The sequence below is a fragment of the Kitasatospora sp. NPDC048545 genome, from assembly GCF_040651155.1.
Lineage (GTDB): Bacteria > Actinomycetota > Actinomycetes > Streptomycetales > Streptomycetaceae > Kitasatospora.
Map to the genome: position 1 here is coordinate 1 of NZ_JBEZIQ010000063.1, position 53091 is coordinate 53091.

At 73.5% G+C, this 53091-nt stretch carries 53 protein-coding genes; 38 read left to right on the plus strand and 15 right to left on the minus strand.

All coding sequences use genetic code 11. From position 1 onward, the window contains the following. Positions 1-92 precede the first annotated feature (92 nt). Genes AB0D10_RS38315 through AB0D10_RS38345 form a run of 7 tightly spaced genes read left to right on the plus strand, consistent with a single transcriptional unit; the run spans position 93 to position 8706 of the window. Complete coding sequence (locus AB0D10_RS38315; RefSeq protein WP_360265092.1) at positions 93-1505, plus strand: sugar transferase; 1413 nt, start codon at positions 93-95, stop codon at positions 1503-1505. Between the two features lie 5 nt (positions 1506-1510). Continuing rightward, entirely contained in the window at positions 1511-2851 is a 1341-nt protein-coding gene (locus tag AB0D10_RS38320; RefSeq protein WP_360265095.1) for an O-antigen ligase family protein, read from the plus strand. After that, positions 2848-4581: a lipid II flippase MurJ gene (locus tag AB0D10_RS38325; protein ID WP_360265097.1), complete on the plus strand. Its 1734-nt coding sequence runs from the start codon at positions 2848-2850 to the stop codon at positions 4579-4581. The genes AB0D10_RS38320 and AB0D10_RS38325 overlap by 4 nt, the downstream gene beginning before the upstream one ends. Next, entirely contained in the window at positions 4571-5422 is an 852-nt protein-coding gene (locus AB0D10_RS38330) for a polysaccharide deacetylase family protein (RefSeq protein WP_360265100.1), read from the plus strand. Before AB0D10_RS38325 ends, AB0D10_RS38330 begins: the two co-directional genes overlap by 11 nt. Further along, positions 5419-6534: a glycosyltransferase gene (locus tag AB0D10_RS38335; RefSeq protein ID WP_360265103.1), complete on the plus strand. Its 1116-nt coding sequence runs from the start codon at positions 5419-5421 to the stop codon at positions 6532-6534. Before AB0D10_RS38330 ends, AB0D10_RS38335 begins: the two co-directional genes overlap by 4 nt. 49 nt (positions 6535-6583) lie before the next feature. Beyond that, entirely contained in the window at positions 6584-7549 is a 966-nt protein-coding gene (locus AB0D10_RS38340) for a Wzz/FepE/Etk N-terminal domain-containing protein (RefSeq protein WP_360265106.1), read from the plus strand. After that, a complete protein-coding gene (locus AB0D10_RS38345) occupies positions 7546-8706 on the plus strand; it encodes a GNAT family N-acetyltransferase (protein WP_360265109.1) in 1161 nt (386 codons plus the stop codon). The genes AB0D10_RS38340 and AB0D10_RS38345 overlap by 4 nt, the downstream gene beginning before the upstream one ends. A gap of 4 nt (positions 8707-8710) precedes the next feature. Here the strand turns inward: AB0D10_RS38345 and AB0D10_RS38350 are convergent, their stop codons facing one another. Beyond that, on the minus strand, positions 8711-9946 hold the full coding sequence (locus AB0D10_RS38350; RefSeq protein ID WP_360265112.1) for a glycosyl hydrolase: 1236 nt from the start codon (positions 9944-9946) through the stop codon (positions 8711-8713). A 367-nt stretch (positions 9947-10313) separates the two neighbouring features. On the opposite strand from AB0D10_RS38350, the gene AB0D10_RS38355 reads away from it, so the two are divergent. From AB0D10_RS38355 to AB0D10_RS38395, 9 genes are all read left to right on the plus strand, one after another. After that, entirely contained in the window at positions 10314-11417 is a 1104-nt protein-coding gene (locus AB0D10_RS38355) for a hypothetical protein (RefSeq protein ID WP_360265114.1), read from the plus strand. Between the two features lie 213 nt (positions 11418-11630). Further along, a complete protein-coding gene (gene abc-f / locus AB0D10_RS38360) occupies positions 11631-13229 on the plus strand; it encodes a ribosomal protection-like ABC-F family protein (protein ID WP_360265117.1) in 1599 nt (532 codons plus the stop codon). Between the two features lie 327 nt (positions 13230-13556). Beyond that, the gene (locus tag AB0D10_RS38365) at positions 13557-13790 is read left to right on the plus strand and encodes a helix-turn-helix domain-containing protein (protein ID WP_030059940.1); all 234 of its coding nucleotides are present in this window, start codon (positions 13557-13559) and stop codon (positions 13788-13790) included. Positions 13791-14042: 252 nt separating this feature from the next. Next, positions 14043-14849: an enoyl-CoA hydratase/isomerase family protein gene (locus tag AB0D10_RS38370; protein WP_360265120.1), complete on the plus strand. Its 807-nt coding sequence runs from the start codon at positions 14043-14045 to the stop codon at positions 14847-14849. A 179-nt stretch (positions 14850-15028) separates the two neighbouring features. Further along, positions 15029-15538: an Asp23/Gls24 family envelope stress response protein gene (locus AB0D10_RS38375; RefSeq protein WP_360265123.1), complete on the plus strand. Its 510-nt coding sequence runs from the start codon at positions 15029-15031 to the stop codon at positions 15536-15538. Positions 15539-15587: 49 nt separating this feature from the next. After that, entirely contained in the window at positions 15588-15779 is a 192-nt protein-coding gene (locus tag AB0D10_RS38380; RefSeq protein ID WP_360265126.1) for a hypothetical protein, read from the plus strand. After that, positions 15779-16147 carry a hypothetical protein gene (locus AB0D10_RS38385; protein WP_360265128.1) on the plus strand — a complete coding sequence of 123 codons (369 nt, stop codon included), beginning with the start codon at positions 15779-15781 and terminating at the stop codon, positions 16145-16147. The genes AB0D10_RS38380 and AB0D10_RS38385 overlap by 1 nt, the downstream gene beginning before the upstream one ends. After that, positions 16144-16941: a DUF6286 domain-containing protein gene (locus AB0D10_RS38390; RefSeq protein ID WP_360265130.1), complete on the plus strand. Its 798-nt coding sequence runs from the start codon at positions 16144-16146 to the stop codon at positions 16939-16941. Before AB0D10_RS38385 ends, AB0D10_RS38390 begins: the two co-directional genes overlap by 4 nt. Next, complete coding sequence (locus AB0D10_RS38395) at positions 16938-17585, plus strand: alkaline shock response membrane anchor protein AmaP (protein ID WP_360265133.1); 648 nt, start codon at positions 16938-16940, stop codon at positions 17583-17585. Before AB0D10_RS38390 ends, AB0D10_RS38395 begins: the two co-directional genes overlap by 4 nt. 3 nt (positions 17586-17588) lie before the next feature. Here the strand turns inward: AB0D10_RS38395 and AB0D10_RS38400 are convergent, their stop codons facing one another. After that, on the minus strand, positions 17589-18350 hold the full coding sequence (locus AB0D10_RS38400) for an SDR family oxidoreductase (RefSeq protein ID WP_360265136.1): 762 nt from the start codon (positions 18348-18350) through the stop codon (positions 17589-17591). 135 nt (positions 18351-18485) lie between these two features. On the opposite strand from AB0D10_RS38400, the gene AB0D10_RS38405 reads away from it, so the two are divergent. Next, positions 18486-18902: a MerR family transcriptional regulator gene (locus AB0D10_RS38405; RefSeq protein WP_360265139.1), complete on the plus strand. Its 417-nt coding sequence runs from the start codon at positions 18486-18488 to the stop codon at positions 18900-18902. Positions 18903-18905: 3 nt separating this feature from the next. After that, positions 18906-19238, plus strand: coding sequence for a thioredoxin (gene trxA, locus AB0D10_RS38410; RefSeq protein ID WP_360265142.1), 333 nt, complete (start codon positions 18906-18908; stop codon positions 19236-19238). Positions 19239-19257: 19 nt separating this feature from the next. Here the strand turns inward: trxA and AB0D10_RS38415 are convergent, their stop codons facing one another. Together AB0D10_RS38415 and AB0D10_RS38420 are read right to left on the minus strand one after the other, a co-directional pair. Beyond that, positions 19258-20055, minus strand: a complete 798-nt coding sequence (locus AB0D10_RS38415) for an SURF1 family protein (protein WP_360265145.1) — start codon at positions 20053-20055, stop codon at positions 19258-19260. Positions 20056-20086: 31 nt separating this feature from the next. Then, a complete protein-coding gene (locus AB0D10_RS38420) occupies positions 20087-21070 on the minus strand; it encodes a DEDDh family exonuclease (protein WP_360265148.1) in 984 nt (327 codons plus the stop codon). Between the two features lie 127 nt (positions 21071-21197). On the opposite strand from AB0D10_RS38420, the gene AB0D10_RS38425 reads away from it, so the two are divergent. The 4 genes from AB0D10_RS38425 (at position 21198) to moaA (ending at position 25542) form a co-directional block, all read left to right on the plus strand. Further along, a complete protein-coding gene (locus AB0D10_RS38425; RefSeq protein ID WP_360265150.1) occupies positions 21198-22241 on the plus strand; it encodes a zinc-dependent alcohol dehydrogenase family protein in 1044 nt (347 codons plus the stop codon). A gap of 263 nt (positions 22242-22504) precedes the next feature. After that, the gene (locus AB0D10_RS38430) at positions 22505-22861 is read left to right on the plus strand and encodes a DUF485 domain-containing protein (protein WP_360265153.1); all 357 of its coding nucleotides are present in this window, start codon (positions 22505-22507) and stop codon (positions 22859-22861) included. Further along, complete coding sequence (locus AB0D10_RS38435) at positions 22858-24477, plus strand: cation acetate symporter (protein WP_360265156.1); 1620 nt, start codon at positions 22858-22860, stop codon at positions 24475-24477. The genes AB0D10_RS38430 and AB0D10_RS38435 overlap by 4 nt, the downstream gene beginning before the upstream one ends. Positions 24478-24552: 75 nt before the next feature. Continuing rightward, positions 24553-25542: a GTP 3',8-cyclase MoaA gene (gene moaA, locus AB0D10_RS38440; protein WP_360265159.1), complete on the plus strand. Its 990-nt coding sequence runs from the start codon at positions 24553-24555 to the stop codon at positions 25540-25542. A gap of 58 nt (positions 25543-25600) precedes the next feature. On the opposite strand, the gene AB0D10_RS38445 is transcribed toward moaA, so the two are convergent. From AB0D10_RS38445 to AB0D10_RS38470, 6 genes are all read right to left on the minus strand, one after another. Beyond that, positions 25601-25831: a hypothetical protein gene (locus AB0D10_RS38445; RefSeq protein WP_360265161.1), complete on the minus strand. Its 231-nt coding sequence runs from the start codon at positions 25829-25831 to the stop codon at positions 25601-25603. A 263-nt stretch (positions 25832-26094) separates the two neighbouring features. Further along, positions 26095-26478, minus strand: coding sequence for a DUF3099 domain-containing protein (locus tag AB0D10_RS38450; RefSeq protein ID WP_360265164.1), 384 nt, complete (start codon positions 26476-26478; stop codon positions 26095-26097). A 221-nt stretch (positions 26479-26699) separates the two neighbouring features. Beyond that, complete coding sequence (locus AB0D10_RS38455; RefSeq protein WP_360265166.1) at positions 26700-27251, minus strand: RNA 2'-phosphotransferase; 552 nt, start codon at positions 27249-27251, stop codon at positions 26700-26702. Between the two features lie 29 nt (positions 27252-27280). Then, positions 27281-28678, minus strand: a complete 1398-nt coding sequence (locus AB0D10_RS38460; protein ID WP_360265169.1) for a metallopeptidase TldD-related protein — start codon at positions 28676-28678, stop codon at positions 27281-27283. Continuing rightward, positions 28678-30231: a TldD/PmbA family protein gene (locus AB0D10_RS38465; RefSeq protein WP_360265226.1), complete on the minus strand. Its 1554-nt coding sequence runs from the start codon at positions 30229-30231 to the stop codon at positions 28678-28680. Before AB0D10_RS38465 ends, AB0D10_RS38460 begins: the two co-directional genes overlap by 1 nt. 259 nt (positions 30232-30490) lie before the next feature. Then, positions 30491-31636, minus strand: coding sequence for an MBL fold metallo-hydrolase (locus tag AB0D10_RS38470; protein ID WP_360265171.1), 1146 nt, complete (start codon positions 31634-31636; stop codon positions 30491-30493). 314 nt (positions 31637-31950) lie between these two features. On the opposite strand from AB0D10_RS38470, the gene fabG reads away from it, so the two are divergent. Together fabG and fabI are read left to right on the plus strand one after the other, a co-directional pair. Beyond that, positions 31951-32670, plus strand: a complete 720-nt coding sequence (gene fabG, locus AB0D10_RS38475; protein ID WP_360265174.1) for a 3-oxoacyl-[acyl-carrier-protein] reductase — start codon at positions 31951-31953, stop codon at positions 32668-32670. A 2-nt stretch (positions 32671-32672) separates the two neighbouring features. Then, entirely contained in the window at positions 32673-33440 is a 768-nt protein-coding gene (gene fabI, locus AB0D10_RS38480; protein WP_360265176.1) for an enoyl-ACP reductase FabI, read from the plus strand. An 80-nt stretch (positions 33441-33520) separates the two neighbouring features. On the opposite strand, the gene AB0D10_RS38485 is transcribed toward fabI, so the two are convergent. After that, the gene (locus AB0D10_RS38485; RefSeq protein ID WP_360265179.1) at positions 33521-34195 is read right to left on the minus strand and encodes a FadR/GntR family transcriptional regulator; all 675 of its coding nucleotides are present in this window, start codon (positions 34193-34195) and stop codon (positions 33521-33523) included. Between the two features lie 123 nt (positions 34196-34318). Here AB0D10_RS38485 and AB0D10_RS38490 point away from each other — a divergent pair, with 123 nt between their 5' ends. The 3 genes from AB0D10_RS38490 to AB0D10_RS38500 all read left to right on the plus strand — a co-directional run bounded on the left by AB0D10_RS38490 (position 34319) and on the right by AB0D10_RS38500 (position 36622). Beyond that, on the plus strand, positions 34319-35620 hold the full coding sequence (locus AB0D10_RS38490; protein ID WP_360265182.1) for an MFS transporter: 1302 nt from the start codon (positions 34319-34321) through the stop codon (positions 35618-35620). A gap of 157 nt (positions 35621-35777) precedes the next feature. Continuing rightward, positions 35778-35900, plus strand: a complete 123-nt coding sequence (locus tag AB0D10_RS38495) for an SGM_5486 family transporter-associated protein (RefSeq protein WP_360265184.1) — start codon at positions 35778-35780, stop codon at positions 35898-35900. Between the two features lie 194 nt (positions 35901-36094). Continuing rightward, the gene (locus tag AB0D10_RS38500) at positions 36095-36622 is read left to right on the plus strand and encodes a histidine phosphatase family protein (RefSeq protein ID WP_360265187.1); all 528 of its coding nucleotides are present in this window, start codon (positions 36095-36097) and stop codon (positions 36620-36622) included. A 178-nt stretch (positions 36623-36800) separates the two neighbouring features. Here AB0D10_RS38500 and serB read toward each other — a convergent pair whose 3' ends face one another. After that, entirely contained in the window at positions 36801-38063 is a 1263-nt protein-coding gene (gene serB, locus AB0D10_RS38505; RefSeq protein WP_360265189.1) for a phosphoserine phosphatase SerB, read from the minus strand. Positions 38064-38287: 224 nt separating this feature from the next. Here serB and AB0D10_RS38510 point away from each other — a divergent pair, with 224 nt between their 5' ends. From AB0D10_RS38510 to AB0D10_RS38520, 3 genes are all read left to right on the plus strand, one after another. Then, positions 38288-40909 (plus strand): FHA domain-containing protein, encoded by a 2622-nt coding sequence (locus AB0D10_RS38510; RefSeq protein ID WP_360265192.1) that lies wholly within the window; start codon positions 38288-38290, stop codon positions 40907-40909. 359 nt (positions 40910-41268) lie between these two features. Next, positions 41269-42366, plus strand: coding sequence for a GAF domain-containing sensor histidine kinase (locus AB0D10_RS38515; RefSeq protein ID WP_360265228.1), 1098 nt, complete (start codon positions 41269-41271; stop codon positions 42364-42366). Further along, positions 42359-43027: a response regulator transcription factor gene (locus tag AB0D10_RS38520; RefSeq protein WP_360265195.1), complete on the plus strand. Its 669-nt coding sequence runs from the start codon at positions 42359-42361 to the stop codon at positions 43025-43027. The genes AB0D10_RS38515 and AB0D10_RS38520 overlap by 8 nt, the downstream gene beginning before the upstream one ends. A gap of 90 nt (positions 43028-43117) precedes the next feature. Here the strand turns inward: AB0D10_RS38520 and AB0D10_RS38525 are convergent, their stop codons facing one another. Further along, positions 43118-43921, minus strand: a complete 804-nt coding sequence (locus tag AB0D10_RS38525) for a hypothetical protein (protein WP_360265198.1) — start codon at positions 43919-43921, stop codon at positions 43118-43120. Between the two features lie 150 nt (positions 43922-44071). On the opposite strand from AB0D10_RS38525, the gene AB0D10_RS38530 reads away from it, so the two are divergent. The 7 genes from AB0D10_RS38530 to AB0D10_RS38560 all read left to right on the plus strand — a co-directional run bounded on the left by AB0D10_RS38530 (position 44072) and on the right by AB0D10_RS38560 (position 50513). Further along, the gene (locus AB0D10_RS38530) at positions 44072-44863 is read left to right on the plus strand and encodes an ABC transporter ATP-binding protein (protein ID WP_360265201.1); all 792 of its coding nucleotides are present in this window, start codon (positions 44072-44074) and stop codon (positions 44861-44863) included. 163 nt (positions 44864-45026) lie between these two features. After that, entirely contained in the window at positions 45027-45449 is a 423-nt protein-coding gene (locus tag AB0D10_RS38535; RefSeq protein WP_360265204.1) for an NfeD family protein, read from the plus strand. A gap of 10 nt (positions 45450-45459) precedes the next feature. Further along, entirely contained in the window at positions 45460-46509 is a 1050-nt protein-coding gene (locus AB0D10_RS38540; RefSeq protein WP_360265207.1) for an SPFH domain-containing protein, read from the plus strand. 215 nt (positions 46510-46724) lie between these two features. Next, positions 46725-47483 carry a sulfite exporter TauE/SafE family protein gene (locus AB0D10_RS38545; protein WP_360265209.1) on the plus strand — a complete coding sequence of 253 codons (759 nt, stop codon included), beginning with the start codon at positions 46725-46727 and terminating at the stop codon, positions 47481-47483. A gap of 118 nt (positions 47484-47601) precedes the next feature. Next, complete coding sequence (locus AB0D10_RS38550; RefSeq protein ID WP_360265212.1) at positions 47602-47781, plus strand: DUF1272 domain-containing protein; 180 nt, start codon at positions 47602-47604, stop codon at positions 47779-47781. A gap of 103 nt (positions 47782-47884) precedes the next feature. Further along, positions 47885-48190, plus strand: coding sequence for a 4a-hydroxytetrahydrobiopterin dehydratase (locus AB0D10_RS38555; protein WP_360265215.1), 306 nt, complete (start codon positions 47885-47887; stop codon positions 48188-48190). A 115-nt stretch (positions 48191-48305) separates the two neighbouring features. Further along, a complete protein-coding gene (locus AB0D10_RS38560; RefSeq protein ID WP_360265218.1) occupies positions 48306-50513 on the plus strand; it encodes a PQQ-binding-like beta-propeller repeat protein in 2208 nt (735 codons plus the stop codon). 28 nt (positions 50514-50541) lie between these two features. Here the strand turns inward: AB0D10_RS38560 and AB0D10_RS38565 are convergent, their stop codons facing one another. Then, positions 50542-51072: an HNH endonuclease gene (locus AB0D10_RS38565; protein ID WP_360265221.1), complete on the minus strand. Its 531-nt coding sequence runs from the start codon at positions 51070-51072 to the stop codon at positions 50542-50544. Between the two features lie 293 nt (positions 51073-51365). On the opposite strand from AB0D10_RS38565, the gene tyrS reads away from it, so the two are divergent. Continuing rightward, positions 51366-52634, plus strand: coding sequence for a tyrosine--tRNA ligase (tyrS, locus tag AB0D10_RS38570; RefSeq protein WP_360265231.1), 1269 nt, complete (start codon positions 51366-51368; stop codon positions 52632-52634). Between the two features lie 210 nt (positions 52635-52844). Here tyrS and AB0D10_RS38575 read toward each other — a convergent pair. Then, a partial coding sequence (locus AB0D10_RS38575; RefSeq protein WP_360265223.1) for a hypothetical protein occupies positions 52845-53091 on the minus strand: 247 nt, incomplete at its 5' end.

Genomic DNA, 53091 nt, shown 5'->3' on the forward strand with positions numbered 1-53091 from the left:
CCAGGTCCAGCCGAAGAAGGTCGTCTACGCCAAGAGCCAGACCGACCCGGCCAACTCGGCCTGCGAGCCCGGCCGGGCGGTCGAGCAACCCGGTGCCGGCGCCCTGCCGGCACCGCGGGGCGGTCCGCAACCGGCTGGCCCTGCCGCTGGCCCTGGTCCAGGCCGACACCATCGCGCTGTTCTCCGCCGGCGGCCTCGCCAACCGGGCCATGGACCCGTCCGCCCCCCTCGACCCGCTGCTCGGCGTCCCCGCCGTCCTGCCCCTGCTGCTCCTGCTCAACCTGGCCGGCGGCCTCTACCGGGCCCGGCTCACCCTGTCCGTCCTGGACGAACTGCCCGCGCTGGCCGCCCGCGCCGTGGTCGCCGCCGCCTTCGCCGTCACCCTGTCCAACTGCCTCGGCGGCCACTGGCCCGACTGCGGCCCGGCCACCCCGTCCCGCCTCACCGTCCTGCTCGGCTGCCAGCTGCTGATCGCCACCGTCGGCCGTGCCGTCCTCTACCACCTGGTCCGGCGGACCCGCCGCAGCCGCCCCAGCCCCGCCCTGGTGCTCGGCGCCGGCACGCTCGGCCGCCGGGTCGCCGCCGTCCTCCGTGAGCACGGCGAGTACGGGATGCGCCCGATCGGCTTCCTCGACGCCGACCCGCCGCTGCTGGCCGACGACCCAGGCCTGCCGGTGCTCGGTGGCCGTGAGGTCCTGGAGCGCGAGGTGCGCCGGCACCGGGTCCAGCACGTCATCGCCACCGCCGGCGCCGCCGACGAGACCGAGGCCGCGGCCGCCCTGCGCGAGGCCGCCCGGCTCGGCTGCCAGATCTGGCTGGTGCCCGCGCTGCGCGAGTTCGGTTCGCTGCCGACCGCCCCGATCGCCGGCGGCGACCACCTGTGGGGCTTCCCCTGCCTGCGGGTCGGCCGCCCGGCGACCCGTCGCCCCGGCTGGGCCGTCAAGCGCGCCCTGGACATCGGCGCCGCGGGGTTCGGCCTGCTGCTGCTCGCCCCCGTCCTGGTGCTCTGCGCCCTCGCGGTCCGCTTCGACACCGGCCCCGGCGTGCTCTTCCGCCAGCAGCGCACCGGGCTGGACGGCAGGGTCTTCACCGTCCTCAAGTTCCGCACCCTGCGCCCGAGCAACGAGCACGAGTCGGCGACCCGCTGGAACATCTCCCAGGACCACCGGATGGGCGCCGTCGGCCGGCTGCTGCGCAGGAGCTCGCTGGACGAACTGCCGCAGCTGTGGAACGTCCTGCGCGGCGACATGAGCCTGGTCGGCCCGCGTCCCGAACGCCCGTACTTCGTCATGCGGTTCGGCCAGGTCTACCCCGAGTACGCCGACCGCCACCGCGTCCCGGTCGGCCTCACCGGCCTGGCTCAGGTCAACGGCCTGCGCGGGGACACCTCCATCGAGGACCGGGCCCGGTTCGACAACCGCTACATCGAGAGCTGGAGCCTCTGGCAGGACGTCAAGATCCTGTGCCGCACCGCGGCTCTGATGCTCCACCCGGACGGGAGCTGACCCGCGTGGCCCTGACCCTTCCCGCCGACCCCGCCCCGCGCGCACCGGAGGCGAGCGGGCGAGTCGCAGCCTTACGGAAGGTGCTGCCCGCGCTCGCGGCCCGGCCCAGCCCGTTGGCCGCGGCCACCGTCCTGCTGGTCTGCGTGCCGACCGGCGAGAAGGACGTCACCGCCGCCGTCCACGTCACCGCCGCCGACCTCGCCTCGCTGGCCCTGGTCGCCCTCACCGCGCTGAACCTGCTGCGCGGGCGGCTGCCCGCCGTCGGCCGGACCACCTGCGCGCTGTTCGCCGGGATCGTGGTCGCCGCCGCCGTCGCCACCGTCGGCTCGATCGACCCGGCCACCAGCGTCACCGGCTTCGTCCGGCTGGTCCAGGTGTTCGTGCTGGTGCCCGCCGCCGTGCTCTGCGCGCTGCGTGACCGCACCGACCAGCGCCTGGTCCTCGGCTCCTTCGTGCTCGCCGCGCTGATCCAGGGCGTGGTCGGCACCAAGCAGTACCTCACCCACACCGGCGCCTCCTACACCGGCGAGCCGATCCGGGCCGTCGGCACCTTCGGCGCGCTGGACATCATGGCGATGTCCACGGTGGTCAGCTTCGGACTGCTCGCCGCCCTCGCGCTCGCGCTCGGCGAACGGGGACCGGCCGGCGACGCCCGGCTGCGGCGGGCGATGTCCGCCGCCGCCGCCTTCCTCGTCCTCCCGCTCGCCGTCTCCTTCAGCCGCGGCAGCTGGATCGCCACCGGCCTCGCCGCCATCGTGCTGCTGCTGCGCGCCGACGCCCGGCTCGCCGTCCGCAGCGCCGTCCTCGGCCTCGCCGCCGCAGTCGTCCTGATCGGCGGCCTCGGCCTCGGCGGCTCCGGCGTCACCAAGCGGCTCAGCTCGATCGGCTCCGTCTCCGCCGCCCCCGACCAGTCCGTCTCCGACCGCTACGACCTGTGGGCCACGGCCGGGCGGATCTGGCAGGACCACCCCGTCCACGGCGCCGGCCCCAAGGCCTTCCAGCAACTCCGCGACAGCCACGCCCCACTGCGGCTGTCCTCCGGCAGCGACGCCGCCGACGCCACCATCGGCTTCCAGCGCGAGCCGCTGCTCTCCCCGCACAACATGTACTTCCTGGTCCTCAGCGAGCAGGGCCTGATCGGCATCACCGCCTACGTCGCGCTCTTCCTCGCCCTGCTGATCGGCTGCCTGCGCCGCTCCCGGGCCCCGGGCCCCGCGGCGCTCGCCCTGCTCACCTGGGTGCTGGTCGACTACCTGTACGCCGACATCGGCGGCACCACCACCGTGCTGACCTCCGTCGTCCTCGGCCTCGCCGCCCGCGCCGCCGCCGGGGAGGCGGACCGGTGACCACCGAGCGGCCGGCCGCCGTGGCCCCGACCCTCCCGGCCCCGCGCAGCGCGCCCGGCGAGCGGCCCGCCCCCGCACCGGACCGGGCGCCCGGGGGCGGCTTCCTCGCCAAGGCCTTCGGCATCACGGCCGTGCTCAGTGCCGCCGGCTCCGCCCTCGGCCTGCTGCGCGACCTCCTGCTGGCCCGCTACTTCGGCGCCAACCAGGGCACCGACGCCTTCCTGGTCGCCTGGACCGTCCCCGAGACGGCCGCGCCGCTGCTGATCGAGGACGCCATGTCCTTCCTCATGGTGCCCGCCTTCGCCCTCGCCCTGGTGCTGCGCGAGGAGGACCCGGACGCCCCCGACCCGGTCCGGCAGCTGGTCCGCGCCACCCTGCCCTGGCTGCTGCTCGCGCTCACCGGCCTTGCCCTGGCCGCCGTCCTCGGCGCCCCGCAGCTGGTCGAACTGCTCGCCCCCGGCCTGCCCGACCCGGGCCTGGCCGTCACCTGCACCCGGATCACCGCGATCACCGTGCTCCCCTTCGGCCTGGTCGGCTACCTGGCCGCCGCACTGCGCGCCCACCACCGCTTCACCGCCCCGGCCGGCATCTACGTCGTCCACAACCTCGGCATCCTCGCCGTCCTGCTCGGCTTCCACGCCTCCCTCGGCGTGCGCTCCGCCGCCCTGGGCGTCGCGGCCGGCAGCCTGCTGATGGCCGGCCTGCTGGTCGGCCCGTTCCTGCGCCGGCTCCGCCAGGGCCCGCCCGGTGCCCGCACCGGCCGAGGCCGCCGCTCGCCCAAGGCCCTGGTGCTGATGCCGCTCGCCCTGCTGCCGGTGGGCGCCTTCACCCTGACCCGGCAGGCGCAGGTCTTCGTCGAGCGCTACCTCGGCTCGGCGCTGCCGCCCGGCACCATCTCGCACCTCAACTACGCCGCCAAGGTCTCCCAGCTCGCCATGACCGCGGGCATCCTGATCTGCACCGTCACCTTCCCGCTGGTCGCCCGGGCACTCGCCGCGGGGGACCTCACCGCCGCCCGCGACCGCGTCGAGAAGGACCTCGGGCAGGCGGCGGCCGTCGTCCTGCTCGGCACTGCCTTCCTGATGGCCTGCGCCCCGTCCGTCGTCTCACTGCTCTTCGAGCGCGGCGCCTTCGGCCCCGGCGACACCGCGGCCACCGCCGACGTCATCCGGGTGTACAGCTTCGGCCTGCCCGCCCAGGCGCTGATCGGCGTGATGATCCGCCCGTACTTCTCGCTGCGCCCCGTCGTCCGCCGGGCCGACGACCCCGGCACCGACGACGGCCGTCGCCGGCTCCTGGACTGGTACCCGGCCGCCGTGATGGTGCTCGGCCTCGGCATCACCGTCGTCACCGGCCTGCTCGCCACGCCCGGCTTCGGCGCCCTGGGGCTCGCCGCCGGCAACGCGGCCGGCATCACCACCGCCGCCGCGCTGCTGCTGCGCGGCCTGGTCCTGCGCGGCATCCCGCTGCGGCTGCGCCGGGTGCTCGCCGACCACGGCCGGCTGGTGGCCGCCGCGGCCGGGGCCACCGTGCTCGGCACCGCCGTTGCCGGACTGGCCGCCGACCCCCTGCTCTCGACCCTCCTCGGGGGCCTCACCGTGGCGCTGGCCTTCGCCGCCCTCGGCACCGGACTCGGTGCCCACGAGGTGCGCGGCCCGGTCCTTGCCGCGGCCCGGGCCCTGAACCCGCCAACCCCCGCCGAAGAAGGGAAGCGTCCCCATGGACAATGAACGGGGAACCGTCCGTTCGGCCCAGGCGGGCGTCAGCAACGCCCCGCCGCACCGGGCTCGACCGCCCAGGAGCCGTCACCCGGTCGGTGAACGGTCGATCCCCGGCCCCGCCTCGCCGTGGATCCTGATGTACCACTCGGTGGCGGTCGAGAAGGAGGACCCCTACCGGCTCACCGTCAGCCCCGAACGGTTCGCCGAGCAGATCGCCTGGTTGCACCGGCGCGGCCGGCGGGGCGTCTCGGTCCGCGAACTGATGCGGGCCCGCGCCCTAGGCCGGGACGACAAGCTGGTCGGCCTCACCTTCGACGACGGCTACGCGGACTTCGCCCGGTATGCCGTCCCGATCCTCCAGGCCTACGGCTTCACCGCCACCACGTACGTGGTCGCGGACCTGCTCGGCCGCGCCAACGACTGGGACACCGAGGGCCCGCGCAAGAAGCTGCTCACCGTCCCGGAGGTCATCGAACTCGCCTCCGCGGGCTGGGAGATCGGCTCGCACGGCCTCGGCCACCAGGCGCTCACCGGCCTGCCGGCCGAAGCCCTGGCGGTGCAGGCCCGGGAGAGCCGGCGCCTGCTGGAGGAGGTCGTCGGCGGCCCGGTCACCGGCTTCTGCTACCCGTACGGCGCCGTCGACCTGACCGCCAGCCTCGCCGTCCGCGACGCCGGGTACGACTACGCCTGCGCCATCGCGCACTCCCCGCTCACCGGCCGCTTCGCCCTGCCCCGCTGCTACGTCGGCGACCGCGACGGCGCCTGGCGGCTGCGCGCCAAGAAGGGCCGGCACCGGCTGCGCGACGCCGTCACCGAGCTGCGCCGCGCGCGCGGGGAGCAGCGGCCATGAGGGTGCTGCACATCGTCACCGGGCTCGCCTCCGGCGGCGCGGAGCGCCAGCTCCACCTCCTGCTGCGCCACCTGCCCGCGCACCAGCAGTGCGAGGTCCTCGCCCTGACCAACCCCGGCACGGTCGCCGCCGCGCTGCGCGCCGACGGCGTGACCGTCCACCACCTGGGCATGAACGGCAACCGGGACCTCGGCGCGCTGCCCCGGCTGGTCCGGCTGGTCCGGGCCGGCCGCTACGACCTGGTGCACACCCACCTCTACCGGGCGCAGCTGTACGGGCGGCTGGCCGCGCGGCTGGCCGGAGTGCGGGCGGTGGTCTCCACCGAACACTCGCTGCAGGCCGGGGTGATCGAGGGCAGGCCGGTCACCCGGGGCGTCAAGGGCCTCTACCTGGCGGCCGAACGGCTCGGCAGCACCACCGTCGCGGTCTCCCGGCAGGTCGCCCAGACACTGCGCTCCTGGGGGGTCCCGCCGGCCCGGATCGAGCTGATCCCCAACGGCATCGACTCCGGCCGCTACCGCCTCCCGCCGCCCGACCGGGCCGCCGCGCGCCGCCGCCTGCGGGCCGAACTCGGTCTGCCGGAAGGGAGTTGGGTGGTCGGCGGGGTGGGCCGACTGGTCCCCGGCAAGCGCTTCGACGTGCTGGTCGAGGCCCTCGCCGACCTCGACCCGGCCACCCGGCTGGTGCTGGTCGGCGAGGGCCCGGAGCGGGCCGCACTGGAGCGCAGGGCCGTCGAACTGGGCGTCCGGGACCGGTTGGTGCTCACCGGCGAGCGCGACGACGTGCCGGAGCTGCTGTCCGCCCTGGACGTGCTGGCCGCGCCGTCCACCGCCGAGACCTTCGGCCTCGGCGTCCTGGAGGGACTCGCCGCCGGACTGCCGGTGCGGCACAGCGCCTGCCCGGCGCTCGACGAGCTGCCGCCCAGCGCCGCCCCGCAGGCCCGCCGCATCCCGTCCGACCCCGTGGCCTACACCGCCGCGCTGCGCGACCTGCGGCACCTGGGCGACCTGACCGCGGAGCCGCTGCCGCACCCGCCGGCCGTCGGCCACTACGACATCGCCCGGGTCGCCGCCGACCTGGGCGCCCTCTACGACCGGCTGGCCCGCGTCTGACCGCCCGCCATCGCCGGAACCGCCGTCCCATACCCAAGGAGCAACACCCATGACCACAACGCGCCGAAGCGCCCGCCGCCTGGTCCGCCGCTGGTGGCCCGTCGCGCTCGCGGTTCCGCTGGGCGCCGCGGCCGGCGCCGGGTACGCCGTCGTCTCGCACCCCTCGTACGCCGCCAGCGCCTACGTCCTGGTGGTCCCGCAGAACGCGGGCGAGGCCGCGACCGCGACCAACTTCGCCCAGGCGTACGGGCGGCTGGCCGGCCAGCCGCAGGTGCTCGCGGTGGCGGCCGCCGAAACCGGCCACACCCGGGCCGAACTGGAGACCCTGGTGCACGGGACGACCTCCCCGGACGCCCCGATGATCGAGATCACCGGCACCGGGACGAACGCCCAGGAGGCCGCCCGGACCGCCGACGCGGTGGCCGGATCGCTGGTCGCCTTCGCCAACACCAGCAGCAAGGACACCAACGTCCGGCTGGTGACACTGGCCCCGGCCGCCGCACCCGACAAGCCGACCACGCCCTCCGGCAAGCTGGACGTCGCGGTCGGCGGCGCGGCCGGGCTGCTGCTGGGCGCGCTGGTGATGATGACCCGCCGCCGGGCCGGGGCCGAGCAACCGGAGGCCGGGTCCGCCGGGTCCGCCGGGACCGCGGAGGCTCCCGCGGCCGCCGGACCGGCCGGGGTGCCGACGACGCCGCGCCCGCGCAGCGAGGAACAGCCGGCCGGGCCCGGTTCGGGCCCGAAGGCCGCCACCCCGAAGGCCGCCACCCCGAAGGCCGCCACCCCGAAGGCCGCCCCCGCGAAGGCCGCCCCCGCGAAGGCCGACGTGCGGACCCCCGCCAGGGCCCAGGTGAAGACCGACGCGAAGACCGACGCGAAGACCGAGCCCACCGAGGCCGCGCCCGAGGCGGCGGAGACCTCCCCGGCCGCGGAGAGGACCGCGGCCAAGAAGAAGGCCCCGGCCAAGGAGAAGGCCCCGGCCAAGGAGAAGGCCCCGGTCGGGGGCGGCCGATGAGCACCGATACCCGCAGCGCCGGCCTGCCGGCCGAGCCGGCGGCGCCGGCCTGGAGCAGCGAGCTGCGGTGCGAGGACGACGCGCTGGACACCCTTGCCGAGGAGTGGGACGACCTGGCCGCCCGCTGCCGGTCCGCCACCTTCTTCCAGGCCGCCGCCTGGCAGCGCTCCTGGTGGCGTCACTACGGCCGCCCGGGCGCCCTGGTGGTGGTGCTGGTCCGCCGGGACGGCCGGCTGGTCGGCGCGGGCGCCTTCCGGCGCCGCGGCGGCCCGTTCGGCGGCCTGACCGGCCTCGGCGCCGGGCTGGTCGACTACACGGACGTCCTGCTCGACGACGAGTGCGCCGACCGGGCCGCCGCCGAGTTCGCCGCCGCGCTGCCGCTCACCCGCCCCTGGCACTGGCTGGAGCTGCGCGAGGTACACCCCGAGGCGGCGGTGCAGCGGGTGTACGAGCACTGGCGCGGCAACCGCCGCTGCTTCGAGGACTCGCTCTGCCAGTACCTGCCTGCCGTCCCGATGGAGCGGCTGCTCAAGCGGGTGCCCGGCAAGACGGCCCAACGCACCCGGGTGAAGCTGCGCAAGATCGCCGAGGCCGGGGTGCGGGTCAGCTCGACGCCGCCGGCCGAGGTGGCGGAGGCGTTGGAGGGGCTGCTGCGGCTGCACTACCTGCAGTGGCAGCAGCGCGGCGTCACGCCGGAGCACCGTACCGAACGGTTCGCCCGGCACCTGACCGAGTCCACCACCGGCCTGGTCGCCACCGGCAAGGCCGTCGTCCACCGGTTCCACCTGGACGGCCAGCTGGTCGCGGTGAACCTGCTGTTGCTCTGCCCGTCGTTCGGCGGCCTCTACCTGTACGGCGCGCACCCGGTGTTGCGCGAACGGCTGGACATCGCCGGACTGCTGTTCAGCGCGGCCCTGGAGGAGACGGTCGGCGCGGGTGTCCCGGTGCTCGGTCTGCTGCGCGGCCAGGAGCCGTACAAGCAGCGCTGGCGCCCGGACCGGCTGCCCAACCAGCGGCTGCTGCTGGGCCCGGCGGGACCGGCGCCGGCGGCGGCCGTCCGGGCCGGGGCGGTGCTCGCCCGGCAGGCGGCGGCGCACCGGCTGAGCACCCGCTTCCCCGCGCTCAAGGAGGCGTTGCTGGCCCGCCGCCGCAGCTGACCGTTCAGCGCCGGGCGGGCGTGGCAGCCGGGGACGGGCTCGCGGCCGGTCCCGGTGTCGGCACCGCGGCTGCGGTCGCGGTCGCAGTCGCCGGCCCGGTCGCTGCCGCCGTCCCGGTCGGCCTCGGCGAGGCGGGTACCGGCGACGGGGCCGGTACCGGGGGAACGGTGGGCGTCGGGGGCGCCGTCGGCAACACCGCCGACGCCCCCTTCGACCCGGACATCAGCTGCTTGAACCGCGCCGCCGAGCGCGGGTTGCCGACGCACTGGAAGAAGCCGTGCGGGCAGTAGTCGGTGACGGTCTGGTAGGCGGTGTCATGGGTGCGGACCCACTCGACCATCCGCTGGACGAACTCCGGGTTGTCGCCGTTGCGGAACAGCCCCCACTCCGGGTACGAGACCGGCTTGCCGCGCCTGGCCGCGAACTCCACCTGGTCCTGCAGCCCGTACGGCTCGCGCACGTAGTCGTCGAACGTCCCGCCGGCGGGCTGGTCGTAACTGTCCATGCCGATGATGTCGACCACGTCGTCGCCGGGGTAGCACCTCGTCCACGGGATGGCGTCCAGGCCCCGGTTGGGGGCGAAGTCGAAGCGGAACCGCTGCCCCGGCACCGAGCGCATCACCCCGACGATCCGCCGCCAGTAGGCCTTCCACGCGGAGGGGTCGGGCTTGCAGCGGTGGGTGTAGGTGGTGCCGTTCATCTCCCAGCCCAGGGTGAGCACGGTGTCCGGGCCGCCCAGCGCGACCAGCCGCCGCGCGAGTTTGAGGAAGTGCCCGTCGAAGTCCCCGCGGGCGCCCTGGGTGAGCAGCTTCGCCACCTCGCCGTCCGACACGTGCGCCTCGTTGGGCACCAGCATCGGCACGCCGAGCACGAGCATCCGGGACGGGTCGGCGAGCCGCCACTGTGACCACAGGCCGAGGACCACCGGGTCGCCCTCGACGTCGGACCAGCCGTTGCCGGCCAGATAGGTGTGGCCGACCTGCAGGTTCGCGTCGCCCAGCCACTGTGCGTACCGGCCGATCTGCGGGATGTACGTGTCCCAGGAACCGACGAAGGCCCCGAACGGCGGCTCGTGCGCCGGCCGCCGGACCGGCGGCCGGGGGCCGGCGGTGCGCGGCTCGTAGGCGTCGGAGGAGAGGCCGTGCCGTTCGCCCTGACCGAGCGGGGCCCCGGCCGGGACGCTGGCGGTGGCCATCAGCAGCAGGGCGGCGGCGGCCAGCGTCAGACGGCCGATGCGCATGGTCTCTCCTCCGGACGTCACGGGGCGGGGCGCCCGGTCTCGGCGTGGACGGACCGTGGCGCCCCGCTCGCCGACAGTAGGCCCGACGGAGGAGAGGAATGCTGAATGTCACCCTAAAGTGGGCGATATTCGAACGCCATCTGCCGCAACAGCCGCCGGGCGCCCGCCGTGTATCAGATCTGTAACGGTCCGGCCGGGCCCGCGCGGGCCGCCCCGGGGTGCCCGGCGGAGCGGGCGGGGCTGCGACGGCGCAGGTCGGCGGGCGGGCGCGCGGGCGGGGCGCGCGGGGCCCCACGCGCCGTTCGCGACACGGGCGCAACCCGTAACCGGGCTGACTCGCGTGCCCGGCGAAAGGTACGCTCCGGCGGTGTCCCGGAAGCCGCTGCGTGTACTGACCCCCCGCTCGATCCTGCCTGCCCTGGCGGTGATGCTGGTCCTTGCGGCCGGAGCTGCGGCCCACGCGAACAAGCCGGTGCCGTTCGGCGACCGGGTGGCGGGACCGGGGGACGCCGAGGCGACGCCGGTGAACTCCGAGTCGCTCAGCGCCGCCGACCTGGACCTGCGGGTGGGCCCCGGCCTGGAGGCCTTCCACAAGCAGACCGGCGAGCAGGCCTGGTCCTACCGCCGCGAGGGCGCCGAGGCGCTCTACCTGGCGATGGCCGGGGACAACGCGATCGTGGTCTGGGACGACGGCATCGTCACCTCGGTGCGCCCGGGCGACCACGAGGTGCGCTGGCACCGCGCGGTGCCGGGCCTGGCGGACTGGCTGCGCGGCGACGGCGAGCCCGGCGCCGACAAGCGGACCGACGCCCAGCGCAAGCAGCTCGCCAAGCAGCGGGCCGCGGCCGCGCTGCACACCGTCCAGCGCGACGGCTCGCCCTGGCTGGCCCTGATGACGCCGAATCTGACCATGGGACTGCGCGACGCCGACGGCGACCTGCGCTACAACGACAAGCCGGCCAACGGCTGCGCCTACGACCCGCTGCGCGCCGTGCACACCGACTACGCCGTGCTCATTCCGCGCACCTGCACCAACAGCAGCGGGCAGGCCGTCTCCGGCGGCATCACCGGCTACCGGCTGGACAGCAACGGCTGGGCGATGAGCACCGGCCCGGCCGCGACGGTCAAGGTGCTGGACCGCAGCCGGGTGGAGATCACCGACGGCCCGATCGTGCCGCCCAAGGTCTTCGACACCAAGGTCGCCGCGCCCGAGACGGCCTGCGGCGCCCCCGTCGCGCCCTTCGCCGCCGTCCGTCCGCAGGGCGGCTGTGTCGACCCGGCGGCGCCGCAGACCGCCGACGCCGCGGTGACACCGGCCCCCACGGCCCCGGTGACGCCGGCCGCGACCGACACCCCGGCCGCTCCCCAGGACACCCCGGCCGAGACCGGCGCCCCGGCGGCTCCGGCCGCCGCGGACACCCCGGCGCCCCCGGCTCCGGCGGGCGACGGGCCGGTCGCGCAGCAGCCGTGACCCGACGGGTCGTCGGGTCGGCGGATACCCCGGGGCGGTAGGCGCCCGGGGGAGTTCCGCACGGCCCGGTAGACTTGCCGCCATGGCTATCTTCTCCGGGCAATAGCGGGCGGCGGCGCCCCAGGTGGTGCCGACCGCCGATGAAGCCCTTTCCGCCCGCCCGGCCCCGGCCCGTCCGGCCGCCCGCCCACGTCCCAGGAGTAGTTCCCAGCCATGATTTCCGCCAACGCCCTCGAGCTGCGCGCCGGTGCCCGGATCCTGATCGAGTCCGCGAGCTTCAAGGTCGCCGCGGGCGACCGGATCGGCCTGGTCGGGCGCAACGGCGCCGGCAAGACCACGCTCACCAAGGTGCTGGCCGGCGAGGGCCTGCCCGCCGCCGGGACCATCACCCGTTCCGGCGAGGTCGGCTACCTCCCGCAGGACCCGCGCACCGGTGACCTGGACGTCCTCGCCAAGGACCGCATCCTCTCCGCCCGCGGCCTCGACACCGTGCTGAGGAAGATGCGCGAGAACGAGGAGCGGATGGCGAACGGCATGGGCGCCACCCGCGACAACGCGATGAAGAAGTACGCCCGGCTGGAGACCGAGTTCCTCACCAAGGGCGGGTACGCCGCCGAGGCCGAGGCCGCCACCATCGCCGCCGCGCTGGGCCTGCCGGACCGCATCCTCGGCCAGCCGCTGCACACCCTCTCCGGCGGTCAGCGCCGCCGCGTCGAGCTGGCCCGGATCCTGTTCTCGGACTCCGACGTGCTGCTCCTCGACGAGCCCACCAACCACCTGGACGCGGACTCCATCGCCTGGCTGCGGGACTTCCTGAAGACGTACAAGGGCGGCTTCATCGTCATCTCGCACGACGTCGACCTGGTCGAGACGGTCGTCAACAAGGTCTTCTACCTGGACGCGAACCGGTCCGCCATCGACGTCTACAACATGGGCTGGAAGCAGTACCAGCAGCAGCGCGAGGACGACGAGAAGCGCCGCAAGCGCGAGCGGGCCAACGCCGAGAAGAAGGCCGCGACGCTGAACGCGCAGGCCGACAAGATGCGCGCCAAGGCGACCAAGACGGTGGCCGCGCAGAACATGGCCCGCCGCGCCGAGAAGCTGCTCTCCGGGCTGGACCAGGTGCGCCAGAGCGACAAGGTCGCCAAGCTGCGCTTCCCGGAGCCGGCGGCCTGCGGCAAGACCCCGCTGACCGCGGCGGACCTCTCCAAGTCCTACGGCTCGCTGGAGATCTTCACCGGCGTGGACCTGGCGATCGACCGCGGCTCCCGGGTCGTCATCCTGGGCCTGAACGGCGCCGGCAAGACCACCCTGCTGCGGATGCTGGCCGGGGTCGAGCAGCCGGACACCGGCGAGGTCATCCCGGGCCACGGCCTGAAGATCGGCTACTACGCCCAGGAGCACGAGACCCTGGACCCGGAGCGCAGCGTCCTGGAGAACATGCGGTCGGCCGCGCCGGACACCGACCTGGTGCAGATCCGCAAGATCCTGGGTTCCTTCCTGTTCTCCGGCGACGACGTCGACAAGCCGGCCGGGGTGCTCTCCGGCGGTGAGAAGACCCGTCTGGCGCTGGCCACCCTGGTGGTCTCCTCCGCCAACGTGCTGCTGCTCGACGAGCCCACCAACAACCTCGACCCGGCCAGCCGCGAGGAGATCCTGGGCGCGCTGCGCGAGTTCTCCGGCGCGGTCGTGCTGGTCACCCACGACGAGGGCGCGGTCGACGCGCTCCAGCCGGAGCGGATCATCCTGCTGCCGGACGGCGTGGAGGACCTCTGGAGCCCGGCGTACGCCGATCTGGTCTCGCTGGCCTGACCGGAAGTAGACGCGGCCTCCGCTTTTCGGACCAGAAAAACTAGTCCTTACGGCGTGTCCGGGAATGAAGTAGACCCGGATTCCGTTTAGAGACTTCCCGTCGGCCCGCCACTCGATCGTGGTCGGGCCGACGCTGCTGATCAGCCCTTTCACGGCGAACGGCGGTAACCGCCCGGGGGCGTGCACTCTGCGTGAGCGCCCTGATGCGCTCGGATCACCACCGGCGGACCACGCATTTCCGACATCGACCTTGTCGAATGGGTGGCCAGGACGCGGTGGATGGGTGATCATGGGAATCTGACCGAGCAACGCTACGAGGAGGCACGGGTGGCCGAGACTCTGAAAAAGGGCAGCCGGGTGACCGGTGCCGCGCGTGAGAAGCTCGCGGCCGATCTCAAGAAGAAGTACGACTCCGGGGCGAGCATTCGCGCTCTCGCGGAGGAGACCGGTCGTTCGTACGGCTTCGTGCACCGGATGCTGAGCGAGTCCGGAGTGATCCTCCGGGGCCGCGGCGGTGCCACGCGGGGCAAGAACAAGGCGACTGCCGGGGCCGGTTCCTGACGGTTCGTCAGCTATTGGCTGGATGACGCGGCGGCAGGGCGCCGACCGAGGAGACGACGGCTGACCGACAGCCGGGCGTCCGCCCTCGGGTCGTGTGGACCGGCCGCCGATCGTCATGTCCGGGGTGCCGCCCACCCTCGCTCCCTCCCTTCGCGCGGGCCCCGGCGATCTTTCCGGGCCAGGCCCCTGCCCACCTGCGCCCAGTTTTGTTACTCTCCGGTAGCCACATCCCCCGCCACCGGAGGTCCCCGCATGACCGCCCCCGCCACCGAACCGCAGGCCCCGAGCTGGGAGCGGGACGGCGTCCGTCTGGAGATCGAGGGCGAGCTCGCCGTCGTCACCCTCTGTCAGCCCAAGCGGCGCAACGCCCAGTCGCCCGCGCTCTGGCGCGCCCTCACCGACGCCGGTCGAGACCTGCCCGGCAGCGTCCGGGTCGTCCTGCTGCGCGCGGAGGGCGTCTCCTTCTCGGCCGGGCTGGACCGGGCCATGTTCACCGCCGAGGGCATCCCGGGCGAACCCACCTTCCTGCAGCTCGCCGGCGCGAGCGACAAGGAGCTGGACGACACCATCGCCTCGTACCAGGAGGCCTTCACCTGGTGGCGCCGCCCCGACCTGATCTCCATCGCCGCCGTCCAGGGCCACGCCGTCGGCGCAGGCTTCCAGCTCGCGCTCGGCTGCGACCTGCGGGTCGTCGCGGAGGACGTCCAGTTCGCGATGAAGGAGACCTCGCTCGGCCTGGTGCCGGACCTGGCCGGCACCAAGCCGCTCACCGAACTCGTCGGCTACGCCCGGGCACTGGAGATCTGCGCGACCGGCCGCTGGGTCGGCGCCGAGGAGGCCGCGGCGACCGGTCTGGCCAACCTGGCCGTGCCGGGTGCGGAGCTGGACACCGCCGCCCGGGACCTCGCGGCGGCCCTGCTGGCCGCTCCGCGCGGCGCGGTGATCGAGACCAAGGCCCTGCTGCAAGGGTCCGCCGGGCGCACCTTCGAGGAGCAGCGCTCGGCCGAACGGGTGGCGCAGGCCCGTCGGCTGCGGGAGCTCGCCGGCATCGGCGACTGACGCCGCCGCTCCGATCGAAGGCCCGGCCCCGGGGAACGCCCCGGAGCCGGGCCTTCGGTGCTTCCGGGGTGCTCCGCCCGCGTCCCGCGGCGTCCGCTCGGCGGGCGCAGAACGTGGCGAAATGCAAGAGTTGGGGAGGTTTGCGATATAGCTGGAGCCGTACGACGGGAGAAGCGCCCATGCCTGACACTCCGACGCCCGCGACCCTGCACAAGAACGCCGGCGGCACCCCGCTGCCCGGCCCGCCGCCGGGTGGCTCCGGCGGACCGAAGCCGGTCGAGGACCGCGGTCGCACGGCGCTGGCCGTCGGCGTGGTGGAGAAGATCGCCGGGATGGCGGCCCGGGAGGTCTCCGGGATCCACGCGCTGGGTTCCGGGCTCGCCCGGACGTTCGGTGCGATGCGGGACCGGGTGCCCGGCGGCAAGTCGAGCATCGGGCGTGGCATCAAGGCCGAGGTCGGTGAGAAGCAGACCGCGATCGACATCGCCCTGGTGGTCGAGTACGGCGTGGTCATCCCCGAACTCGCCCGCCAGGTGCGGGAGAACATCATCGCCGCGGTCGAGCGGATGACCGGCCTGGAGGTCGTCGAGGTCAACATCGCGGTCAACGACGTCCACCTCCCGGACGAGCCGGAGTTCGAGGAGGAAGAGGAACCGGCGGCGCCGGGACAGCGGACCAAGCTCAAGTAGCGGGCGGCCCCGGCGGGGCACGACGCCGCGAGGAACGAGGGAGTAGCGGATGAACCTGGCCATCGTCGGCCTGGTGGTGGGCATGGCCCTCGGCTTCGCCGGGTACTTCGGGGGGTTCGCGGCGTTCCTGCTGGTGGCCGCGCTCGGGCTGGTCGGCTTCGTGGCCGGGCGCCTGCTGGAGGGCGACATCGAGCTGGGCGAGCTCGGGGACCTGTTCCGCGGCCGCGACCGGCGCCGCTGATGGGGGCCACCGCCTCCGCCGCCTCCGCTCCTGCCCCCGGCCCGGTGCCGGCGTCGGGCCGGCGGGGGCGGCTGCGGGTCGCCGACCGCGTCTACGCCCGGATCGCGGCCCGGGCGGTGCGGGAGGTGCTGGCCGGTGCCTGGCCCGCCGGGCGGGCGAGGGGCGCGCCGCCGCGGGTCTCGGTGGCGGTGCCCGGCAGCACGGTGACGGTCCGGGTCGAGGTCGAGCTGCCCTTCCCGTCGGACGTCGCGGGGCTGGCCGCGGCGATGCGGCGGGCGATCGCCGCGAGGGTGCTGGGGCTGACCGGGACCAGGGTGTCGGACGTGGTGGTCGTGGTCGAGAAGCTGGTGGCGGGGGGAGCCTCGTGAACGGCGCGGGCGACGCGGGTGCGGAGGTCGTCGGGGGGCCGGGGACGGCCGACGCGGAGCCCGGCGGCGAGTCCGGCGAGGCGTCCGGCCGGGCCGCGCCGGGGAAGGTGCACCGGCTGCGGGCGCCGCGGACGGTGGCCGCGACCCTGGTGGCGACGGTGGTGCTGGTGGCCGCGGGAGCGCTGCTGTACGACGTGATCGCGGTGCGGGCGGGGCAGCCGGCACGCAGGTGGCGGACGCAGATCGCGGACGAGCTGGCGACCCGGCACCTCGACGACGTGTGGGTGCTGGTGGGCGCCGGAGTCGCGACGCTGCTGGGCGGCTGGCTGCTGTGGCTGGCGATCGCGCCCGGGCTGGGGAGGTGGCTGGTGCTCCGGCCGTACGGGGGGACCGCCGCGGCCGTCGACCGGGCCGGGATCGGTCACCTGCTGACGGACCGGGCGGCCGGGCTGGCCGGGATCGACCACCTGCGGATCCGGGTCGGGCGGCGGCGGGTGCGCGTGTCGCTGACCGGGGCGGCGGACCCGGCGTCGGTGCAGCGGCAGTTGCGGGAGGAACTGGACCGGGTGGGACTGGCGCGACCGCTGCGGCTGGACGTGCGGACGGCGGATCGGCGCGGGGCGGGCGGGGGCACGGGGACGGCGGAGGGCCCGGAGGACGGCGAGCGCCCGGAGGACAGTGAGCGCGCGGAGAACGGGAAGGGCCCGGAGGACGGCGAGCGCGGTGAGAACGGGAAGGGCCCGGAGCAGGGGGACGGCACGGGAACGGGGCCGGGAACGGGGGTGGCGGGGTGACGCGGGTGGTCGTCAACCGGGTGCTGCTCGGGGTGGTGGGGGTGCTGCTGCTGGGCGTGGGGGTGCTGGTGCTGCTGGGCGGGCTCGACCTGTACCGGTGGGCGGGGGTGCACCCGCCGGGGTGGTGGCCGCTGACGTCGCCGGGCCGGCCGGTGCTGAGCGCGAGCTCGCGCGGGCGGTGGGTGTCGTCGACGTGGTGGTGGCCGACGGTGATCGGCGGGCTGGTCGTGCTGGTGGCCGGGATGGTGTGGTGGCTGGTGGCGCAGCTGCGGCGCACCGGGCTGCAGAGCATCGCGGTGCCGACCCCGGGGGTGAGCGGGCTCCGGCTGCGGGTCGGCGCACGGGCGTTGGAGGAGGCGATGGAGACCAGGACGGTGGTGCTGCCCGAGGTCGAGCGGGTGGGCGTCCGGCTGGTGCGGGCGCCGCGGCACCCGCGGTTGCGCGGCGCGGTGCGGTTGACGCCCGGCGGGGACCCGGTCGCGCTGGTGGAGCACTTCGAGGACGGGCCCCGGGCCGATGCCTGCGGCAGCCTGGGGCTGCCGGAGCTGCCCGCGGACCTGCGGATCCGGGTGCTGCAGGCCGCCCCCGCCGAGCCGCGGCACCGGTGGCCCCGGCGGCGGCGGAGGCAGTCGAGGGTGATCTAGGGATCAGAGGGTGCGCAGGGCACCGCCGTCGACCGGGACCATCAGGCCGGTCAGGTAGGAGGCGGCGGGGGAGAGCAGGAAGGCGGCGACCTTGCCGAACTCCTCGGGGGTCCCGTAGCGGCCGAGCGGGATGCCGGCACTGGCTGCGGCGCGGGCGGCGTCCGGGTCGGCGGCGAGGGAATCGAGTTCGCGGACCCGGTCGGTGTCGATCCGGGCGGGGAGCAGGCCTACCACCCGGATGCCGCGGGGGCCGAGTTCGTCGGCGAGGGCCTTGGCGGCCATCGCCAGGCCGGGGCGCAGGCCGTTGGAGATGCCCAGGCCGGGGATCGGCTGGCGGACCGAGCTGGAGAGCACGAAGCCGATCACGCCGCCAGCGGGGAGCACGGCGGCGGTCGCGCGGGCGAGGCGCAGGGCGCCGAGGAAGACCGACTCGAAGGCGTCGCGCCAGGCCTCCTCGGGAGTGGTCTCGACCGGGCCGGCCTGGGGGCCGCCGACGCTGATCAGGATGCCGTCGAGACGGCCGAAGTGCTGCCGGGCCTCGGCGATGAGGCGCTCGGGGGTGTCGGGGGAGGCGTTGTCGGCGACCACGCCCCGGGCGGTGCCGAGGACGCCGAGTTCGGCCACGGCCTGGTCGACGGCCTGCGGGGTGCGGCCGCTGACGAGGACGCGGGCGCCGTCGGCGGCGAGTTCGCGGGCGGCGGCGAGGCCGAGGCCCCGGGTGGCGCCGGTGACGATGTAGGCCTGGTCTTTCAGTCCGAGATCCATGGGGACATCTTGCCGGGTGGGGCGGGGGGTACGAGCCGGGGTCCGGTTCGCGGAAGGGCCGGCGGCGGGGCTGGCGTTGACGTCCGGGGGAAGGTTTACGGTCGGTACCGGTTGTGCGGGAGGAGCGGGTTCGGCATGCGGATCGGGGAGTTGGCGGAGCGGGCGGGGACGACCACCCGGGCGTTGCGGTACTACGAGCAGTTGGGGTTGTTGCCGGCCCGGCGGGCGGGCAACGGGTACCGGGCGTACGACGAGGGGGATCTGCGGCTGCTGCGGGAGATCCGGACGCTGCAGGACTTCGGATTCGGGCTGGAGGAGACCCGGCCGTTCGTGGAGTGCCTGCGGGCGGGCCACCCCGAGGGGGACTCGTGTCCGGCGTCGCTGGAGGTGTACGAGCGCAAGCTCGCGGAGCTGGACGACTGCATCGAGCGGCTGCGGGAGGCCCGGGAACGGGTGGCCGGGCAGTTCGAGCGGGCGGTCCGGGCGCGGGACGACCTCGCGGCCTCCGAGCAACCACCACGGTGTGAACTGACGAAGACGACGGAGGAGTAGACGATGGTGGAGATCGCGGGTGTGCCGGCGGTGACGGACGAGACGTTCGCCGCGGAGGTGCTGGCGGCCGAGGGGCCGGTGCTGGTGGACTTCACGGCCGACTGGTGCCCGCCGTGCCGGATGATGGCGCCGGTGCTGGCGGACGTGGCGCGGGAGGAGGCCCACCGGCTGCGGGTGGTGAGCGTCGACGTGGACCGCAACCCGCGGACGCAGGCGGCGTACGGGGTGCTGTCGATGCCGACGCTGATGGTGTTCCGGGGCGGGCAGCCGGTGCGGTCGGTGGTGGGCGCGCGGGCGAAGGCGCGGTTGCTGCGGGAGTTGGAGGACGTGCTCTAGCGATGGGCCGGGGCCGGGCCTAGGCGGGGACGGGTTCGGTGACCGTCTCGGGTTCGGCGGCCTGCTTGGCGCGGTCCTTGGCCTCACGGCGGGCGAGGATCCAGACGCCGACCGGGATCATTGCCGTGAACAGCCACCACTGGATGGCGTAGGCCATGTGCGGTCCGATGTCGGAGTGGTCGGGCGCGGGGATCAGCTCCGGCTGGTCGCCCGGGTCCGGCGTGGTGGCGGCCAGTTCGAGGTAGCCGCCGAGGAGGGGGTTGCCGCTCTCCTTGGACTGCTCCTCGGTGTTGATCAGGTTGAACTGGCGGTCGGGCAGACCGGCGCGGTCCTTGATGCCGCTGGCGCCGTACGTCTCGTCGGGGCGCAGGCGGCCGGTGAGGGAGACCTCGCCGGCGGGGGCGGCCTGGACGGGCGGGTACTGGGTGGCGCTCGTGCCGGAGGCGACCCAGCCGCGGTTGACCAGGACGGTGCCCTTGCCGTCCGCGAGCTTCAGCGGGGTCACGACGAAGTAGCCGATGGTTCCGCTGGAGTCGGTCCGCTTGCGGACCACGAACTCGTGCGCCACGTCGTACTGGCCGGTGGCGGTCACGGCACGCCAGGTGACGTCCTTGGGGACCGTGAAGCCGGGGGCCGGCGACAGGGTGTCGAAGGGGACCGGGGACGCCGTGAGGGCCTTGCCGATCAGCTCGTTCCGGGCCACCCGCGCCTCGTGGCGGTGCAGCTGCCAGAAGCCCAGCTTGATCGTCGCGGGGATCAGCAGCAGCGCGATCAGCATGGTGATCAGCCACTGGCGGGTCAGCAGAAAACGGTACACATGGGAACGGTACGCCGACCTCACAACGGGCTCACGCACCGGGGTGCGGGGCGACCTCGCGCAGCAACTGGAGGAAGGCGTCCTCGGTGACCACCGGGGTGCCGACCTCGCGGGCCTTGCGGGCCTTGCCGCTCCAGCTGTCCGGCTCGTTGGTGACCAGCAGGCTGGTGAGGCGGCTCACGGAGGTGGCGATGTGCAGGCCGGCCTCGACGGCGCGGTCCTCCAGGAGTTCGCGCTCGGTGGAGGTGTCGCCGGTGAAGGCCACCCGCATGCCCTGGACCAGGGGTTTGCCGTCCTGCCAGCGCCCCGGGTTGGGGTACGGGCAGGACGGGCGCTTCTTGGCCTGGCGGTAGCTGGAGCCGGTCCAGGAGGCGCGGCCGGGGGCGGCGGGCTCGTCCTCGCCGAGGTCGGTGACCGCGACGCATTTCTGCAGCGGCAGCGGGACGCCGCCGAGGCGGGCGAGGTGCAGGCTGGGACGGAAGGCCTCGGCGAGCACCCGGGCGTCGTCCAGGGCGTTGTGGGCGTGGCGCTGCCGGACGCCGAAGTGGGCGGCGAGCGAGGCCAGCTTGCCGTTGGGCAGCGGCAGCCGCAGGTCGCGGGAGAGGACCATGGTGCAGATCCGCTGCTCGACGGGGGCGTGCAGGCCGGCCCGGGAGAACTCGCGGGAGATCATGTTCCAGTCGAAGAGCGCGTTGTGCGCGACCAGGACCCGGCCGCGCAGCCGGTCCGCGAACTCGTCGGCGACCTCCGGGAACGTGGGGGCGCCCGAGAGCAGCTCGGAGGTCAGGCCGTGGATCCAGACCGGGCCCGGGTCCCGCTCGGGGTTGACCAGGGTGTACCAGTGGTCGGTGACCTCGCCGTCCGGGTCCAGCTGGTAGACGCCCGCGGAGATGACGCGGTCGGAGCGTCCGAGACCGGTGGTCTCGACGTCGACGACCGCGAAGCCCTCGGTGGGGGCGGCGGAGCGCTGGGCGGGGACCGGGACGGTCCTCGGCGCGGGCTGGATCGGTTGCATGGTCCAACAGGATAAGGGGCGGCGAGGAGGGGCCTGGCCGGAATGTTCCGATCGACCGGCCGGAATAGAGTGGTCGGCGGGGGTGTCGTACACCTGGTCGAGATCGTTCTCAGCGAAGGAACAGCGCATGCGTGCCACCGTGATCCACGGCCCCAACGACATCCGGATCGAGGACGTTCCGGACCCGGTGATCCAGCACCCGACGGACGTGGTGCTCCGTGTGGTCAACGCCTGCATCTGCGGCAGCGACCTGTGGGCCTACCGCGGGGTGGCCCAGCGGGTGGCCGGGCAGCGGATCGGGCACGAGTTCCTGGGCGTGGTCGAGGAGGCCGGCGCCGAGGTGCGCGGCTTCGCCAAGGGCGACCTGGTGGTGGCGCCGTTCGTCTGGTCCGACGGGACGTGTGATTTCTGTCGCGAAGGCCTGCAGACCTCCTGCCCGCACGGCGGGTTCTGGGGGCAGGTCGGCTCGGACGGCGGCCAGGGCGAGGCGGTGCGGGTGCCGTTCGCGGACGGCACCCTGGTGAAGCTGCCCAAGGAGGCGGCGGGCGACGAGAAGCTGCTGCCCGGCCTGCTGGCGCTGTCCGACGTGATGTCGACCGGGCACCACGCGGCGGTCTCGGCGCGGGTGCGGCCCGGGTCGACGGTCGCGGTGGTCGGTGACGGCGCGGTCGGCCTGTGTGGCGTTCTGGCGGCGCACCGGCTGGGCGCGGGCCGGATCATCGCGCTGGGCCGGCACACCGCCCGGACCGAGCTGGCCCGGCGCTTCGGGGCGACGGACGTGGTGGCCGAGCGCGGGGACGCCGCCGTGGAGGCGGTGAAGGAGCTGACCGGTGGCCAGGGCGCGCACGCGGTGCTGGAGGCGGTCGGCACCGAGGAGTCGATGCGTACGGCGATCTCGATCGCCAGGGACGGCGGCGCGGTGGGTTACGTCGGGGTGCCGCACGGCGGCAGCGCCGGCGTGGACATCGGTCAGATGTTCGGCCGGAACGTTTCCCTGAACGGCGGCGTCGCGCCGGCCCGCGCCTACATCCCCGAGCTGCTGCCGGACGTGCTCTCCGGGGCCATCGAGCCGGGCCTGGTCTTCGACCGCACGGTCGGCCTGGACGACGTGCCGGACGGCTACCGCGCGATGGACGACCGCTCGGCGCTGAAGGTCCGGATCGCTTTCTGACGCATCGTCAAAAGGAGTGGCACCGCTGGTCGGTGCCGCCCCTTTCGCATGGGACGGGGGTGGTCCGGCCGCAGTGGTGGGGGTGGTGGTTTTCGGCCATTCGAATGGTGCGAGGGGGTGAACGGCCGGCTGATCGCGGTCAACCCCTTTCGGGGCGGGCACCACGCTCCTAGCATTGCGCGGCGCGCCCGCGAAATGTGACGCCCCTCACGCTCGATCGTTCCCCCTGTGTGACAGCTACGCCGAAGGAGTGAGGAGAGAGAGTGGATTCGCCGCCGATCACCACTACCCCCACGGAAGTCCAACTCATCGAGAACAGCGAGGAGTTCCGTACCCTGAGGCGCTCGTTCCGGAGCTTCGCCTTCCCGGTCACCATCGGTTTCGTGCTCTGGTACCTGCTCTACGTCCTGCTCTCGTGCTACGCCCCGGGCCTGATGAGCACCAAGGTCCTCGGGCACGTCAACATCGCCCTGGTGCTCGGACTGCTGCAGTTCGCCACCACCTTCGCGATCGCCGCCTGGTACGCCCGTTACGCGGACCGGCGGATCGACCCGGCCGCCACCGCGATCCGCGAGGCCCACGGAGCCGTCGTCCACGCCCCCCGGGAGTCCGTCGAATGACATTGCTCGCCAGCTCCGCCACCGAGCACCGCGGCCTGACGATGACCCTGTTCGGGGCCTTCGTGCTGGCCACCCTGGTCATCACCGTCCGGGCCGGGCGGCAGAACCGGAGCGCCGCCGACTTCTACGCGGGAGGCCGCGGCTTCACGGGATTCCAGAACGGCCTGGCCATCTCCGGCGACTACATGTCCGCGGCGTCCTTCCTCGGCATCGCCGGGCTGATCGCGCTCAACGGCTACGACGGCTTCCTCTACTCGATCGGCTTCCTGGTCGCCTGGCTGGTCGCGCTGCTGCTGATCGCCGAGCCGCTGCGCAACTCGGGCCGCTTCACCATGGCGGACGTGCTCGCGTTCCGGATGCGCCAGCGCCCGGTGCGCACCGCGGCCGGAGTGTCCACCATCGTCGTCTCGATCTTCTACCTGCTCGCCCAGATGGTCGGCGCCGGGGCGCTGGTGGCCCTGCTGCTGGGGGTCACCGGGGACGGCGCCAAGCGCTGGACCATCCTCGCGGTCGGCGCACTGATGATCGTCTACGTGGTGATAGGGGGCATGAAGGGCACCACCTGGGTGCAGATCGTCAAGGCGGTGCTGCTGATCGTCGGCGCCGCGCTGATGACCGTCCTGGTGCTCGCCAAGTACCACTTCAACCCCTCGGAACTACTCGGTGCGGCCGCCTCCGCGAGCGGCAAGGGCGCGGCCTTCCTCGAACCCGGACTGAAGTACGGGGCCAGCAACACCTCCAAGCTCGACTTCGTCAGCCTGGGGATCGCCCTGGTGCTCGGCACCGCCGGCCTGCCGCACATCCTGGTCCGCTTCTACACCGTCCCCACCGCCAAGGCCGCCCGGAAGTCGGTGCTCTGGGCGATCGGCATCATCGGCGTCTTCTACCTGATGACCCTGGCACTCGGCTTCGGCGCGGCCGCCCTGGTCGGCCGCAGCGGCATGGTCGCCGTCGAGGGCAAGACGCCGTCCGGCAACACCGCGGCGCCACTGCTCGCCGAGCAGCTCGGCGGCGGGGCCGGCACCACCGGCGGGGCGGTCATGCTCGCGGTGATCTCGGCGGTCGCCTTCGCCACCATCCTCGCCGTGGTGGCCGGGCTAACCCTCGCCTCCTCTGCCTCCTTCGCGCACGACCTGTACGCGAACGTGATCCGGCGCGGGAAGGCGAGCGAGAAGGAGGAGGTGCTCTCGGCGAAGTGGGCCGCCGTGGTGATCGGCGCGATCTCCATCGTGCTCAGCCTCTACGCGGGCAAGCTCAGCACCGCCGCCCTGGTGGCCCTGGCCTTCGCGGTGGCCGCCTCGGCGAACCTGCCGACCCTGCTCTTCTCGCTGTTCTGGAAGCGCTTCACCACCGCCGGCGCGGTCAGCTCCGTCTACGCCGGCCTGCTCTCCTCGGTCGTGCTGGTGATCTTCTCCCCGGTGCTGTCCGGAGGCAAGAACTCCCTCTTCCAAGGCGTCGACTTCCACTGGTTCCCGCTGGAGAACCCCGGCCTGGTCTCCATCCCGGTCGGCTTCCTGGCCGGCTGGCTCGGGACCCTGCTGTCCAAGGAACGCCCCGACCCGGCGAAGTACGCTGAACTGGAGGTCCGCTCGCTGACCGGACTGGGCGCCCATTGATCGTCCCGCGATGACTATGCTGGCCCGGCCCGCCTCATGGTGGCCGGGCCGGCCGCATTACGGGGAAGGACGCACGTGCTGCTCGACACCTTCGGACGACAGGCCGTCGACCTGAGGGTCTCCCTCACGGACCGGTGCAACCTGCGCTGCACCTACTGCATGCCCGAGGAGGGCCTGCAGTGGCTCGCCAAGCCGGACCTGCTCACCGACGAGGAGATCGTCCGGCTGGTCACCACGGCCGTGCGCGACCTGGGCGTCCGCGAGGTCCGCTTCACCGGCGGCGAACCGCTGCTGCGCCCCGGGCTGGTCGCGATCGTGGCCGCCTGCGCGGAACTGGAACCGCGCCCCGAGCTCTCGCTGACCACCAACGGCATCGGACTGGCCCGCACCGCGACGGCGCTGCGCGAGGCCGGGCTCGACCGGGTCAACGTCTCGCTCGACACCCTCGACCCCGAGGTGTTCCACACCCTCACCCGCCGCCGGCGCCACCAGGACGTGCTGGACGGGCTGGCCGCCGCCGAGGCCGCCGGGCTGACGCCGGTGAAACTGAACGCGGTGCTGATGCGCGGGGTCAACGACCACGAGGCGGCCGACCTGCTGGCCTGGTGCCTGGAGCGGGGCTACGAGCTGCGCTTCATCGAGCAGATGCCGCTGGACGCCCAGCACGGCTGGGACCGCAGCTCGATGGTCACCGCGGAGGAGATCCTCGGGCTGCTGCGCGCCCGCTTCACGCTCACCCCGGAACCGTCCGCCGGCCGGGGCGCGGCGCCCGCCGAGCGCTGGCTGGTGGACGGCGGCCCGGGCCGGGTGGGCGTGATCGCCTCGGTCACCCGGCCGTTCTGCCGTGCCTGCGACCGCACCCGGCTGACCGCCGACGGCCAGGTGCGCAACTGCCTGTTCGCGACGGGGGAGACGGACCTGCGCACCGCGCTGCGCTCGGGCGCGGACGACGCCGAGCTGGCCGCGCTCTGGCGGGCCGCGATGTGGGGCAAGAAGGCCGGGGCCGGGATCGACGACCCGGAGTTCCACCAGCCCGAGCGGCCGATGTCCGCGATCGGCGGCTAGACCGGGACCGGAGTGCCGGGCCGGGGGGCCGGGCAGCGGTCGGGCCAAGGCCGGGGTGCTAGGCGGGGGTGCCGGGCTCCTCGGGGGCCCAGTCGGCGAAGGCGACGACCTCCTTGAGGAAGCCGCGCACGCCCAGGAACTGGGACAGGTGCTCGCGGTGCTCGTCGCAGGCGACCCAGGTCTTGCGGCGGTCCGGGGTGTGCAGCTTGGGGTTGTTCCACACCAGCACCCAGCCGGCGTCCGCCCGGCAGCCCTTGGCGGAGCAGGTCGGCGTCTGCGGGGTGTCCATCGGGCGTTCCTCGGGGATAGGCGGGAAGTCTGCACCGCCAGTCTGTCACGCCCGGTCGGGACGACCGGATCCGGGCATGGCGACGCCGGGCAGCCACGGGGGGAGCCGCCCGGCGTCGGTCCGTCGCTCCGACGGGGGATGCGGAGCGCGTACGCAGTATGTCACGCCAAGAGCCTCGGATGGGGAGGTCCTGCATGATTAATCTGAGGTTCTTTTGAGCTTTCGTCCAGCCGGATATGGCTGAAGCGGGGTGAAACGGACGGTCAGTTCACGTCCTGTGAAGGATCGGTGGCAGCGGCCTTTGCCTCTCCTGTACCGGCAGTCGCACCCGCCCCACCCGTCCCACCGGGGCCCAGCATCAGGGGGGTGTCCAGCGGGATGTCGAAGGTGCTCGGCAGGCCCGGGGCCCGTTCCCGGCCCGCGTTGGCGATCAGCACCGCGAAGTACGGCAGCAGGACGGCGCCGGCCAGTGCCGCGAACGCCAGCCAGCGCTGGACGTCCCACAGCACCACCGAGAGCAGTACGCAGACCGTGCGGAGCAGCATCGAGATGACGTAACGGCGCTGGCGTCCCCGGACGTCCTCGCTGAGGCTGCTGCGCGCCCCCGTGATCCGGAAGACATGCCCGTCGTCGGCGCTCTTGCCCATGTGTCCTACCGCCCTCGTCGCGCACCCGCGCGCCTGGCCGCGCGGCCTCCTCACGGTACGCCCGGGCGGTCGCGGCGACGAGGCCGGGTCGGGCGGACGCACCCGGTCGGGTGGGCGAAGGGCCTGTCCGGCGGAGCGGACAGGCCCTTCGGTCACCGCGTGCCGGGGCCCGTCCTCAAACCCCCCGCGTCACCCCGCGGACACGGGTTCGAGGACGGGTCCTAGGAGCGCCGGGAGAGGTACTGCGGGGGTACGGCGTCGGTGAGCCAGACGCCGTTGTCGCTGAGCCGGAACTCGTGGCCGGCCGCCGCCATCGCGGCCGCGTTCACCGTCAGCACCACCGGGCGGCCGTGCCGGGCGCCGACGCGGGTCGCCGTCTCGGTGTCGGCCGAGAGGTGGACGTCCCGGCGGGTCATCGGGCGCAGGCCCTCGCGGAAGATCGCCGCCAGGTGGCGGTCGGCGGTGCCGTGATAGAGCACGTGCGGCGGCACGGCGGCGGCCAGACCGAGGTCGACCGCCACCGTGTGGCCCTGGTTGGCGCGGATGGAGAGTCCGTCCGCCGAGTAGCCGAAGCGGCGCTTGTTGTTGGTGGCCACGATGTGGTCCAGCTCGGCCCGGGTGAGCGGCCTGCCCTTCGCCGCGAGTGCGGCGAGCAGTTCGTCGATCCGGACCCAGCCGGAGCCGTCCAGTGTGATCCCCACCAGGCCGGGCTCGTGCCGCAGGATTCGCGACAGCGTCCTGCTCGCTCCGACCAGCCGCTTCTCGTCCGTCATGTCTCTCGTATCCCCCCGTCGGCCAGCGGCTAAGAGGCCTGGCTGACCGAACTCATGTTGAAGTCCGCGACACGCACGGGTGGCATCGCGGTGCGGGTGAAGTCGTCGCTGAACTCGCGGGGCAGGCAGCGTTCGGTGCGGCCCACCTCGGTGATCCGGCCGAGCAGGTCCACCGGGGACTCGTTGAACCGGAAGTTGTTGACCGCGCCGACGACCTCGCCGTTCTCCACCAGGTAGACGCCGTCACGGGTGAGGCCGGTGAGCAGCAGCGTCGCCGGGTCCACCTCCCGGATGTACCAGAGGCAGGTGAGCAGCAGGCCGCGCTCGGTGCGCGCGATCATCTCGTCCAGGGTCGGCGCCGACTCCTGGTCGGCCGTCTCCAGGACGAGGTTGTCGACGGCCGGACGCACCGGCAGCCCGGTGAGCCCCGCCGAGTGGCGGCTGGTGATCAGGTCGTTCAGCACGCCCGCGCGGATCCAGTCGGTGGCGGCGATCGGCTCGCCGTTGTCGAAGACCGAGACGTCACCGCCGGTGGAGTGCGTCAGCACGAACGGCGGGGCCTGCAGTCCGGGCTCCTGCGGGTCGGAACGCAGCGTCAGCGGCAGGCCGCTGAGCTTGTCGCCGATCCGGGTGCCCCCGCCGGGCCTGGAGAAGACCGTCCGGCCCTCGTGGGCGTCCCGGCCGCCGGAGGACCAGCTGAGGTAGACCATCAGGTCGGCGACGGCCGCGGGCGGCAGCAGCGTCTCGTAGCGGCCGGCCGGCAGGTCCACCTTGCGGGCGCCCCAGCCGAGGCGCTTGGTCAGCTCGGCGTGCAGGGCGGCGACGTCGACGTCGGTGAAGTCCTGCGTGGCGGCGCCGACCCAGGCCGAGCCGGACAGGTCGGCGGTCTTGGCGTTGAACTCGACCATGCCGGTGGGCTGGTCGTGGCGCAGCCGCAGGCCGGTGGAGCTGCCCAGGTAGCTGGAGGTCAGCTCGTGGCGGGCGAAGCCGTACAGCAGCTCGCCCCGGGCGGCGGCGCGCGCGAAGGCCTCGCCGAGGGCCGGGCCGAAGGCGTCGAAGACCGCGACGGAGGTCTCCGCGGGCGGCTCGGTGAAGTCCGGGGAGGACGGCCGGTCGACGACCAGGGGCTGGGCGTCCTCGGCCGGGCCGGCCGCGCGGGCGGCCTCCTCGGCGGCCCGCACCAGCTCCTCGACCTCCTCCGGGACGACGGCCTCGCGGGAGACCACGCCGGAGGCGGTGCCCTCGGCGCCGGCCACGGTGGCGATCACGGTCAGCCGGCGGCCGCGGGTGACGCCGTTGGTGGTCAGGGCGTTGCCGGCCCAGCGCAGGTTGGCGGTGGAGTCCTCGTCGGCGATCACCACGCAGCCGTCGGCGCGGGAGAGGCCGAGCGCCAGCTCGACGAGTTCGTGGGGCTGCATCGCGGTCATCAGTGACCCGCCTCCTGCTGGGTGTTGAGCACGTTGACGTTCCGGAACAGCGCCGACGGGCAGCCGTGGCTGACCGCCGCGATCTGGCCGGGCTGCGCCTTGCCGCAGTTGAAGGCGCCGCCGAGGACGTAGGTCTGCGGGCCGCCGACCGCCGCCATCGAGCCCCAGAAGTCGGTGGTGGTGGCCTGGTAGGCGAAGTCCTTGACCTGGCCCGCGAGTTCGCCGTTCTTGATGGCGTAGGCGCGCTGGCCGGTGAACTGGAAGTTGTAGCGCTGCATGTCGATCGACCAGGAGCGGTCGCCGACGATGTACAGGCCGTTCTCCACCCCGGCGAACAGGCCCTCGGTGTCCGGGCCGTCGGCGGCGGGCCGGAGCGAGACGTTGGCCATCCGCTGCACCGGGACGTGCGCCGGGGAGTCCGCGAAGGCGCAGCCGTTGGAACGCTCGAAGCCCTTCAACTTGGCCATGCCGCGGTCCAGTTGGTAGCCGACCAGGACGCCGTCCCGGACCAGGTCCCAGGACTGGGTGGCGACGCCCTCGTCGTCGTAGCCGATGGTGGACAGGCCGTGCTCGGCGGTGCGGTCACCGGTGACGTGCATCAGGTCGGAGCCGTACCGGAGCGTGCCGAGCCGGTCGAAGGTCGCGAAGGAGGTGCCGGCGTAGGCGGCCTCGTAGCCGAGCGCGCGGTCCAGTTCGGTGGCGTGGCCGATCGACTCGTGGATGGTCAGCCACAGGTTGGACGGGTCGATGACCAGGTCGTACAGGCCGGCCCGGACGCTCGGGGCCTTCATCTTCTCGGCCAGCAGGACCGGCAGCTCGGCGAGTTCGGCGTCCCAGTCCCAGCCGGTGCCGGTCAGGTACTCGAAGCCGCGGCCGACCGGCGGGGCCAGGGTGCGCATCGAGTCGAAGGCGCCGGTGCGCTCGTCCACCGAGGTGGCCGAGAGCGTGGGGTGCAGCCGGACCCGCTGCTGGGTGGTGACGGTGCCCGCGGTGTCCGCGTAGAACTTGTTCTCCTGGACGGTCAGCAGGCTCGCCTGGACGTGCGAGACGCCCTCGGCGGCCAGCAGCCGCGAACTCCACTCGGCGAGCAGCGCCGTCTTCTCCGCGTCCGGCACCTCGAACGGGTTGACCTCGTAGGAGGAGACCCAGGTGACGTCCCGGTGCACCGGCTCCTCGGCCAGCTCGACGCGCTCCGTGGATCCGGCTGCCCGGCTGATCCCTCCGGAGAGCCGGGCCACCGCGACCGCCTGTTCGGCGACCTTCGCCGCCGCCGCGGTGGTGAGGTCGACACCGGCCGCGAAGCCCCAGGCGCCGTCGAGCAGCACCCGGACGGCGAAGCCCAGCTGCACGCTGTCGGAGGTGCCCGCCGGGCGGGCGTCGCGCAGCCGCCAGGAGGCGCTGCGGACCCGCTCCAGGCGGAAGTCGGCGTGCGAGGCGCCGAGTTCACGGGCCCGGGTGAGGGCGGCGTCGGCGAGGGACCGCAGCGGGTAGGCGAGGAACAGCGGGTCGACGGCGCGCCCGTGCGGCGCGCCGGAGCGATCCGCCGGAGGGATCGGAGGCAATCGGGCTCCCAGGTCGTGGAGGGCAGGGGTGCGGCGCCACAGGGGCGCCCGCACCGCATCATTTCCCGTCCACCGGGTTCCCGGCCAGCGCATTTCGTCCGGTGCGCCGCGGTGGCGGCCGGCCCGGCCGGGCCGACCGCCACCGCCGCGCCGGGCGTCGCGGGACCCTCCGGAGGGCCTTCGCGAGGCCCCGGTGGGGCCCCGGAGAGCGTCCTGGTGGTGGGCCTGATGGGGGGGCGGTGGGGGGCCGTCAGCCGACGGACTCCCACCAGCCGTCGAGCTCGGGCGGGTTGTCGACGTCCACCCGCTCGCCGGGGCGCGGCACGGCCAGCGGGACGGCGTGCTCCTTGGCCTCCTTCACCAGCCGCTCGACCGGCTCGGCCCACGGGTGCAGGCCGAGGTTGAAGGTGCACCAGTGGACGGGCACCAGCAGGCCGGCGGAGAGGTCCCGGTGGGCGAGGACGGCGTCCTCGGGGGTCATGTGGATGTCGGCCCAGGCCGCGTCGTAGGCGCCGATCTGGACCAGCGCGGCGTCGAACGGGCCGTGCCGCTCGCCGATCCTGGCGTAGCCCTCGAAGTAGCCGGAGTCGCCGGTGTAGAAGACCTTGCGGTTCGGGCCGGCGATCACCCAGGAGCCCCAGAGGGTGGTGTTGCGGGTCAGGCCGCGGCCGGAGAAGTGGTGCGCCGCGGTCAGGGTGAGCACCAGCTCGCCCAGGTTGCAGGTCTCGTCCCAGTCCAGCTCGATGATGCGGTGTTCCGGGACGCCCCAGCGGCGCAGGTGGGCGCCGATGCCGAGCGGCACCGCGAAGGGCGCGGACTGGCTGCGCACCAGGCGCTTGACCGTGGCCATGTCCAGGTGGTCGTAGTGGTCGTGCGAGATCAGTACCGCGTCGACCGGCGGCAGCTCCTCCAACTCGACCGGCACCGGGTGCAGCCGCTTGGGGCCGATGTGCGCGGCGGGGGAGCAGCGGTCGCTCCAGATCGGGTCGAGCAGCACCCGGAAGCCCTCGACCTCGACGAGCACGGAGGCGTGCCCGTACCAGGTGATCTCCACGCCCTCGGCGGCCGGACCGGGCGGGGTGGCGGGGCGGACGGTCGGCACCGGGTGGGCGGGGACGCGGCCCTCGCGCTCGAACAGCATCCGGCGGGCGGTGGCGCCGTCGAAGCCCGGGGCCCCCGAGGTGCGGGCGAGGGTCGAGGGCGCGTTGTGGAAGACGCCGTCGCGGTACTGCGGGGAGTTGCGCACCCGCTCCTCGCGCTCGCCGTCCGGCCGGCGGCCGAACGCCGCCGGCAGGTCGCGCAGCGCCCAGGCCGCAGCGCCCAGGCCGGCCGCCAGGGCGGTGAGGGTCAGCAGTCGTCCGCGTCGGGGGGTGCCCCCCGGCCGTGCCTTGGTCATCCGCTCTGCCTTCGTCGCTCGCCGGAATTGGTCGGGGTGAACCGTACGACAGGTCCCCGGCCGGTCCCCACCACGGGGCAACGGGTGCGGCCGCCCGTGTTGTTCCCGCACAGTGGCCCCGATCCGGGCCCGGCCGGGGCCTGGGCGGTGTCGCCGGGCCGGGCCGGAGAGGCGGGGGCGGATTGTCGGATTGCGACAGTTCCTTCGGTGCGGCGCTGTGGGAGCCCGATGCGCCGCCACCGTCGACCGCCCGATAGCGTCACACTGCGTACGCATTCCGACGTACGCGCTCACACACGGAGAGAGGTGGATCGTTGAGCCGCTCGGTTCTCGTCACCGGAGGAAACCGGGGCATCGGCCTCGCGATCGCCCAGGCCTTCGCCGAGGCGGGCGACAAGGTCGCCATCACCAGCCGCTCGGGCGAGGTGCCCGAGGCCCTGGAGAAGTACGACGTCCTCGCGGTCCGCTGTGACATCACGGACGCCGCGCAGGTCGACGCCGCCTTCACCGAGATCGAGCAGAAGCACGGCGCGGTCGAGGTGCTGGTCGCCAACGCGGGCATCACCAAGGACACCCTGCTGCTGCGCATGTCGGAGGAGGACTTCACCTCCGTCGTCGACACCAACCTGACCGGCACCTTCCGGGTGGTCAAGCGCGCCTCCAAGCTGATGATGCGCGCCAAGAAGGGCCGTGTCGTCCTGATCTCGTCCGTGGTGGGCCTGTCCGGCTCGCCGGGCCAGGCCAACTACGCCGCCTCCAAGGCCGGCCTGGTGGGCTTCGCCCGGTCGCTGGCGCGCGAGCTCGGCCCGCGCAACATCACCGTCAACGTGGTCGCCCCCGGCTTCGTCGACACCGACATGACCGCCGTGCTCAGCGACGAGCGCCGCGCGGAGATCGTCGCGGGCGTGCCGCTGGGCCGCTACGCGGCGCCCGCCGAGGTCGCGTCCACCGTGCGGTTCCTCGGGTCGGACGAGGCCGCGTACATCACCGGAGCCGTCATTCCCGTCGACGGCGGATTGGGCATGGGTCACTGATCATGAGTGGAATCCTCGAAGGCAAGCGGATCCTGATCACCGGCGTGCTGATGGAGTCCTCCATCGCGTTCCACACCGCCAGGCTCGCGCAGGAGCAGGGCGCGGAGATCATCCTCACCGCCTTCCCGCGCCCGAGCCTGACCGAGCGGATCGCCAAGAAGCTGCCGCACCCGGTCAAGGTGCTGTCGCTGGACGTCTCCAACCCGGAGGACCTGGCGGGCATCGCCGACCAGGTCCGCGAGACCCTGCCGACCCTGGACGGCATCGTCCACTCGATCGGCTTCGCCCCGCAGGACGCGCTGGGTGGCAACTTCCTGGACACCCCGTGGGAGTCCGTGGCCACCGCGATGCACGTCTCGGCGTACTCGCTGAAGTCGCTGACCATGGCGCTGCTGCCGCTGATGCAGGACGGCGGCTCGGTCGTCGGCCTCACCTTCGACGCGCAGTACGCGTGGCCGCAGTACGACTGGATGGGCCCGGCCAAGGCCGCCCTGGAGTCGACCAACCGCTACCTGGCCCGCTACCTGGGCTCGCGGGACATCCGCTGCAACCTGATCTCGGCGGGCCCGATCGGCTCGATGGCCGCCAAGTCCATCCCGGGCTTCGGCGACCTGGCCGACACCTGGAACCACCGCTCCCCGCTGAAGTGGGACCTGAGCGACCCGGAGCCGGCCGGCCGCGGTGTCGTCGCGCTGCTGTCGGACTGGTTCCCGAAGACCACCGGCGAGATCGTCCACGTCGACGGTGGTCTGCACGCCATCGGCGCCTGACGCCCCGCCCGTACGCCGCTGCCCGGCACCCCTCCCGCAGGGGGGTGCCGGGCAGCGGCGTTCCCGCGTTCCCCCGGGGCTCAGGACTCGGCGGTCGCGCAGGCGCCGATGGCGCGGCCGGCCTCGACCGAGGCGCGCTGGGCGTCGCCGGCCCGGATGGCGTCCAGGATCGTGTCGTGGCCGATGTAGCGCTCGGCGATCAGCTCCGGGCCGACGTCGTGCCGCAGGTGCGCGCGGGTGACCTCGCCGAGGTCGGCGTAGACGGCGAGCAGCACGTCGTTGTGGGCGGCCGCGACCACGGCCTGGTGGAAGGCGGCGTCGGCCTGGACGAAGTCCTCGGCGTCACCGGAGTGCCAGGCGCCCTCCCGGCGGGCCAGGGCGCCGTCCAGCAGCTCCAGGTCGCGCCCGGTGCGGCGCTGGGCGGCCAGGCCGGCCGCCGAGGTCTCCAGTGCCGCCCGCAGCTCGGCGACCTGCGCCTGGTCGGCGTCGGCGAAGCGGCGGTGCATCACCCCGGCCAGTTCGCTGGTGGCCAGCACGTAGGTGCCGGAGCCCTGGCGGATGTCGAGCAGGCCGTTGTGGGCGAGGGCGCGGACAGCCTCGCGCACGGTGTTGCGCGCGACGCCCAGCTGCTCGACCAGGGCGGCCTCGGTGGGGATGCGCGAGCCCACCGGCCACTCCCCGGAGGTGATCTGGGCGCGCAGCTGGGCGATCACCTGGTCGGACAGCGGGGTGCGCCTCGGCGAGGACAGCGCCACGGGGACTCCTTGCGACTACGGCTCGGGGCGGCCTGGGTGGAACGTGGCCGTCGGATGAACGGTCGGCACATCATGCCAATTCCAGGGTGCATCAATTCATCCCATCATTCTATGATGGCGCACATGCCCGCAGCAGAGACCACCGCTTCCCCGCGGAACCAGGCCAGGCCGCAGACCGAGCGGCCCGCCGACCCCGCCCCTTCCACCTCCTCCTCCACCGGCCGCCTGGGTTGGCTGTTCGCCGTCGCGATCGCCGCCGCCGCCTTCAACCTGCGCCCCGTGGTCACCAGCCTCGGGCCGCTGCTCGACCAAGTCCGAGCCGACCTCGGGATGAACCCGACCCTCGCCGGACTGCTCACCGCGGTCCCCTCGCTGTGCTTCGGGCTGTTCGGCTTCGCCGCACCCACGATGGCCCGGCGGATCGGCCCGATCGCGGTGATCACCGCGGGCATGGCCGCGATCACCGCAGGCGTGCTGGCCCGCTCCTTCGCCGGCGGCACCGCGGTGTTTCTGCTGCTGACCGCGCTCGCCCTGGCCGGCGTGGCCGTCTCCAACGTGCTCATCCCGGTGGTCATCAAGCGCTACTTCCCGGAGAAGGTCGGCCCGATGATCGGCCTGTACTCCATGGCGCTGTCCGCCGGCACCGCGCTGGCCGCCGCCGTCACCGTGCCGCTGACCGCCTCCCTCGGCGGCGACTGGCGCTTCGGCCTGGGCATCTGGGCGGGCCTCGGCACCCTGGCCCTGCTGCTCTGGCTGCCGGTGCTGATCACCAGGCGCGAGCGCGGCGAGCGGGCGGGCGGCGCCGCCGTCCCCGCCAAGCTGCCGATCACCCGCAGCCGCACGGCCTGGGCGCTGGCCTGCTTCTTCGGCCTCCAGGCCACCGGCGCCTACGTGGTGATGGGCTGGCTGCCGAAGATCTTCCAGGACGCCGGCATCGACAAGGGCACCTCAGGGGTGCTGCTCGCCGTGACCATGGTGATCGGCGTGCCGGTCTCCTTCGTCCTGCCCAACCTGGCCGCCCGCCGCGGCGACCAGCGGCTGTTCGTGGTCGTGCTGGCCTCCTGCGGCATCGCCGGGTACGCCGGGCTGGCACTGGCCCCGGCCGGTGCGCCGTGGGTCTGGGCGGTCCTGGTGGGCCTGTCCAACTGCGCCTTCCCGCTGGTGCTGACGATGATCGGGCTGCGCGCCCGGACCGCGGGCGGGGTGGCGCAGCTGTCCGCCTTCGCCCAGGGCGTCGGCTACCTGATCTCCATCCCGGGCCCGATCCTGATCGGCCGGATCTACCAGGTCACCGGCGAGTGGTACGGGCCGCTGGGCTTCCTGGCGCTGCTGCTGGTGCCGCAGATGCTGTTCGGTCTGCGGGCCGCGATGGCCCGGCACATCGAGGACGAGGCGGTCCGCCCGGCGGAGCCGGTCAAGGCCTGACGCCCGGGCCCCGGCGTCGAGCGGCCGTGGCGCGGTCGGCCGGGGCGCGGAGTGGCCGGGGTGCCGGAGGTCAAGGGCCGGCTGCGAAGGTCAAGGGCCGGCCAAGGCGGCGGGGGCGCCGCAGGACGGGCGTGTTCGGGGTGGGAGAATTCCCGACATGCCCGTTCTCGACCCGAACCCGACCGACGGCCGCAAGCAGCTCGGCCGTATCGCCCTGGCCTTCGGCGCCATCGTGGTGCTGGTGGCGGTCATCGCCTCCGTCGCCACCTCGATGGGCTGACGACCGTCCGGCCCGGTGACCGCTGGGCCGTCCGCCTGGCGGCTGTCCGGGCCGACGCCCGTCCGGGCCGACGGCCGTCCGACCGCCGTCCGACGTCCCGGTGAACGGGCCATGATGGCACCCGACACCCGGGGGAGTGGCGGCAACCGGGAGCGTCGCGCCACCCGGCGGCTTTTCTGCCAAGCTTGCTGGGTATGAGCGCCGACACGCCCCGCAGGATCATCGTTCTCCGTCATGCCAAGGCCGACTGGCCGAACGGCGTGGACGACCATGAGCGGCCGCTGGCCGACCGGGGCCGCCACCAGGCCCCGGACGCCGGCCGCTGGCTGGTCGACTCCGGCATCAACCCCGACTACGTGCTCTGCTCCACGGCCCTGCGCACCCGCGAGACCTGGAAGCTGGCGGCGCACGAGCTGCCCAAGCGGGCCCGCAAGACGGTGTACGAGGACCGGGTCTACGAGGCCAGCCCCGGTGAGATCATCGCCGTCCTCCACGAGACCCCGGAGGAGTACGCGGACGTGGTGCTGGTCGGCCACAACCCCGGCGTGCTGGGCCTGACCCAGGTGCTGGCCGGGGACGCGGGCGACCGGGACGCGCTGGAGCGGCTGCGGCTCGGCGGCTTCCCGACGGCGGCGATCGCGGTGCTCAGCTTCGGCGGCTCGTGGAAGGGCGTCGAACCGGGCGTGGCCGAGCTGGTCTCGTACTACACGCCGCAGGACTGACCGGAAACGTACGGGAGGGGCGCGCGGACCGGATCCGCGCGCCCCTCCCGTACGTCCGCAGGCCTCCTCGGGCGGGCCCTGCTGGGTCTGTCGTCCGTCGCCGCCGGTGACGCCCTCGGTGCACGACGGCCGGCGGTCGCCCGGCCCCGGTCACCCGGCCCCGGTCACTCGTCCTCGGTCACTCGTCCTCGGTCGGGGTGCCGTGCAGCGCGTCGGCCGCCTCGACCTCCTCGCGGGTGATGCCCAGCAGGTACAGCACGGTGTCCAGGAACGGCACGTTCACCGCCGTGTCGGCCGCCTCGCGCACCACCGGCTTGGCGTTGAACGCCACCCCGAGCCCGGCCGCGTTCAGCATGTCCAGGTCGTTGGCGCCGTCGCCGATCGCCACCGTCTGCTCCAGCGGCACCTTCGCCTGCTCGGCGAAGCGGGCCAGCCAGCGGGCCTTGCCGGCCCGGTCCACGATCTCGCCGACCACCCGGCCGGTGAACCTGCCGTCCACCACCTCCAGGGTGTTGGCCGCCGCGAAGTCCAGCCCCAGCTGCTCCACCAGGTGGTCGGTGACCTGGGTGAACCCGCCGGACACCACCGCGACCTGGAAGCCGAGGCGCTGCAGCGTGCGGATCAGGGTGCGCGCCCCCGGCGTGAAACGGACCTCCGCGCGGACCTTCTCGGTCACCGAGGCGTCCAGCCCGGCCAGCAGCGCCACCCGGGCGTGCAGCGACTCGGCGAAGTCCAGCTCGCCGCGCATCGCCGCCGCCGTCACCTCGGCGACCTGCTCCTCGCAGCCCGCGTGGGCGGCGAACAGCTCGATCACCTCGTCCTGGATGAGCGTGGAGTCGACGTCCATGACCACCAGGCGCTTGGCCCGGCGCTCCAGCCCGGCCGCCACCACCGCGACGTCCACCCGCTGGGTGGCCGCCTCCTGCGCGAGTTCGGCCCGCAGCTCCTCGGTGGCCACGCCGGAGACGGCCAGCTCGACCGCCGTCACCGGGTACTTGGCGAGCCGGAAGACACGGTCGATGTTGCCGCCCGCCGCGGTGATCCGGGAGGTCAACGCGGAGACGGCGGCGGCGGTCAGCGGGTGGCCGAGCACGGTGACGTGCGAACGGCCCTCGCGGCGCGGCCGGTTGTCGCCGATGCCGGAGAGGATCTCGGCCTGGAGCTTCTGCTCGTCCGCCCAGCGGTGGACGGTGGCCCGCAGTCCGCCCTCGGCACCGGCCGCGGGGGGTGGGGTGACCAGGGCGCACAGCGTGATGCGGCCACGGGTCACGACCTGCTCGATGTCGATGACGTCGACGCCGAATCCGGCCAGCGTCGCGAAGAGGCCGGCGGTGATACCGGGGCGGTCCTTGCCGAACACCTTGACGAGCAGGGTGCGCTCGTCCGCGGTCCGGGGCTGGGCGGCGGGGAGGGGCTCAGCGGCCAGGGGCGATGCGTTCATGGTGTGTCCCACGCTACCCGTCGGCGGGTGGCCCGAGGGCACCCGTCCCACCTCGCGGGACGCCGCGGGCCCGCGCTCCGGTAGCAGCCTGGTCACAGTCACCCGGGGTGACTTTCATCGGCGGTCGACGGGCTGGAATGATTCCCCCCGTCAGTCACAGGAACATCGCACCCCCGGCCGGGGGCCACAATTCGGGGGAACCGAGAGAGCGGGGCAGGCGCGCAGTGCCGCAACTCGTCATTGAGATCAACGGACAGCAGCGGACTCTGGAGCCCGGGCGGTCCTACACCATCGGGCGCAACCCGCAGTCGGACTTCCCGTTCGACGACGCCAGGGTCTCCTGGCACCACGGGACCATGAGCTTCAACGGCAGCGGTTGGCAGCTGGACGACCACGGCAGCACCAACGGGACGTACGTGGCCGGAGCCCGCACCACGCAGGCCCAGTTGTTCCCCGGAGCCGTCGTCAACCTGGGCAACCCGGAGAACGGCCCCCGGCTCGGCTTCTCCGCGCCCGCGCACGCCGCCCCGCACGCCGCCCCTATGCACGAGGCCGCCACCAGCCGCGGCCCGGTGCCGCAGCCGCAGCAGCCGGGCTGGCAGCAGCAGGACCCGTACCAGCAGCAGCAGCCGCCGCAGCAGCAGGCCTGGGCCGGTCAGCCGCAGGCCCAGCAGCCCTTCCCGCAGCAGCAGTACGCGCCGCAGCCCCAGCAGGGCGGCTTCCCGCAGGACCAGGGCTTCCCGCGGGACCAGGGCTTCCCGCAGCAGCAGGGTTTCCCGCAGTCCCAGCCGCAGCCGCAGCCGCAGCACGATGGTGGCGGCCCGCAGCCGACCATCATCCGCAGCCTGACCTCGGGCATGAACACCGTCCGGATCGGTCGCGCGCTCGACAACGACATCGTGGTGTCCGACCTCCAGGTCTCCCGCCACCACGCCGAGCTGCGCCAGCTCCCGGACGGCCGCTACGAGATCGTCGACCTCGGCAGCCACAACGGCATCTTCCTCAACGGCCAGCGGGTGCAGCGTCAGCTGATGGGCCCGCAGGACCGGCTGACCGTCGGCCACTCCGGCTTCGTGCTGGTCGGCGACCAGCTGCAGGAGTTCGTCGACACCGGCGCGGTCTCCTTCTCCGCCCGCCACCTGACCGTCGAGGTCGAGCACAAGGGCGCCAAGAAGGTCCTGCTCAACGACGTCAGCTTCGGCGTCCCGGAGAAGTCCCTGGTCGCGGTCATCGGCCCGTCCGGCTCCGGCAAGTCGACCCTGCTGCGCGCCCTCACCGGCTACCGCCCCGCCGACCGCGGCGAGGTGCTGTACGACGGGCGCAACCTCTACAAGCAGTTCGCCGAACTCCGCTCCCGCATCGGCCTGGTGCCGCAGTCCGAGATCCTGCACCGCGAGCTCACCGTCCGGAAGGGCCTCAAGTACGCGGCCCGGCTGCGCTTCCCCGGCGACACCGAGGCCCGCGAGCGCGACGCCCGGATCGACGAGGTGCTGTACGAGCTGCGCCTGGACAAGCGCGCCGACAACAAGATCACCGCGCTCTCCGGCGGCCAGCAGAAGCGCGTCTCGGTCGCCCTGGAACTGCTCACCAAGCCGTCGCTGATCTTCCTGGACGAGCCCACCTCGGGCCTCGACCCGGGCATGGACCGCGAGGTCATGCAGATGCTGCGCGGCCTCGCCGACGACGGCCGCACGATCCTGGTCGTCACCCACTCGGTGGCCGAACTTGCGCTCTGCGACCGGCTGCTGGTGATGGCGCCGGGCGGCGCGGTGGCCTACTTCGGCCCGCCGGACGAGGCGCTGCACTTCTTCGGGTACGAGACCTGGGCGGACGTCTTCCAGGCCTTCGAGAACTACCCGGAGCACGACTGGGCCGGCCGCTACCGCGGCTCGGTGCACTACCAGCAGTACTCCGCGCCCACCGTCGAGGCGGGCGAGGTCCAGCACGTGCAGGTGGCCCAGGAGGCCGTCAAGCCGCCGAAGCCGCAGAGCTGGGGCTCCCAGCTGTGGACCCTGATGCGGCGCTACATGTCCGTGCTCGCCTCGGACCGCGGCTTCCTCGCCCTGTCGGTGCTGCTGCCCGCGGTCATCGGCGCGGTCAGCGTGCTGATCCCCAACGCACCGGGGCTCGCGCCGAACCCGAAGTCGCAGCTGGGACTGAACAGCGGAGCCGCGACGATTCTCCTGATCCTGGCGATCGGGGCCTGTTTCTCCGGCGCGGCCAACTCCGTTCGAGAACTGATCAAGGAACGGGCGATCTACGAACGGGAACGGGCCACCGGGCTCTCCCGGTCGGCGTACATGATGTCCAAGATCATCGTGCTGGGCTTCTTCAGCGTGATCCAGGGCGCCATCATCTCCGCCGTCGGCTTCCTGCCGCGCAAGCTCCCCGAGCACGGCCTGATCGTCAAGAACCTGCCGATCATCGAGATGACCATCGGCATGATCCTGCTGAGCTTCGCCGCGATGATGTTCGGCCTGATGATCTCCGCGCTCGTGAAGACCGCCGAGAAGACCATGCCGCTGCTGGTCATGTTCGCCATCGTCCAGGTCGTCTTCACCGGCTGCCTCTTCCAGATCTTCGGCAAGCCCGGTCTGGAGCAGGTCGCCTGGCTGATGCCGGCCCGCTGGGGCACCGGCATCGTCTCCAGCACGCTCGACCTGTCCAAGCTCATGGGCCCCTGGAACAAGGACTTCCAGCACCCGGACTACGACCCGCTGTGGAAGCACACGGTGGCCCAGTGGGCGATCGACGCGGGCGTGCTGATCGTGATCTCGATCCTCATCGGCATCCTCGTCACCCGGCTCCAGCGCCGGCACGAGCCCGAGGTCATGCAGAAGGGCTGAGCCCCGGAGGGGCCGAGCCCGTCCTGAACCGCCGAGGGGCGGCCCTCCCGAACGGGAGGGCCGCCCCTCCGCCGTTCGCCCGCCCGCTCCGACCGCCGGTTCGCCGGTTCGCCCGGCTCCGGACCGCCCGCCCACCCCCGGACCGGAGGACCGCGGGCCCGGCTCCGGTCGGGCCCAGTGGCCTAGGTCCCCGGACCTGCGTCCGGGGCGGCCGCAGGCGGACGCGGCCGCCCCGGACGCGGCGGTAGCTTGGCGGTATGCCCAGCACTACCGGAGACCCCCTGGCCCACCGCGGCCCGCTGCCCGCCTGCGACCCGTGCCTGTCCGGGATCGAGGCCGTCAGCCAGGCGCTGCTCGCGATGAGCCGGCACCTGGAGGTCCGCGAGGTGCTGCGCCGCATCACCGCCTCCGCCCGGGAACTGCTCGGCGCCGAGTACGCGGCCCTCGGCGTGCCCGACGACCACGGCGGCTTCGCCCAGTTCGTGGTCGACGGCGTCACCGACGAGCAGTGGCGGGCCATCGGCCCGCTGCCCCGCCAGCACGGCGTGCTCGCCGCGATGCTGCACGAGACCGGGCCCACCCGCCTCGCCGACGTCCGCCGGGCACCCGCCTTCGGCGGCTGGCCCTCCGCCCACCCCGAGATGGACGCCTTCCTCGGCATGCCGATCCTGGACACCGACGCGGCCGAGGACGAGCCGCAGGTGATGGGCGTCATCTTCCTCGCCAACAAGCGCGGCGGCGGCCTCTTCACCGATCACGACGAGGAACTGCTGCGGATCCTCGCCGCGCACGCCGCCCTCGCCCTGTCCAACGCCCGGTTGTACGAACGCAGCCGCGAACTCACCCTGGCCGGCGAGCGCGCCCGGATCGCGCACGACCTGCACGACGCCGTCTCGCAGAAGCTCTTCTCCCTGCGCCTCACGGCCAAGGCCGCCGCCAAGCTCGTCGACCGCGACCCGGCCCGGGCCCGCGCCGAACTCGCCGAGGTCGCCCGGCTGGCCGCCGAGGCCGCCGACGAACTGCGCGCCGTCGTCGTGGAACTGCGCCCCGCCGCCCTGGAGGAGGACGGACTGAGCGCCACCCTCGCCTCCCAGGTGCAGGTCCTCGACCGGGCGCACACCGCCGACGTCGCCTTCGCCGCCGACGGCGTCCGCGCCCTGCCGCCGGCCCAGGAGGCCGCGCTGCTGCGGGTCGCCCAGGAGGCGCTGCACAACGCGCTGCGCCACTCCGGGGCCGGCCGGGTCACCGTCACGCTGGCCGGGACGGCCGCGCGCGGCGCCGTGCTGCGGGTGCGCGACGACGGGCACGGCTTCGATCCCGAGTCCGTGCGCCGGGCCGGGCGCCACCTCGGCCTGGCCTCGATGCGCGACCGCGCGGCCGCCGTCGGCGGCACGCTCACCCTGGAGTCGGCCCCCGGCCGGGGGACGCTCGTCGAGATGGAGGTCCCCGGTGCCTGAGAGCACACCGTCGATCCGCGTCCTGCTGGTCGACGACCACCAGGTGGTCCGGCGCGGACTGCGCACCTTCCTGGAGGTCCAGGACGACATCGAGGTGGTCGGGGAGGCCGCCGACGGGGCGGAGGGCGTCGAACGGGCCCGCGAACTGGACCCCGACGTCGTCCTGATGGACCTCAAGATGCCCGGCGTCGACGGGATCGAGGCGCTGCGCACCCTCAAGAGCGAGGGCAGCCGGGCCCGGATCCTGATCGTCACCAGCTTCACCGAGCACCGCACGATGGTCCCCGCGCTGAGGGCCGGCGCCGCTGGGTACGTCTACAAGGACGTGGACCCGGAGGCGCTGGCCGGGGCGATCCGCTCGGTGCACGCCGGCCACGTGCTGCTCCAGCCGGAGCTGGCCGAGGCCCTGCTCTCCGACGAGGGCCCGCGCGCCCCACAGGGCCGCGGCGGCACCCTCACCGAGCGCGAGCGCGAGGTGCTCGGCCACATCGCCGACGGCCGCTCCAACCGGGAGATCGCGCGCAGCCTGCACCTGTCGGAGAAGACCGTGAAGACCCACGTCTCCAACATCCTGATGAAGCTGGACCTCGCCGACCGCACCCAGGCCGCGCTCTGGGCCGTCCGCAACGGAGAGGCCCGCGAGGCCGCGCCGCGGGCGTGACGGGCCGGCGGGCCGTGCCCGGGGGGTCGGTTTCCGGCCAGCTACGGGGGCGGCGGTCCCCCGTACGGCGGCGGCCCGTCCCGCGAGCCCTCAGCGGGCCTCGCGCTCGTCCACCAGGGCGTTGTAGGCGGCCACCTGGGCCCGCCGGGCGGTGCGCCGCAGCGGGGCCAGGACGGACTGCCGCGCGGCCATCTCGGAGGCGCTGACGGCCGCGCCGTGGCCGCCGGAGGCGATCGACAGCAGCGCGGACACCTGGCGGGCCGACTCCAGCACCCGGACGGCGCGCGGCGGGTACCCGGGCGCGAGCAGTTCGGCGTGCCCGCGGCGGCGGTAGGCCTCCAGGGCGCGGACGGTCTCCGGCCCGGCACCGGCCACGTCGAGCCGGGCGAGCAGCACGGTGGCCTCACGCAGCCCGTCCGCCAGCTCGCGCTCGGCCTCGTTCAGCGACGGCACGTCCGCCGGCGGTGTGTCGTTCACCTCGCCGCAGCGCCACAGCACGGTCGCCGAGCGGTCCCCGGCCGGTCCGAAAACCTCGACCTCCGGCACCAGCCCGAGCGGCGCCCCCACCGCCAGGACGGCCTCGCCCGCGGCCATGGCGCGCTCGTTGAACGGTGCCGGGCCGGTCAGTCCCAGCGGGTGCCCGGCCGACGGCAGCGCGAGGCGCAGGCCCGTCACGCCGAGCACCCGCAGCCGCCCGAGCGCCCAGGTCAGCCCGTGCCGCTCGTCCGGCCCGTCCCCGGGCAGCCCGGTCACCCGGTGGCCCTCGTCGGCGCCCAGTACGGCCGCGGCGGCGTTGTCGGGCGGTACCAGGCCCGCCAGCAGGGCGTTGCCCCAGGCGGCCAGACGCCCCGAACGGGGCTCTTCGTACGGATTGTCGGCAGGAGTCGCGAGCATCCGGCCAGCCTACGGAATCGGCGGTCATCCGCGTGGCGTAGGTTTGCCCATGCGTGTGCGGCGCACCCACCCCGTGCCCACCGGCTGCCGGAGTCGGCGTGCCGCCCGCACCGACGGCCGAGAATCTTGTTTTTTGGGGAAGGCATAGGCATGAGCGACGTGCTGGAGCTGGTGGACGTATCCGTGGTCCGGGAGGGGCGCGCGCTGGTCGACCAGGTCTCGTGGTCCATCTCCGAGGGTGAGCGCTGGGTCATCCTGGGCCCGAACGGCGCCGGCAAGACCACCCTGCTGCAGATCGCCTCCTCCTACCTGTTCCCGACCTCGGGCAAGGTCAGCGTGCTGGGCGAGAAGCTGGGCGAGGTCGACGTCTTCGAGCTGCGTTCCCGGATCGGCCTGGCCGGCGCCGCCATGTTCGACAAGCTGCCGGCCGAGCAGACCGTGCTGCAGACCGTGCTCACCGCCGCCTACGGCATGACGGTCAGCTGGCAGGAGAGCTACGAGCAGTCGGACGAGTCCCGCGCCCTCGCGCTGCTCGACCGCCTCGGCATGTCCAACCTCACCGGCCGCAAGTTCGGCACCCTCTCCGAGGGCGAGCGCAAGCGCACCCTGATCGCCCGCGCCCTGATGACCGACCCGGAGCTGCTGCTGCTCGACGAGCCCGCGGCCGGCCTGGACCTCGGCGGCCGCGAGGACCTGGTCCGCCGGCTCGGCGCGCTCGCCCAGGACGAGTTCGCGCCGGCGATGGCGATGGTCACCCACCACGTCGAGGAGATCGCGCCGGGCTTCACCCATGTCCTGATGATCCGCCAGGGCAAGGTGCTCACGGCCGGCCCGATCGACACCGAGCTGACCGCCCGTAACCTCTCCAAGTGCTTCGGCCTGCCGCTCACCCTGGAGCGCCACGGCGACCGCTGGTCGGCCCAGGGCCTGCCGCTGGGCTGAGGCCCCGTCCGCCCCTCCCCGCCCCTCCGTCACCCGTCCCGGCGCGCTCGCCGTGCCCGTCCTCCGGAAGGCCGTCGGAACCGGTCGCACGTGCGACCGGTTTCCGCCCCTCGACCTGCGGGAACTGTCCGCCTCGAAGGCCTTCGCTCCCTAGGATGGACGTGTGGACAGCTGGATCTGGTGGCTCCTGGCCGCCGCGGCGCTCGGCATACCGCTGGTACTCACCGCGATGCCGGAGTTCGCCATGTTCGCGGTCGGAGCGCTGGCCGCCGCCGGCGTGGCCGGACTGGGCGGGGGAGTGGTCCTGGAGACCGCCACCTTCCTCGTGGTCTCGGTCGCGCTCGTGGCCTTCGTCCGCCCGATCGCCTACCGGCAGCTGCAGAAGGGCCCGCACATCAAGATGGGCATCGAGGCGCTGCACGGCGCCACCGCGGTCGTCGCGGAAACCGTCGACGGGGAGGGCGGCCGGATCAAGCTGAACGGCGAGATCTGGTCGGCCCGCGCGCTCCACCCGGACCAGGTCTACCGGCCCGGGCAGCAGGTCGACGTCGTCGAAATCCAGGGCGCGACCGCCCTGGTCGTCTAGGGGAGAGTCCGTGGAACCCGTCCTTATCGTCCTGGTCGTCCTGGTCGTGGTGGCCTTCATCGCGCTGATCAAGACGATCCAGGTCATCCCACAGGCCAGCGCGGCGATCGTGGAGCGCTTCGGCCGCTACACCCGGACGCTCAACGCGGGGCTGAACATCGTCGTCCCGTTCATCGACCGCGTCCGCAACCGGATCGACCTGCGCGAGCAGGTCGTGCCGTTCCCGCCACAGCCGGTGATCACCCAGGACAACCTGGTCGTCAACATCGACACCGTCATCTACTACCAGGTCACCGACCCCCGGGCGGCCACCTACGAGGTCGCCAGCTACATCCAGGCGATCGAGCAGCTGACCGTCACCACGCTGCGCAACATCATCGGCTCGATGGACCTGGAGTCCACGCTGACCTCCCGCGAGGTCATCAACGCCGGCCTGCGCGGCGTCCTGGACGAGGCCACCGGCAAGTGGGGCATCCGGGTCAACCGCGTCGAGCTGAAGGCGATCGAGCCGCCGACCTCCATCCAGGACTCGATGGAGAAGCAGATGCGCGCCGACCGTGACAAGCGTGCCGCGATCCTCACCGCCGAGGGCCAGCGCCAGGCGCAGATCCTCAAGGCCGAGGGTGAGAAGCAGGCGGACGTGCTCAGGGCCGAGGGTGAGGCGCAGGCCGCGGTGCTGCGCGCCGACGGTGAGGCGGCCGCGATCCGGACGGTCTTCGAGGCCATCCACGACGGCGACGCCGACCAGAAGCTGCTCGCCTACCAGTACCTGCAGACCCTGCCCGAGCTGGCCAAGGGCGACTCCAACAAGCTGTGGATCATCCCCAGCGAGGTCGGCGACGCACTCAAGGGCCTCGGCGGCGCATTCACCGGCCTGACCGGCAACGGCGGCGGGATCAACGGCGGCGCGGTCGCGGCGCCGAGCGTCCCGAAGCCGGCCCCGGCCACCCAGGTGCCGATCGACCCGGCGTCCGGGCCGCGGCCGGTGGACACCGACAAGGGCGCCGCCCGCCCCCGGGTGGACCCGACCCGGGAGTACCCCAAGATCGACCCGGAGTGAGTTCGCCCGGGTGAGCCGGCCCGGACGAGTGGCCGAGTCGTCCGACGCCGAGGGCCCGCCGCCGTACGCCTCCCGTACGGCGGCGGGCCCTCGCGGTTCCGGCGGGCCCGTTCGGGGACGGTGTGGTGTACGTCCCGAATCGTGGGCGGGCCTGGTCGGGCGGGAGGGCGGTCCGGCATGATCCCCTCGGACAGGACCGAGAGGAGAAGTGACCCATGACGCTCTGGGAGGCGGTCGCCGTTCTGGTGGCCGGGGTCGGCGCCGGGATGATCAATGTGATCGTCGGCTCCGGGACCCTGATCACCTTCCCGGTCCTGCTCGCCGTCGGCATCCCGCCGGTCACCGCCAACGTCTCCAACTCCTTCGGCCTGGTGCCCGGTTCGCTCAGCGGCGTGATCGGCTACCGCCGCGAACTCGCCGACCAGGGGCGCCGGGTGCTGCGCCTGGGTACCGCCTCCCTGCTCGGCGGTCTGCTCGGCGCGATGCTGCTGATCAAGCTGCCCAGCGGAGCCTTCGACGCGATCGTCCCCGCGCTGATCCTGCTGGCGCTCGTCCTGGTGGTGGTCCAGCCCCGGGTGGCGAAGGCCGTCGCGGCCCGCCGCCGGCCGGGCGGCGATCCGGACGGCGGCGCGCTGCTGCTGGCCGGGGTGTTCCTCACCGGCATCTACGGCGGGTACTTCGGCGCCGCGCAGGGCGTCCTGCTGATGGCACTGATGGGCATGCTGCTGCAGGAGGACCTGCAGCGGATCAACGGGGTGAAGAACGCCCTGGCGATGATCGTCAACGCCGTCGCCGCACTGTTCTTCCTGTTCACCTCGACCGTGAACTGGGCGGCGGCCGGGCTGATCGCGGCGGGCTCGCTGGTCGGCGGACTGGTCGGCGCCAAGGTCGGCCGCCGCCTGCCGCCGGCCGCGCTGCGCGGGGTGATCGTGGTGGTCGGGCTCGCGGCCGTCACCAAGCTGCTGGTGGGCTGAACGGCCGTGCGGCGGTGAGGTCGTGTGGGCGTGCGGTGGTGAGGTCGTGCGGCTGTGAGGTCCTGCGGTCGTGGAGCCGTGTGGATGTCGGATCGTCGGAAAGTCGGAGGAGTAGGCCATGGCCCTGGAGATGCGCGAGAGCTGCGAGCGCTGCGCGGTGTCGCTGACCGGCGACGGCGCCGCCTCGATATGTTCCTACGAGTGCACCTTCTGCCCGGACTGCACCAGGGCCATGGCCGGCGCCTGCCCCAACTGCGGCGGCGAACTGGTGGACCGTCCGCGACGGAAGGCCGCCTGACCGGCAGCCCGGAACGCCGGGGACTCCCGGAACGTCCGGACTCCCGGGCCACTCCGGACGACTCCGGACCACTTCGGATCGACGACCCACCAGGAGCGCAGCGATGAGCAACAGGGCACGGCTGAGCGAGGACGAGATCACGGCGGCCCTGGCGGCGCTGCCGCACTGGACCCGGGAGGGCGACAGCATCGCCCGCAGCGCCGACGCCCCGGACTTCCCGGCGGGGATCCGGGTGGTCGCCGCCGTCGCCGAGCAGGCCGAGGCGCTCGACCACCACCCCGACATCGACATCCGCTGGCGCACCCTGCGCTTCGTGCTGTCCACCCACAGCGCCGGCGGTCTCACCGGCCTGGACTTCACCCTGGCCGCCCGCATCGACGAGGCCCTGCGCGCCGAGTCCGCGGCCTGACGGCACCGGGCCGGGCGGCGAGAGCGTACGCCCAGGGCCCGGGTCGCCCCCCTGGACGGGCGTGAGATGCTGACTGCCGCATCGGCTGGCAGGTGGCTCGGGAGGGACGGATCGGATGGCGCAGGAGCCCTTCGGAGACGCCCACACCGGGCAGCAGCCCTGGTACCCCCAGGCACGGCCCGTCCAGGACGGGCCGGACCGGCAGGACGGCGGGCACTACGGGCAGCAGCCGCAGGACCAGGCGCACTGGCAGCAGCACACGGGCTACGGCGCGGCCGGGTACGGGCAGGCCGGGTACGACCAGAACGGGTACGACCAGAACGGTTACGGGCAGACCGGGTACGGACAGGTCGGCTACGGACAGGTCGGCTACGACCAGAACGCTTACGGGCAGGCCGGGTACGACCAGTACGGCTACGGGCAGGCCGGGTCGGGGCAGACCGGCTACGTCGAGGGCGGCCACGTTCCCGGGCAGCCGGGACAGTACGACGGCCGGCCGCAGTACCAGCCGCTGCCGGAGTACCCGCAGTACGAGCAGTCCCCGCAGCACCCGCAGTCCCCGCAGTACGAGCAGCCTCCGCAGTACCCCGAGCAGGCGCAGCAGCAGTACGTGCCGTACGCCGCTCCGGAGCATCGGTCCGTAGGGGACGCGCTGTACGTTCCGGCGGGTGCGGAGTACTCGGTGGACGGCTACGTGCACCTCGATGACGCCGAGCCGGAGCCGGTGCCCGTTGCGGAGAAGGGCCCGGAGAAGGGCCCGGAGAAGCGCCCGAGGAAGGCGCCGACCGAACCCACGACCCCCGAGGCCGGTTCCGCCAGGCGGACCCGGACCGCCGGCCGCCGGGGCGGTGACGGCGGTCCCGGTACCGGAGCGGGTTCGTCGTCCGGCTCGGACAACGGCTCGGGCAACGGCTCGGGGAACAGTCCGGAGAACGGCTCGGGAGACGGCTCGCAGGGCGGCTCCTCGCTCTCGGCCCGGGCCCGCAAGGCCGCCGACGCGGTGCTGACGGGGGAGCACGTGCCCAGCCGGAAGGCCCTGCTGGTGCGGGCCGGTGCCGGGGTGGCCGCGCTGGGGGTGCTGGTGGCGGCCGGACTGATGGTCGGCGCCGAGGGTGGTGGCAGCGCGGCCGCGAGCAGCGGCGGCGAGCCCGGTTTCACGGTGGCGCACACGCGGGCGTGGTCCGCGCAGCCCGCCGCGGCCGGGCAGTCCGCGGGTGACGACACGCTGGTCGGCAGCTGGCTGCTGGCTGACGCGGTGGTCCGGGCCGACGGCTCCGGGGTGCGCGCGTACGACCGTGCGGGCGGCAAGCAGACTTGGTCGGTGGAGCCGCCGGCCGCCGGGGCCGTCCCGTGCGGGCTGTCGGCGGGCGTGAACCGGGCGGGCCTCGGCGCGGCGCTGTTCCGTCCGCAGGCGGACCCGAAGAGCCCCTGTTCGATGGTGGCCGTCGTGGACACCAAGACCGGCAAGACGGCCTGGACCAAGGGCCTCTCGGACGCCAAGGGCAGCTACTCCGCGCGGGTCGGCGTCACCGAGGACAAGGTGGTCGCGATCGGCGACGACCGGGTGGTGGCCTGGGAGTCGGCGGACGGGAAGGACGTCTGGCAGTACACCGGCCAGGGCAAGTTCTGCACCCTCTCCGGCGGCGTCAGCGGCAAGACCGTGCTGGTCGCCTCCTCGTGCGCCGACTCGACGCCCGCCGACCAGGCCGTCTCGCTGAACATCGCGGACGGCAAGGTCGGCTGGTGGCGGGGGCTGAACAACCAGCCGAAGACGGTGACCGTGCTGTCCGCCGAACCGGCCGTGGTCCTCACCACCGGTGACAAGCCGGAGAACGACCGGGTGTTCGCCTGGGGCGCCGCCGGCGACCCGGCCGCCGAGATCCCGGTCGTCACCGACGGCGGCCGCCTGGACGTCGCCCACGGAACCTTCGCGGCCACCCCCGAGGTGTTCTTCGAGGGCCGCACGATGGTCGCCACCCTGACCCCGGCGAACGGCAGCGGGCCGACGGCCGCGGTCGGCTACGACCTGGACACCGGCAAGCAGCGCTGGAAGGTCCCGACCGTCGCCAAGGGCACCGTCCGGGCGGTCGGCGTCGACGGCGGCTCACTGGTGCTCGCCGCCGACGAACGCCGCGACCAGCCCGCCCACCTCACCCGGTTCCCGCTGACGGGCGGCCAGGAGGCGGCCGGCGGCAACTTCCCGCCGGGGACCGGCTCGCTGCTGGTCTCCGGACGGGTGCTGATCGGCGGTGGACAGGTGGTCGTGGTGCCCGAGCACTCGACCAACTACGGCACGGCGGCCGGGTACCAGGCGAAGGACTGAGACGGCCCCGCGCACCCGTCCCGGACGGCTACGCGGCCGGGACGGGCAGGCCCGGCACGGGCGGCAGCCAGTCGGCGAGCTCACGCGCCTCCGAGCCGCGCAGGCCGAGCGCCAGCATCAGGCTCGCCTGCGGGGTCGGTACGAACGGGCGGCGCAGCAGCTTCATCCCGGCCTGCTCCGGTGTCCGATCGGCCTTGCGCTGGTTGTCCTCCGCGCACGCGGCCACGGTGTTCAGCCAACTGTCCGCACCACCGCGCGACTTGGGGTGAAGGTGGTCGACCGTGGTGGCCCGCCGCCCGCAGTACGCGCAGATGTGCTGGTCCCTGGCCAGGACACCCCGCCGCGACCACGGAGCCTGTTGTCGGAACGGCACCCGTACGTACCGTTGCAGTCTGATCACCCTCGGCACCGGGACCGCGACGCCTGTCCCCCGGATCGAGCGCAGCGGGTGCGCCTGCTCCACCACCGCCTTGTCCTGGAGCACCAGGACGACGGCGCGCTGGAGCGACACCGTCGTCAAGGGCTCGTAGCTCGCGTTCAGAACCAGCGTGTTGCGCACTCGGCACACCCTTCCCACAGGCGTGCCACGGCGGCACGACCGTCTCCACACACGTCACTGCCGCCGCGCGGCGGTGACACCACTCTGAATGGGCACACAGCCGACGAACAACGGAATTTCCGGTATCGCGGAGGGGCCGGCGGGAGTGGGCCGGCGCGACCGGAGGGGTGCCTCGGGGAAAACTCGCTGGCCGGAACCGCGTAGGCTCTAACAGGCTGGAGTCGCACCGACCCGGGGCCCGACCGAATCGGGCCGCCACCGGCCGGGCGCCCGATAGAAGGAGAAGCGTGACCGTGACGGACATCGTCGACGAGCTGCGGTGGCGTGGGCTGATCGCCCTGTCCACCGACGAGGACGCACTGCGCAAGGCGTTCGCGGACGGCCCGGTCACGTTCTATTGCGGCTTCGACCCGACGGCCCCCAGCCTGCACCTCGGCAACCTGGTGCAGATCCTCACCATGCGCCGCATCCAGCAGGCGGGGAACCTCCCGCTCGGCCTGGTCGGCGGTGCCACGGGCCTGATCGGCGACCCGAAGCCCACCGCCGAGCGCGTGCTCAACGACCCCGAGACGGTGGCCGGCTGGGTGGAGCGCCTGCGCGGCCAGATCTCGCGCTTCCTCGACTTCGAGGGCCCGTACGCGGCACGCATGGTCAACAACCTGGACTGGACGTCCGGGATGTCGGCGATCAGCCTGCTGCGCGACGTGGGCAAGTACTTCCGGGTCAACAACATGATCGCCAAGGAGGCCGTCGCCCGCCGGCTCAACTCCGACGCGGGCATCAGCTACACCGAGTTCAGCTACCAGATCCTGCAGGGCATGGACTACCTGGAGCTGAACCGCCGCTACGGCTGCTCCCTGCAGACCGGCGGCAGCGACCAGTGGGGCAACCTGACCGCCGGCACGGACCTGATCCGCAAGGCCGACGGCAAGTCCGTCCACGCGCTGGCCACGCCGCTGATCGTCAAGGCCGACGGCACCAAGTTCGGCAAGACCGAGTCCGGCACGGTCTGGCTCGACCCCGAGCTGACCACTCCGTACGCCTTCTACCAGTTCTGGCTGAACGCGGACGACCGGGACGTCTCCAACTTCCTGCGGATCTTCAGCTTCCGCTCGAAGGAGGAGATCGAGGAACTGGAGCGCGAGACCACCGAGCGCCCCGCCGCCCGTCTTGCCCAGCGCGCCCTCGCCGAGGAGCTCACCACCCTCGTCCACGGTGCCGAGCAGTACGAGCGCGCGGTCGCCGCTTCCAAGGCGCTGTTCGGACAGGGTGACCTCGCCGACCTGGAGGCCCCCACCCTGGCCGCCGCGCTGGCCGAGGTCCCGAAGGCCGAGGTGTCCGAACTCCAGCCGGTGGTCGACCTGTTGGTGGCCGTCGGCCTGGCGCCGAGTCGATCGGCCGCCCGCCGGACGATCAAGGAGGGCGGTGCCTACCTCAACAACGTCAAGGTGACGGACGAGGAGGCGGTGCCGACCGAGGCCGACCTGCTGCACGGCCGTTGGCTGGTGCTGCGGCGCGGCAAGCGGAACCTGGCGGCTGCGGAGCTGGTCTCCGCCGGCTGATGCGCAGGGTCGACCCGATCGACCTGCTCGGCCGACGAGCCTGGCTGAAAGTACACCCGCTCTGAGCTGCGACTTCGAGCACCGAGGGCCGGATCTGGACAGATCCGGCCCTCGACGTTTGACGAGGCCGCCCGGGTGGCCTAGTGTTGAACGAGTCGCTGGAGCGGCCACCTCTTTCAGCAAGACCCACTCTCACACTTCCGAGCCCATTCAATTGGGTTCATTGGCGTTTTTGTCAATCGGTGTGGGTGTGAATTTCGAGTAACTCTCGGAATGCGCTAACGTGGTGGACGTCGCAGAAAGCGGCCCGACCAGTTCGGAAAATCGGATGAATGAAACTCCGGAAAACGGAGCGGAAAACGTCTGATAAGCTGGAAACACGAAAGAACGAAGCCCGGAGGGCCTGCTGGAAGGCAGTCCGAAGGAAGCGTCCGTTCCTTGAGAACTCAACAGCGTG

Excerpts from the sequence above, each read along its gene's own strand:
- AB0D10_RS38330 (WP_360265100.1), top strand. The coding sequence starts at position 4,571 with ATGGACAATGAACGGGGAACCGTCCGTTCGGCCCAGGCGGGCGTCAGC.
- AB0D10_RS38335 (WP_360265103.1), top strand. The coding sequence starts at position 5,419 with ATGAGGGTGCTGCACATCGTCACCGGGCTCGCCTCCGGCGGCGCGGAG.
- AB0D10_RS38340 (WP_360265106.1), top strand. The coding sequence starts at position 6,584 with ATGACCACAACGCGCCGAAGCGCCCGCCGCCTGGTCCGCCGCTGGTGG.
- AB0D10_RS38345 (WP_360265109.1), top strand. The coding sequence starts at position 7,546 with ATGAGCACCGATACCCGCAGCGCCGGCCTGCCGGCCGAGCCGGCGGCG.
- AB0D10_RS38350 (WP_360265112.1), bottom strand. The coding sequence starts at position 9,946 with ATGCGCATCGGCCGTCTGACGCTGGCCGCCGCCGCCCTGCTGCTGATG.
- abc-f (WP_360265117.1), top strand. The coding sequence starts at position 11,631 with ATGATTTCCGCCAACGCCCTCGAGCTGCGCGCCGGTGCCCGGATCCTG.
- AB0D10_RS38370 (WP_360265120.1), top strand. The coding sequence starts at position 14,043 with ATGACCGCCCCCGCCACCGAACCGCAGGCCCCGAGCTGGGAGCGGGAC.
- AB0D10_RS38375 (WP_360265123.1), top strand. The coding sequence starts at position 15,029 with ATGCCTGACACTCCGACGCCCGCGACCCTGCACAAGAACGCCGGCGGC.
- AB0D10_RS38380 (WP_360265126.1), top strand. The coding sequence starts at position 15,588 with ATGAACCTGGCCATCGTCGGCCTGGTGGTGGGCATGGCCCTCGGCTTC.
- AB0D10_RS38385 (WP_360265128.1), top strand. The coding sequence starts at position 15,779 with ATGGGGGCCACCGCCTCCGCCGCCTCCGCTCCTGCCCCCGGCCCGGTG.
- AB0D10_RS38400 (WP_360265136.1), bottom strand. The coding sequence starts at position 18,350 with ATGGATCTCGGACTGAAAGACCAGGCCTACATCGTCACCGGCGCCACC.
- AB0D10_RS38405 (WP_360265139.1), top strand. The coding sequence starts at position 18,486 with ATGCGGATCGGGGAGTTGGCGGAGCGGGCGGGGACGACCACCCGGGCG.
- trxA (WP_360265142.1), top strand. The coding sequence starts at position 18,906 with ATGGTGGAGATCGCGGGTGTGCCGGCGGTGACGGACGAGACGTTCGCC.
- AB0D10_RS38420 (WP_360265148.1), bottom strand. The coding sequence starts at position 21,070 with ATGCAACCGATCCAGCCCGCGCCGAGGACCGTCCCGGTCCCCGCCCAG.
- AB0D10_RS38425 (WP_360265150.1), top strand. The coding sequence starts at position 21,198 with ATGCGTGCCACCGTGATCCACGGCCCCAACGACATCCGGATCGAGGAC.
- AB0D10_RS38435 (WP_360265156.1), top strand. The coding sequence starts at position 22,858 with ATGACATTGCTCGCCAGCTCCGCCACCGAGCACCGCGGCCTGACGATG.
- AB0D10_RS38445 (WP_360265161.1), bottom strand. The coding sequence starts at position 25,831 with ATGGACACCCCGCAGACGCCGACCTGCTCCGCCAAGGGCTGCCGGGCG.
- AB0D10_RS38450 (WP_360265164.1), bottom strand. The coding sequence starts at position 26,478 with ATGGGCAAGAGCGCCGACGACGGGCATGTCTTCCGGATCACGGGGGCG.
- AB0D10_RS38455 (WP_360265166.1), bottom strand. The coding sequence starts at position 27,251 with ATGACGGACGAGAAGCGGCTGGTCGGAGCGAGCAGGACGCTGTCGCGA.
- AB0D10_RS38460 (WP_360265169.1), bottom strand. The coding sequence starts at position 28,678 with ATGACCGCGATGCAGCCCCACGAACTCGTCGAGCTGGCGCTCGGCCTC.
- AB0D10_RS38470 (WP_360265171.1), bottom strand. The coding sequence starts at position 31,636 with ATGACCAAGGCACGGCCGGGGGGCACCCCCCGACGCGGACGACTGCTG.
- fabI (WP_360265176.1), top strand. The coding sequence starts at position 32,673 with ATGAGTGGAATCCTCGAAGGCAAGCGGATCCTGATCACCGGCGTGCTG.
- AB0D10_RS38490 (WP_360265182.1), top strand. The coding sequence starts at position 34,319 with ATGCCCGCAGCAGAGACCACCGCTTCCCCGCGGAACCAGGCCAGGCCG.
- AB0D10_RS38495 (WP_360265184.1), top strand. The coding sequence starts at position 35,778 with ATGCCCGTTCTCGACCCGAACCCGACCGACGGCCGCAAGCAGCTCGGC.
- AB0D10_RS38500 (WP_360265187.1), top strand. The coding sequence starts at position 36,095 with ATGAGCGCCGACACGCCCCGCAGGATCATCGTTCTCCGTCATGCCAAG.
- serB (WP_360265189.1), bottom strand. The coding sequence starts at position 38,063 with ATGAACGCATCGCCCCTGGCCGCTGAGCCCCTCCCCGCCGCCCAGCCC.
- AB0D10_RS38515 (WP_360265228.1), top strand. The coding sequence starts at position 41,269 with ATGAGCCGGCACCTGGAGGTCCGCGAGGTGCTGCGCCGCATCACCGCC.
- AB0D10_RS38525 (WP_360265198.1), bottom strand. The coding sequence starts at position 43,921 with ATGCTCGCGACTCCTGCCGACAATCCGTACGAAGAGCCCCGTTCGGGG.
- AB0D10_RS38530 (WP_360265201.1), top strand. The coding sequence starts at position 44,072 with ATGAGCGACGTGCTGGAGCTGGTGGACGTATCCGTGGTCCGGGAGGGG.
- AB0D10_RS38545 (WP_360265209.1), top strand. The coding sequence starts at position 46,725 with ATGACGCTCTGGGAGGCGGTCGCCGTTCTGGTGGCCGGGGTCGGCGCC.
- AB0D10_RS38550 (WP_360265212.1), top strand. The coding sequence starts at position 47,602 with ATGGCCCTGGAGATGCGCGAGAGCTGCGAGCGCTGCGCGGTGTCGCTG.
- AB0D10_RS38555 (WP_360265215.1), top strand. The coding sequence starts at position 47,885 with ATGAGCAACAGGGCACGGCTGAGCGAGGACGAGATCACGGCGGCCCTG.
- AB0D10_RS38560 (WP_360265218.1), top strand. The coding sequence starts at position 48,306 with ATGGCGCAGGAGCCCTTCGGAGACGCCCACACCGGGCAGCAGCCCTGG.